General features: G+C 73.7%; 49 protein-coding genes and 1 riboswitch. Of the genes, 15 read left to right on the top strand and 34 right to left on the bottom strand.

Annotated features, from left to right (window positions below; genetic code table 11):
- The first annotated feature begins 357 nt into the window (after nt 1-357).
- The 3 genes from ABZ193_RS28995 to ABZ193_RS28985 are packed head-to-tail and all read left to right on the top strand — an operon-like array spanning nt 358 to nt 3,375.
- Complete coding sequence (locus tag ABZ193_RS28995; protein WP_354712209.1) at nt 358-1,635, top strand: 4-hydroxy-3-methylbut-2-enyl diphosphate reductase; 1,278 nt, start codon at nt 358-360, stop codon at nt 1,633-1,635.
- On the top strand, nt 1,632-2,729 hold the full coding sequence (gene ispG, locus ABZ193_RS28990) for a flavodoxin-dependent (E)-4-hydroxy-3-methylbut-2-enyl-diphosphate synthase (RefSeq protein ID WP_237339327.1): 1,098 nt from the start codon (nt 1,632-1,634) through the stop codon (nt 2,727-2,729). The genes ABZ193_RS28995 and ispG overlap by 4 nt, the downstream gene beginning before the upstream one ends.
- A 16-nt stretch (nt 2,730-2,745) precedes the next feature.
- Nucleotides 2,746-3,375, top strand: coding sequence for a pyridoxamine 5'-phosphate oxidase family protein (locus ABZ193_RS28985; protein WP_039792108.1), 630 nt, complete (start codon nt 2,746-2,748; stop codon nt 3,373-3,375).
- Nucleotides 3,376-3,551: 176 nt separating this feature from the next.
- Here the strand turns inward: ABZ193_RS28985 and ABZ193_RS28980 are convergent, their stop codons facing one another.
- From ABZ193_RS28980 to ABZ193_RS28945, 8 genes are read right to left on the bottom strand one after another with little or no spacing between them, the layout of a single operon-like run.
- Complete coding sequence (locus tag ABZ193_RS28980; protein ID WP_020423265.1) at nt 3,552-3,728, bottom strand: hypothetical protein; 177 nt, start codon at nt 3,726-3,728, stop codon at nt 3,552-3,554.
- A complete protein-coding gene (locus ABZ193_RS28975; protein ID WP_237339328.1) occupies nt 3,728-4,069 on the bottom strand; it encodes a DUF3140 domain-containing protein in 342 nt (113 codons plus the stop codon). The genes ABZ193_RS28980 and ABZ193_RS28975 overlap by 1 nt, the downstream gene beginning before the upstream one ends.
- A gap of 3 nt (nt 4,070-4,072) precedes the next feature.
- Entirely contained in the window at nt 4,073-4,291 is a 219-nt protein-coding gene (locus ABZ193_RS28970) for a DUF3618 domain-containing protein (RefSeq protein WP_020423263.1), read from the bottom strand.
- On the bottom strand, nt 4,288-4,707 hold the full coding sequence (locus ABZ193_RS28965; RefSeq protein WP_020423262.1) for a phage holin family protein: 420 nt from the start codon (nt 4,705-4,707) through the stop codon (nt 4,288-4,290). Before ABZ193_RS28965 ends, ABZ193_RS28970 begins: the two co-directional genes overlap by 4 nt.
- Before the next feature lie 53 nt (nt 4,708-4,760).
- Complete coding sequence (gene ctaD / locus ABZ193_RS28960) at nt 4,761-6,542, bottom strand: cytochrome c oxidase subunit I (RefSeq protein ID WP_020423261.1); 1,782 nt, start codon at nt 6,540-6,542, stop codon at nt 4,761-4,763.
- A 58-nt stretch (nt 6,543-6,600) separates the two neighbouring features.
- The gene (locus tag ABZ193_RS28955) at nt 6,601-7,317 is read right to left on the bottom strand and encodes a metallophosphoesterase (protein ID WP_237339329.1); all 717 of its coding nucleotides are present in this window, start codon (nt 7,315-7,317) and stop codon (nt 6,601-6,603) included.
- Nucleotides 7,314-7,574: a BON domain-containing protein gene (locus ABZ193_RS28950; RefSeq protein ID WP_020423259.1), complete on the bottom strand. Its 261-nt coding sequence runs from the start codon at nt 7,572-7,574 to the stop codon at nt 7,314-7,316. The genes ABZ193_RS28955 and ABZ193_RS28950 overlap by 4 nt, the downstream gene beginning before the upstream one ends.
- Nucleotides 7,574-8,131, bottom strand: a complete 558-nt coding sequence (locus ABZ193_RS28945) for a hypothetical protein (protein WP_020423258.1) — start codon at nt 8,129-8,131, stop codon at nt 7,574-7,576. Before ABZ193_RS28945 ends, ABZ193_RS28950 begins: the two co-directional genes overlap by 1 nt.
- Nucleotides 8,132-8,230: 99 nt before the next feature.
- Between ABZ193_RS28945 and ABZ193_RS28940 the strand changes: the two genes are divergently transcribed.
- Together ABZ193_RS28940 and ABZ193_RS28935 are read left to right on the top strand one after the other, a co-directional pair.
- Nucleotides 8,231-8,611: an ATP-binding protein gene (locus ABZ193_RS28940; RefSeq protein ID WP_237339330.1), complete on the top strand. Its 381-nt coding sequence runs from the start codon at nt 8,231-8,233 to the stop codon at nt 8,609-8,611.
- A gap of 319 nt (nt 8,612-8,930) precedes the next feature.
- Complete coding sequence (locus ABZ193_RS28935) at nt 8,931-9,305, top strand: STAS domain-containing protein (RefSeq protein WP_237339331.1); 375 nt, start codon at nt 8,931-8,933, stop codon at nt 9,303-9,305.
- A gap of 3 nt (nt 9,306-9,308) precedes the next feature.
- Here the strand turns inward: ABZ193_RS28935 and ABZ193_RS28930 are convergent, their stop codons facing one another.
- From ABZ193_RS28930 to ABZ193_RS28880, 11 genes are all read right to left on the bottom strand, one after another.
- The gene (locus tag ABZ193_RS28930; protein ID WP_354712208.1) at nt 9,309-10,574 is read right to left on the bottom strand and encodes a UDP-glucose/GDP-mannose dehydrogenase family protein; all 1,266 of its coding nucleotides are present in this window, start codon (nt 10,572-10,574) and stop codon (nt 9,309-9,311) included.
- Nucleotide 10,575: 1 nt separating this feature from the next.
- A complete protein-coding gene (locus ABZ193_RS28925; protein WP_354712207.1) occupies nt 10,576-11,520 on the bottom strand; it encodes a glycosyltransferase family 9 protein in 945 nt (314 codons plus the stop codon).
- A complete protein-coding gene (locus tag ABZ193_RS28920; RefSeq protein ID WP_354712206.1) occupies nt 11,517-12,206 on the bottom strand; it encodes an SDR family oxidoreductase in 690 nt (229 codons plus the stop codon). The genes ABZ193_RS28925 and ABZ193_RS28920 overlap by 4 nt, the downstream gene beginning before the upstream one ends.
- Before the next feature lie 10 nt (nt 12,207-12,216).
- On the bottom strand, nt 12,217-13,578 hold the full coding sequence (gene rfaE2 / locus ABZ193_RS28915; RefSeq protein ID WP_020423252.1) for a D-glycero-beta-D-manno-heptose 1-phosphate adenylyltransferase: 1,362 nt from the start codon (nt 13,576-13,578) through the stop codon (nt 12,217-12,219).
- Nucleotides 13,575-14,138 carry an SIS domain-containing protein gene (locus ABZ193_RS28910; protein WP_020423251.1) on the bottom strand — a complete coding sequence of 188 codons (564 nt, stop codon included), beginning with the start codon at nt 14,136-14,138 and terminating at the stop codon, nt 13,575-13,577. The genes rfaE2 and ABZ193_RS28910 overlap by 4 nt, the downstream gene beginning before the upstream one ends.
- On the bottom strand, nt 14,135-15,148 hold the full coding sequence (locus ABZ193_RS28905) for a glycosyltransferase family 9 protein (RefSeq protein WP_354712205.1): 1,014 nt from the start codon (nt 15,146-15,148) through the stop codon (nt 14,135-14,137). Before ABZ193_RS28905 ends, ABZ193_RS28910 begins: the two co-directional genes overlap by 4 nt.
- Nucleotides 15,145-16,635 (bottom strand): HAD-IIIA family hydrolase, encoded by a 1,491-nt coding sequence (locus ABZ193_RS28900; protein WP_354712204.1) that lies wholly within the window; start codon nt 16,633-16,635, stop codon nt 15,145-15,147. The genes ABZ193_RS28905 and ABZ193_RS28900 overlap by 4 nt, the downstream gene beginning before the upstream one ends.
- A complete protein-coding gene (locus ABZ193_RS28895; protein WP_354712203.1) occupies nt 16,632-18,257 on the bottom strand; it encodes a carbamoyltransferase C-terminal domain-containing protein in 1,626 nt (541 codons plus the stop codon). Before ABZ193_RS28895 ends, ABZ193_RS28900 begins: the two co-directional genes overlap by 4 nt.
- Before the next feature lie 60 nt (nt 18,258-18,317).
- The gene (locus tag ABZ193_RS28890) at nt 18,318-19,256 is read right to left on the bottom strand and encodes an NAD-dependent epimerase/dehydratase family protein (RefSeq protein ID WP_354712202.1); all 939 of its coding nucleotides are present in this window, start codon (nt 19,254-19,256) and stop codon (nt 18,318-18,320) included.
- 52 nt (nt 19,257-19,308) lie between these two features.
- Nucleotides 19,309-20,130, bottom strand: a complete 822-nt coding sequence (locus ABZ193_RS28885; RefSeq protein WP_020423246.1) for an EamA family transporter — start codon at nt 20,128-20,130, stop codon at nt 19,309-19,311.
- A 517-nt stretch (nt 20,131-20,647) separates the two neighbouring features.
- The gene (locus ABZ193_RS28880; protein WP_020423473.1) at nt 20,648-21,181 is read right to left on the bottom strand and encodes a MarR family transcriptional regulator; all 534 of its coding nucleotides are present in this window, start codon (nt 21,179-21,181) and stop codon (nt 20,648-20,650) included.
- Nucleotides 21,182-21,317: 136 nt separating this feature from the next.
- On the opposite strand from ABZ193_RS28880, the gene ABZ193_RS28875 reads away from it, so the two are divergent.
- Complete coding sequence (locus tag ABZ193_RS28875) at nt 21,318-22,184, top strand: manganese catalase family protein (protein WP_345073359.1); 867 nt, start codon at nt 21,318-21,320, stop codon at nt 22,182-22,184.
- A gap of 54 nt (nt 22,185-22,238) precedes the next feature.
- On the opposite strand, the gene ABZ193_RS28870 is transcribed toward ABZ193_RS28875, so the two are convergent.
- From ABZ193_RS28870 to ABZ193_RS28860, 3 genes are all read right to left on the bottom strand, one after another.
- A complete protein-coding gene (locus ABZ193_RS28870) occupies nt 22,239-23,474 on the bottom strand; it encodes a glycosyltransferase (protein WP_354712201.1) in 1,236 nt (411 codons plus the stop codon).
- Nucleotides 23,471-24,295, bottom strand: a complete 825-nt coding sequence (locus ABZ193_RS28865; protein WP_354712200.1) for a glycosyltransferase — start codon at nt 24,293-24,295, stop codon at nt 23,471-23,473. The genes ABZ193_RS28870 and ABZ193_RS28865 overlap by 4 nt, the downstream gene beginning before the upstream one ends.
- Nucleotides 24,296-24,530: 235 nt before the next feature.
- Nucleotides 24,531-24,935, bottom strand: coding sequence for a DUF4383 domain-containing protein (locus ABZ193_RS28860; protein WP_020423469.1), 405 nt, complete (start codon nt 24,933-24,935; stop codon nt 24,531-24,533).
- A 139-nt stretch (nt 24,936-25,074) separates the two neighbouring features.
- On the opposite strand from ABZ193_RS28860, the gene ABZ193_RS28855 reads away from it, so the two are divergent.
- From ABZ193_RS28855 to ABZ193_RS28845, 3 genes are all read left to right on the top strand, one after another.
- A complete protein-coding gene (locus ABZ193_RS28855; protein WP_020423468.1) occupies nt 25,075-25,869 on the top strand; it encodes a SigB/SigF/SigG family RNA polymerase sigma factor in 795 nt (264 codons plus the stop codon).
- A gap of 115 nt (nt 25,870-25,984) precedes the next feature.
- Nucleotides 25,985-28,513: an ATP-dependent Clp protease ATP-binding subunit gene (locus ABZ193_RS28850; RefSeq protein WP_354712199.1), complete on the top strand. Its 2,529-nt coding sequence runs from the start codon at nt 25,985-25,987 to the stop codon at nt 28,511-28,513.
- Nucleotides 28,510-28,803: a DUF6480 family protein gene (locus tag ABZ193_RS28845; RefSeq protein WP_020423466.1), complete on the top strand. Its 294-nt coding sequence runs from the start codon at nt 28,510-28,512 to the stop codon at nt 28,801-28,803. The genes ABZ193_RS28850 and ABZ193_RS28845 overlap by 4 nt, the downstream gene beginning before the upstream one ends.
- A gap of 456 nt (nt 28,804-29,259) precedes the next feature.
- Here ABZ193_RS28845 and ABZ193_RS28840 read toward each other — a convergent pair whose 3' ends face one another.
- Nucleotides 29,260-30,084 (bottom strand): hypothetical protein, encoded by an 825-nt coding sequence (locus ABZ193_RS28840; RefSeq protein WP_354712198.1) that lies wholly within the window; start codon nt 30,082-30,084, stop codon nt 29,260-29,262.
- A complete protein-coding gene (locus ABZ193_RS28835) occupies nt 30,081-31,496 on the bottom strand; it encodes an amidase (protein ID WP_354712197.1) in 1,416 nt (471 codons plus the stop codon). Before ABZ193_RS28835 ends, ABZ193_RS28840 begins: the two co-directional genes overlap by 4 nt.
- A gap of 49 nt (nt 31,497-31,545) precedes the next feature.
- Between ABZ193_RS28835 and ABZ193_RS28830 the strand changes: the two genes are divergently transcribed.
- The 3 genes from ABZ193_RS28830 (at nt 31,546) to ABZ193_RS28820 (ending at nt 35,078) form a co-directional block, all read left to right on the top strand.
- Nucleotides 31,546-31,896 (top strand): metalloregulator ArsR/SmtB family transcription factor, encoded by a 351-nt coding sequence (locus ABZ193_RS28830; RefSeq protein WP_039792198.1) that lies wholly within the window; start codon nt 31,546-31,548, stop codon nt 31,894-31,896.
- A 72-nt stretch (nt 31,897-31,968) separates the two neighbouring features.
- A complete protein-coding gene (locus tag ABZ193_RS28825) occupies nt 31,969-32,700 on the top strand; it encodes a beta-phosphoglucomutase family hydrolase (RefSeq protein ID WP_354712196.1) in 732 nt (243 codons plus the stop codon).
- Nucleotides 32,697-35,078, top strand: coding sequence for a glycosyl hydrolase family 65 protein (locus tag ABZ193_RS28820; RefSeq protein WP_027936702.1), 2,382 nt, complete (start codon nt 32,697-32,699; stop codon nt 35,076-35,078). Before ABZ193_RS28825 ends, ABZ193_RS28820 begins: the two co-directional genes overlap by 4 nt.
- Nucleotides 35,079-35,712: 634 nt before the next feature.
- On the opposite strand, the gene ABZ193_RS28815 is transcribed toward ABZ193_RS28820, so the two are convergent.
- Both ABZ193_RS28815 and ABZ193_RS28810 read right to left on the bottom strand, forming a co-directional pair.
- Nucleotides 35,713-35,886, bottom strand: a complete 174-nt coding sequence (locus ABZ193_RS28815) for a hypothetical protein (protein ID WP_020423479.1) — start codon at nt 35,884-35,886, stop codon at nt 35,713-35,715.
- 30 nt (nt 35,887-35,916) lie between these two features.
- On the bottom strand, nt 35,917-36,696 hold the full coding sequence (locus ABZ193_RS28810; protein ID WP_354712195.1) for a DNA-formamidopyrimidine glycosylase family protein: 780 nt from the start codon (nt 36,694-36,696) through the stop codon (nt 35,917-35,919).
- An 85-nt stretch (nt 36,697-36,781) separates the two neighbouring features.
- Between ABZ193_RS28810 and ABZ193_RS28805 the strand changes: the two genes are divergently transcribed.
- Nucleotides 36,782-37,162: a nitroreductase family deazaflavin-dependent oxidoreductase gene (locus ABZ193_RS28805; RefSeq protein ID WP_020423477.1), complete on the top strand. Its 381-nt coding sequence runs from the start codon at nt 36,782-36,784 to the stop codon at nt 37,160-37,162.
- Here ABZ193_RS28805 and ABZ193_RS28800 read toward each other — a convergent pair.
- The 3 genes from ABZ193_RS28800 to ABZ193_RS28790 are packed head-to-tail and all read right to left on the bottom strand — an operon-like array spanning nt 37,155 to nt 41,524.
- Complete coding sequence (locus ABZ193_RS28800) at nt 37,155-38,195, bottom strand: LLM class F420-dependent oxidoreductase (protein WP_354712194.1); 1,041 nt, start codon at nt 38,193-38,195, stop codon at nt 37,155-37,157. The two genes, ABZ193_RS28805 and ABZ193_RS28800, sit on opposite strands and share 8 nt — an antisense overlap.
- A 45-nt stretch (nt 38,196-38,240) precedes the next feature.
- A complete protein-coding gene (locus ABZ193_RS28795; protein ID WP_354712193.1) occupies nt 38,241-39,872 on the bottom strand; it encodes a DUF885 domain-containing protein in 1,632 nt (543 codons plus the stop codon).
- On the bottom strand, nt 39,869-41,524 hold the full coding sequence (locus tag ABZ193_RS28790) for a DUF885 domain-containing protein (protein ID WP_020423474.1): 1,656 nt from the start codon (nt 41,522-41,524) through the stop codon (nt 39,869-39,871). The genes ABZ193_RS28795 and ABZ193_RS28790 overlap by 4 nt, the downstream gene beginning before the upstream one ends.
- A gap of 109 nt (nt 41,525-41,633) precedes the next feature.
- On the opposite strand from ABZ193_RS28790, the gene ABZ193_RS28785 reads away from it, so the two are divergent.
- Nucleotides 41,634-42,761, top strand: coding sequence for an AsnC family protein (locus ABZ193_RS28785; RefSeq protein ID WP_354712192.1), 1,128 nt, complete (start codon nt 41,634-41,636; stop codon nt 42,759-42,761).
- Here the strand turns inward: ABZ193_RS28785 and ABZ193_RS28780 are convergent.
- Nucleotides 42,758-43,732, bottom strand: a complete 975-nt coding sequence (locus ABZ193_RS28780) for a WYL domain-containing protein (protein ID WP_354712191.1) — start codon at nt 43,730-43,732, stop codon at nt 42,758-42,760. The genes ABZ193_RS28785 and ABZ193_RS28780 overlap by 4 nt on opposite strands.
- Nucleotides 43,733-43,829: 97 nt before the next feature.
- On the opposite strand from ABZ193_RS28780, the gene ABZ193_RS28775 reads away from it, so the two are divergent.
- Complete coding sequence (locus tag ABZ193_RS28775) at nt 43,830-44,225, top strand: RidA family protein (RefSeq protein ID WP_354712190.1); 396 nt, start codon at nt 43,830-43,832, stop codon at nt 44,223-44,225.
- Here the strand turns inward: ABZ193_RS28775 and ABZ193_RS28770 are convergent.
- The 4 genes from ABZ193_RS28770 to ABZ193_RS28755 form a co-directional block, all read right to left on the bottom strand.
- On the bottom strand, nt 44,222-45,148 hold the full coding sequence (locus ABZ193_RS28770) for an RluA family pseudouridine synthase (RefSeq protein ID WP_026153058.1): 927 nt from the start codon (nt 45,146-45,148) through the stop codon (nt 44,222-44,224). The genes ABZ193_RS28775 and ABZ193_RS28770 overlap by 4 nt on opposite strands.
- Nucleotides 45,145-45,720 carry a signal peptidase II gene (lspA, locus tag ABZ193_RS28765; protein ID WP_354712189.1) on the bottom strand — a complete coding sequence of 192 codons (576 nt, stop codon included), beginning with the start codon at nt 45,718-45,720 and terminating at the stop codon, nt 45,145-45,147. Before lspA ends, ABZ193_RS28770 begins: the two co-directional genes overlap by 4 nt.
- Nucleotides 45,721-45,933: 213 nt before the next feature.
- The gene (locus ABZ193_RS28760; RefSeq protein WP_354712188.1) at nt 45,934-47,256 is read right to left on the bottom strand and encodes an aminotransferase class V-fold PLP-dependent enzyme; all 1,323 of its coding nucleotides are present in this window, start codon (nt 47,254-47,256) and stop codon (nt 45,934-45,936) included.
- A 35-nt stretch (nt 47,257-47,291) separates the two neighbouring features.
- A riboswitch (SAM riboswitch) is annotated at nt 47,292-47,406 on the bottom strand.
- Between the two features lie 46 nt (nt 47,407-47,452).
- Nucleotides 47,453-48,931 carry a potassium/proton antiporter gene (locus tag ABZ193_RS28755; protein WP_237337437.1) on the bottom strand — a complete coding sequence of 493 codons (1,479 nt, stop codon included), beginning with the start codon at nt 48,929-48,931 and terminating at the stop codon, nt 47,453-47,455.
- Between the last annotated feature and the right edge of the window lie 550 nt (nt 48,932-49,481).

Genomic DNA, 49,481 nt, shown 5'->3' with positions numbered 1-49,481 from the left:
GGCCGCCGACGGGCCGCGCCCGGGGCGAACCCGGCCCGGGAGCAGCCGCCCCTGTGGGGCTGACTCCGCGGCGGAAGGGCCGCCAGGCCGCCGTATCGGGCAGGCCGGGTGCTCCCCCTGCCGGGCCGCCATCCGCGAAGCCTGGCCACGCCGCCAGAAGCCACCCCGCAAAGCGGGGTCACACCTGAGGCCTGCCCTCGGTGCGGGCATCCCGCACCCCTCGGGGTGCCACCCGAGGGGTGCCCGGAGGGTCGCTGCGGGGTCACCCGCGGCGCGGCCCTCCGGCGCCACCCCGAGGTGCCGTCCCGGCGCCCACACCGCCCGAGAAGACCAACCCCACCTGGAACGGGAGAGACCATGTCGTTCACCGCAGCGCAGAGCATTCTCGCCGCGCATCATCCTGGCCGGTCGGCTCCCGGGGAGGTTCTCGTCGCCGATGAGTTGCTCTGGGCGGACCGTCCGTCGGTTCGCTGTCCCGGCGCCGGGCTGCTCGAAGGCGAGCTTCGGCGCCGCGGGATCGCCACCGCCCGTGGGCCCCTCTACGTCGACACCGACCACGCCGCCGCGGTCGCCCTGCGCGCCGTGCTCCCCGCGGCCCGCGGGCCGGCCGGGCTGGGCGTCGCGGCCACCGGGCAGGCCTCCTCCACGCTCGCGGCGGCCGTGAGCGCCGCGATGGCCGCGGTGCTCGCCGTCGCCGGGCGGCCCCGCTCGGTGCTGCTCGCCGCGCCCCGGTCGTTCTGCGCGGGCGTCGAACGGGCCATCGAGATCGTCGAGCGCCTCCTCGCCCAGCGCGGCGGGCCGATCTACGTCCGCAAGGAGATCGTCCACAACCGCCACGTCGTCGACGACCTCCGCGCGCGGGGCGCGGTGTTCGTCGACGAACTGGACGCCGTGCCGCGAGGAGCGACCGTCGTGTTCTCCGCGCACGGCGTCTCCCCCGCCGTGCGCGCCGAGGCGGACCGCCGACGCCTCAAGGTCGTCGACGCCACCTGCCCGCTGGTCACCAAGGTCCACGCCGAGGCGCGCCGCTTCGCCGGGCAGGGCGACACCGTCCTGCTGATCGGCCACGCCGGGCACGAGGAGGTCGAGGGCACCCTCGGCGAGGCGCCCGACCGGACCGTCCTGGTGCAGTCGGTCGAGGAGGCCCGCCGGGTGCGGGTGCCGGACCCGGACCGGGTCACCTACCTGACCCAGACCACCCTCAGCGTCGACGAGACCGCCGAGGTGCTCACCGAGCTGCGCCGGCGCTTCCCCGCGTTGCGCGGCCCCGCCTCCGACGACATCTGCTACGCCACCACCAACCGGCAGGACGCACTGCGCTCGGTCGCCAGGGACACCGACCTGGTCCTGGTGGTGGGGTCGCGGAACTCGTCGAACTCGCTGCGCCTCGTCGAGCTGGCCGAGCGGGCGGGCACGCCCGCCCACCTGATCGACGACGCGCGGGACGTGCGGCCCGAGTGGCTGTCCGGGGTGGAGCGGATCGGGCTCACCGCCGGCGCGTCGGCGCCGCCCAGGCTGGTCGACTCGGTCGTCACCGCGCTCGGCGGCCTCGGCCCGCTCACCGTCGGCGAACGGGAGACCACCCGCGAGACCATCCACTTCACGCTGCCGACGGCCGTGCGGAGGAAGTCGTGACCGCGGTGGCGCTGGGCGTGCCGCGGGTGCCCGCGCCGCGCCGGAAGTCCCGGCAGGTGCTGGTCGGCGACGTCCCCGTCGGCGGCGGGGCGCCGGTGTCGGTGCAGTCGATGACCACGACCGTCACCGCGGACGTCGACGCCACCCTCCGGCAGATCGCCGAGCTGACCGCGGCCGGCTGCCAGATCGTCCGGGTCGCGGTGCCCAGCTCCGACGACGCCGAGGCGCTGCCCCGGATCGCGGCGAAGTCGGCCATCCCGGTGGTGGCGGACATCCACTTCCAGCCGAAGTACGTCTTCGCCGCGATCGAGGCCGGCTGCGCGGCGGTGCGCGTGAACCCGGGCAACATCCGCAAGTTCGACGACAAGGTCGCCGAGATCGCCGGTGCGGCGAAGGACCACGGCACGCCGATCCGCATCGGCGTCAACGCCGGATCCCTGGACCCGCGGCTGCTCGGCAAGCACGGCAAGGCCACGCCCGAGGCGCTGGTGGAGTCCGCGCTGTGGGAGTGCTCGCTGTTCGAGGAGCACGGGTTCACCGACCTGAAGATCTCCGTCAAGCACCACGACCCGCTGGTGGTGATCGAGGCCTACCGGCAGCTCGCGGCGCGCTGCGACTACCCGCTGCACCTCGGCGTCACCGAGGCCGGGCCGGCGTTCCAGGGCACGGTCAAGTCCGCGGTGGCGTTCGGGGTGCTGCTGCACGAGGGCATCGGCGACACGATCCGCGTGTCCCTGTCCGCGCCGCCCGTCGAAGAGGTCAAGGTCGGCACGCAGATCCTGGAGTCGCTGGGGCTGCGGCCGCGGCGGCTGGAAATCGTGTCGTGCCCGTCGTGCGGCCGCGCACAGGTGGACGTCTACCAGCTCGCCGAGCGGGTCACCGCCGCGTTCGACGGGTTCCCGGTGCCGCTGCGCGTCGCGGTGATGGGGTGCGTGGTGAACGGGCCCGGTGAGGCGCGGGAAGCCGACATCGGGGTGTCGTCGGGCAACGGGAAGGGGCAGATCTTCGTCAAGGGCGAGGTGGTCACGACGGTGCCGGAGAGCCGGATCGTGGAGACGCTGCTGGAGGTGGCGCTCGAGCGGTTCCCCGCATGACCGATAACCTGCGGGCATGGATCTCACTGGGGTGACCGAAGTGTCGGGCGAGGACGAGCTGCGGGAGCTGATCGGGCAGCCGCTGCCGCAGGCGGTGCACAAGCAGCGGGCGGCGCTGCACGAGCTGGACCGGCAGTGGCTCGCGCTGTCGCCGTTCTGCCTGATCGCCACGTCCGACGCGGCCGGCCGCTGCGACGTCTCGCCCAAGGGCGACCCGGCCGGGTTCACGGTGGTGCTCGACGACCGCACGATCGCCGTGCCGGAGCGGCCGGGCAACCGGCGCGCCGACGGGTTCCGCAACATCCTCGCCAATCCGCACGTCGGGCTGCTGTACTTCATCCCCGGCCGCGGCGACACGCTGCGGATCAACGGACGGGCGCGGCTGGTGAGGGACGCGCCGTTCTTCGACGAGATGGTCGTCAAGGGGCACCGGCCGCGGCTGGCGATCCTGGTGGAGATCGACGAGGTGTTCCACCACTGCTCGAAGGCGTTCCTGCGGTCGCGGCTGTGGGAGGCGGACACCTGGGCGCCGGAGGAGATGGCCCCGCGCGCGGTGATCGCCAAGACGCTCGAGCGGCGGGACGCGTCACTGGCGGAGCTGGAGCGCTACTACGGCCAGGAGTACGCGAAGAAGCTCTACGCCTGAGGAGGGCGCGAACGCGCAACGGCCCGCGGCGTCCCCTCCCGGACACCACCACGGACCGCCCGCTCCCCCTACCGCCCCGCGGGCCATCCACCTCCGGATCGCCTGACGCCGGGCGGCAAGCGCGCAACGGCCCGTGGTGCCCCCTCCGGGACAACACCACGGGCCGTTCGCTTCCCCTACTGCCCCTCGGGCCGTTCACCGGCCAGGGGGACGTCCGGGTCGTCGTCGGCGGGTGGCTCCGGGTCGCGCCACTCCTCGGCGCGGCTGGACCGGTTGCCCTGCAACGTGCCGCGCAGTTCGGCCTTCAGCGCGTCGTCCTCGCGCGGGCTGTGCTTCTCACTGCCGCGTTCCATCAGCCGGCCCCTTTCAGCGGGTCGTGCCCGATCGTCATCAACCGGTGGCGCCAGTTCTCCTGGCCCGCCGTCGGCTCCAGGTCGTCCCGCCGTTCGGCGTGCACCTTGTCCACCACCTTGCGCATGACGCGCTCGTCGTCCTCGGTGAGGTCCGTCCGGCGCTTGCCGAGGATCTCCAGGACGTGCTGGCCGGTTTTCGTGCCCGACTGGTCCGGCAGCTCCTCGCTGTCCGTCCCCGCCGAGCGGACCCGCAGCCAGTCCCCGAGCTCCCGCGAGGTCATGTTCACCACGCGGTGGAACTCGTCCCACAGTGTTTCGTCCACATGCGACTGCGTTGCCATCTGTCACCTCCGGGCGGTCAGCCTTCGCACGATCACGAAGACCAGCGCCAGGATCCCGATCCCGGCGCCGGCGCCGAGCGCGATCCGCTGTGTCGTGTGCGCGGTCTCCCGCACCTTCCCCGCCAGGGCCTCGGCGGTCTCGCCGAGCTCCTGGCGGGTGAGTTCCAGGTCGAGCCGCGCCTGTTCGGCGTCGTGCGGGAAGGTGTCCTTCTTCGTCGTCATCGGCGCACCCCCTTCCGCAGGGCCGCCACGTCCTTGGGCACCCCGGACGCCGCCTCCTGCGGCACCGGCGGCACCGCCGCCGACAGCTGCTTCTTGCCCGCCAGCCCGGCCACCCCGCCGATCAGCAGCAGCGCGCCGCCGACGATCAGCGCGGCGGCCCACCCCGGCATCACCAGGGCCAGCGCCAGCACCGCGGCGGCGACCAGCGTCGCCGCTCCGAACAGCGCGAGCATCCCGGCCGCGCCGGCCAGGCCCGCGCCGGTGCCGGCGCGCTTGCCCTTCCGCCGCAGCTCCTCGGCGGCCAGCCGCATCTCGTCCCGGACCAGCCGCTGGATCTGCTGCGACATGTCCTGGACGAGCTGCCCGATCGAGCGGTCGTCGACCGCGGTCGACCCGCGGCCCGTGCTCTCAGTCATGCCTCGCCTCCCTTGGGGTAGCTCGTAGTCCGGCTACCCCCGGGCGGAGAGCACTAATCGTGCGCGGTGGGCGAGCTGCCCTCGCTGAGCTCCTCGGTGGCCTTCTCCGACGGCGTCTTCGGCGCCTCGGAGTGCGGGATGGTCTTCCCGGTGAGGGTGATGTGCCCTTCGTCGTGCAGCCGCTCCACCAGGTGCGGGTAGTGCAGCTCGAACGCGGGCCGCTCGGACCGGATCCGGGGCAGCTCCAGGAAGTTGTGCCGCGGCGGCGGGCAGGTGGTGGCCCACTCCAGCGAGTTGCCGTAGCCCCAGGGATCGTCCACTTCGACCGGATCCCCGAACCGGTAGCTGCGCACCACGTTGTAGACGAACGGCAGCATCGAGGCGCCCAGGATGAACGCGCCGATCGTGGAGATCGTGTTCAGCACGGTGAACCCGTCGCTGTCCAGGTAGTCGGCGTAGCGGCGCGGCATGCCCTCGTCACCCAGCCAGTGCTGCACCAGGAACGTCGTGTGGAACCCGACGAACGTGGCCCAGAAGTGCAGCTTGCCGAGTCTCTCGTCGAGCATCCGCCCGGTCATCTTCGGGAACCAGAAGTACACCCCGGCGAAGGTGGCGAACACGATCGTGCCGAACAGCACGTAGTGGAAGTGCGCCACCACGAAGTAGCTGTCGGTGATGTGGAAGTCCAGCGGCGGCGACGCCAGGATGATGCCGGTCAGCCCGCCCAGCAGGAACGTCACCAGGAACCCCACCGACCACAGCATCGGCGTCTCGAACGTGAGGTGCCCCTTCCACATCGTGCCGATCCAGTTGAAGAACTTGATCCCGGTCGGCACCGCGATGAGGAACGTCATGAACGAGAAGAACGGCAGCAGCACCGCGCCGGTGGCGAACATGTGGTGCGCCCACACCGCGAACGACAGCGCGGTGATGCCCATCGTCGCGAACACCATCAGCCGGTAGCCGAACAGCGGTTTGCGGCTGAACACCGGGATGATCTCGGTGATGATCCCGAAGTAGGGCAGGGCGATGATGTAGACCTCGGGATGGCCGAAGAACCAGAACAGGTGCTGCCACAGGATGGGCCCGCCGACGGCCGGGTCGAACACGTGCGCCCCGATCAGCCGGTCGGCCAGCAGCCCGAACAGCGCCGCGGTCAGGATCGGGAACACCGCGAGCACCAGCACGCTGGTGAACAGGATGTTCCAGGTGAAGATCGGCATCCGCCACATGGTCATGCCGGGGCAGCGCAGGCACACGATCGTGGTCAGCATGTTGACCGCGCCGAGGATGGTGCCCAGACCGGAGACGATCAGGCCGGTGATCCACAGGTTCCCGCCGATCCCGGGCGAGTTCGCCGCGTCGGACAACGGGGTGTAGGCGGTCCAGCCGAAGTCCGCCGCGCCGCCCGGGGTGAGGAACGAGGACAGCACGATCGAGCCGCCGAACAGGAACAGCCAGTAGGAGAACGCGTTCAGCCGCGGGAACGCCACGTCGGGCGAGCCGATCTGCAGCGGCAGGATCAGGTTGGCGAAGGCGAACACGTTCGGCGTCGCGTAGAGCAGCAGCATGATGGCGCCGTGCATGGTGAACAGCTGGTTGTACTGCTCCGGCGACAGGAACTGCATCCCGGGCCGCGCCAGCTCGCCGCGCATTAGCAGCGCCAGCGCGCCGCCGATGACGAAGAAGCCCAGCGACGTGTAGAGGTACATCAGGCCGATCAGCTTGTGATCGGTCGTCTTCGCCATCTTCACCAGCAGGTTGCCCCTGCGGTGCCTGGCCGGCAGCTCGTACCGGTTGCCCAGGACGATGGGACGTGCCTTCAGCTCCGTCATGCGCCCTCCCCGGGTGCCGAGTGGACGAACCCAGGGTGCTCCCGATCACACCGGTGAATCAAGCCCCTAACCCGTAGGTGGCGTAGGCGCTGCGGATGACCGGCTGGGCCACGTTGCGCACCCGCACCCCGCCCGGGGTCACGCCCTGTTCGCAGCCGAAGTGCGCGTGGCCGTGCAGGGCCAGGTCGGCGCCGCATTCGTCGATGACCTCGCCGAGCTGGTAGGCGCCGAGAAACGGGTAGATCTCCGGCGGCTCGCCGCGCAGGGTCTCCGGGATGGGCGAGTAGTGGGTGAGCGCGACCCGGTAGTCGACGTCGTCGAGCTCCAGCATCGCGCGGCGCAGCGCGTCCGCCCGTTCGATGCTGTGTTCGACGAACGCCTTCATCTCCCGCTCGCCGAACGCGCTGGCGCACTTGCCCGCGAACCCGCCGCCGAAGCCCTTCACCCCGGCGACGCCGAGGGTCTGCCCGTCGACCTCCAGCCGGGTCGAGGCGCCCTCCAGCACCTGGATGCCGTTGTCTTCGAGCAGCTTGGTGATGTCGTCCTGCCGGTCGCTGTGGTAGTCGTGGTTGCCCAGCACGGCCACGACCGGCCGGTCCAGGCCGCTGAACTCGTCGGCGACCACCTCGGCCTCCTCCAGCGCGCCGTGCCGGGTCAGGTCGCCCGCCAGCAGCAGCACGTCGGCCAGGTCGCCGAGGTGTTCCAGGGCGGGGCGCAGCAGGCCCCGCGCGTCCTCGCCGAGGTGGACGTCCCCGACCGCCGCCACGCGGATCACCGCAGGTCCTCCCTCCGGGCCGGTTCACGGGTGTCGGCCACCCGCACGTCGTTGTGCACCCGCAGGCCGGGCGCGACCTCGTGCAGCACGTTCTCCAGCTCGGCGCGCCGCTCGTCGCAGGTCACCTCCCCGGACAGGTGCACGTCGTCGCCGCGGACGTTGACCCGGACGCCCATCTCGGCCGTCCGGGGGTCCTCGGCCAGCGCGCGGCGCAGGTGGGCCGCGCGGTATTGGGGTGTCTCGTGCTCGGTTGTCATCACGCGGTTCCTTCGAGCTCGACGACGTCCAGCGAGTCCAGCAACGTCAGGAACGCCTTCGCGTAGGGAGACTCGCCGGTCTCCTTCGCCACCCGCTCCCAGTCCACCTGTTCCCGCAGGTCGCGCGCGATGTGCAGGAGCGGGGCGAAATCGCAGCGGTGCGCGTCGAGGACGAGCAGCTTGTCGATCATGATGTCGGTGCCGTTCAGGACCGGCGCCATGGTCGGGCCGACCCGCATCACGTCGGAGCGGCTCAGCGTCTCGTCGGTGACGGCGCGGTAGTTGGGCCGGAAGATCAGGTCGACCAGCACGTCGCCGTCCCAGACCTTGCTGAGCCAGTCCTCCGGCGGGTCCTCCGGCCGCATGCCCTCCGCGACCAGGGCCGCGCGCGCGGCGGGCACGTCCTCCTCCTTGAGGAAGACGTCGACGTCGTGGTCGGACGGTGGCCCGCCCCTGGCGTAGACCGCGCAGCCGCCGGACACCGTGAACGGGATCTCCCGAGCCGTCAGCGTGGTGACCACCTTGGTCAGCGTGCGCAGCAACGACTGCTCGTCCATGCCCGGCCGGGTACCCGTGCCCGGCCGGGGCAAACGACGGGGGTTTCGCGCCCCGGCCTCGGGGTATGTCCCGTCCCGTCCGCAAGGGTTGGGAGCGCGATGCGCCGCAGTACCGAGCTGAGGCTGCCCAGGACACTGGACGCGGCGCGGCGGGCACGCCGCTTCACCACCGAGGTGTGTGCGAAGTGGCGGGTGCCCGGCCTGGCGCCGGACGCGATCGTGATCGTCACGGAGCTGGTGGAGAACACGCTGCGGCACACCCGCGCGGCGCCCCGGCTCGGCCTGAAGCTGCACCGAGACCACCTGAAGGGGGACCAGCTGACGGTCAGTGTCACCGACGACGACCCGAACGAGGCGGTCATCCGGGAAAGCGGTCACCCGCCCGGACTGGGGCTGCTGCTGGTCGCGCAGACCTCCGAGCAGTGGGGGTGCGACCGGGAGCCCGCCGGCGGCAAGACGGTGTGGGCGACCGTGCGGTGAGCGGCGGACCCGGCGGTGCGGGACCACCGCTGTCCCGCACCGCCGGTTGCACCCACCACGACGACCCAGGCGGCGGCCGGGGACGGCTCGCCGTCGTGCCGACCAGCACCGGATACCCGCGGCGAAACATCGCTAACCGGATGACCCGGGTTGCCAACGCGGCTTGCTGGTCCGTACCGTCGGTGGGGAGCGGTTGAGTGACCAGCCGTGCCGGGGAACGACACACCCGGCCCTTGGGCTTTCGAATTTCGACTCTTCGAACACTTGGACGCGTGTGTGGCTTTCCCCGCTGTGCTCACCACAACCCGGGGAGACTCCCGTGTACGAAGCTCACGAACTCCGCATAGACCTCACCGACCGCGCCGACGGCATCCGGCTGGCCCGCCTCACCGGTGAACTCGACCTCGCCGCGGCGCCCGCGCTGCGCGACTTCCTGACCCGCTGCGTGGACGACGGCCGCACGTTCATCATCGACCTCGAATCGATCGCCTTCCTCGGCTCGGCCGGCCTGCAGGCCCTGGTCGACGCCGACGAGGCCGCCGCCCGGCGCTCCGTGCGGTGGGCACTGGCCGGCAGCCACCGGGTGGTCGTCCGCCCGCTGCAGGTCACCGGCCTGCACGAGCAGCTGCCGCTCTTCCCCAGCGTCACCGTGGCCGCCCGCCACCTCACGCAGGGCGCACCCGTCGCGCACTGACCGTCACTCCCCGGCCGGGTGCCCGAGCCGCAGGCAGCGCAGCCCGCTCCCCCGCAGCGCCGCGGGATCGAGCACCCCCCGGGTGTCCACCACGACGTCGCCCTCGGCGACGGCCGCCAGCTGGCTCCAGTCGAGCCCGCCGAACTCCGGCCACTCGGTCAGCACCACCAGCACCCTGGCGCCCTTGGCGGCCAGGACCGGGTCGTCCACGCGCTGGACGGGCCCGGCCTGGTCGCCGCCGGTCACGCCCGGGTCGTAGCCGGTCAGCACGGCGCCCGCCGCGGCGAGCCGGGTGGCGACGGCCAGCGCGGGCGAGTCCCGCAGGTCGTGCGTGCCCGCCTTGAACGTCAGCCCGAACAGCCCGATCCGCACCCCGTCCAGCCGCCCGCCGGCGGCCTGGAGGATCCGCGCGACCACGTGGTCGTGCTGCCGGTCGTTCGCCTCGATCGCGGACCGCAGGACGGTCAGGTCCACCCCGGCCGCGGCGCCGGTCGCCACCAGTGCCCTGGTGTCCTTGGGCAGGCACGACCCGCCCCACCCGGGGCCGGGGTGCAGGAAGTGCGGCCCGATCCGCTCGTCCAGGCTCATCGTGCGGGTGACGGCGTCGATGTCGGCGCCGGTGCGCTCGCACAGCCGGGCCAGCAGGTTCACGTACGACAGCTTCAGGGCCAGGAACGCGTTGCTCGCGTACTTGCCCAGTTCGGCGCTGGCGTGGTCGGTCCGCACCACCGGCGCGCCCAGGTCCGCGTAGAGCGCCGCGACCCGCGCCACCGCGGATTCCTCGCCGCCGAGCACGATCCGGTCCGGGTGGCGGAAGTCGTGCACCGCGTGGCCTTCGCGCAGGAACTCCGGGTTGCTCACCACCGGGATCCCGGCGGTCTCCGCGATGCGGGCGCAGGTGCCGACCGGCACGGTCGACTTGACCACCAGCACGGTGTCGGGGCCCGGGTGGAGCGCCGCGAGGACGGCCTCGACCGCGCCGAGATCCGCCGCGCCGTCCGGCCCCGCCGGGGTGGGCACGCAGGCGAACACGAACTCCCGTCCGTCGAGCGCGCCGGGGTCCGCGGTGAACCGCAGCCGCCCGGCGGCCAGCCCGTCCCGCACGAGCGGGGCCAGGTCCGGCTCGCCCAGCGCAACCTCGCCGCGGGACAGCTGATCCACTTTGGACTGATCGACCTCGGCGCACGTCACGTCGTGGCCGAGCCCGGCGAGGCAGGCTGCGGTCGTCAGGCCGACGTAGCCGGCCCCGGCGACCCCGACGGCCGCCACGTCACACCTCCGCCACCGGCCGCAGCACCTTCCGGCCCGCGGCGACGACCTCGTCGACGGTGATGCGCAGCAGCCCGGCGGCCGGGGTGTCGGCGAACGGGTCGCCCTCCTCCCCCGCCCACAGCACGACGTGCCGGTCCTCGGTGCCCGGCGGCGGCCCCCACCGCCACGGCGGGGTCGGGCCGAACAGCAGCACCGACGGGGTGCCGTAGGCGGTGGCCAGGTGGCCGACGCCGGTGTCGCCGCTGATCACCAGCCGCGCCCCGGCCACGAGGGCGGCCAGCTCGGTCAGACCGGTGCGCCCGGCCAGCACCGCGTCCCCGCCGAGGCCGGCGGCGGCCGCGAGGTCTCCCGCGAGGTCCCGTTCCGCGGCGCTACCGGTCACCACGACGCGGTGACCAGCGCGGGAGAACTCGCGTGCCACCTCGGCGAAGCGCCGGGGCGGCCAGCGCCGCGACCCGAACGCCGCGCCGGGGTGCACGACGACCGCGCCCGCCGCCGGGCTCGGCACCCCGGGCCGGGCCAGTCCGAGGTCGTGCCGGTCGGCCGCGATGCCGTGGAACGCGAGCATCCGGCACCAGCGCAGCACCTCGTGCTGGTCCTCGTGCCAGTCCGGGCCGTCCAGATCCGGGAAGTCCGGGTGCCGGTGGGCCAGCAGCCGGTCCGGCCGCGTGGCCAGCAGGTCCGTCACGCTCTCCGGGCCGCTGCCGTGCAGGTTGACCGCCAGGGCGGGCGGCGCGCCGGTCCAGCGCAGCGCGCCGAGGCCGGTCGTGGGCAGCACCCGGTCGACCGCGCCGGTGAGCGCGGCCAGCTCGTCCAGCGCCGCGGGCGCGGCGAGGGTGATCCGCGCGTCCGGGAACGCGGCCCGCAGGCCGCGCAGCGCCGGGACGGCGACCAGGAGGTCGCCCACCCCGAGCGCCCGCAGCACCAGGACGTCGCCGGTCACGGCCAGGAGCCCTCCTCCGAGTGCGCCACGACCAGCTCGCGCACCTCGCAGCCGGCCGGCTGGGACAGCGCGAACAGCACGGTCTGCGCCACGTTCTCCGGGGCGTTCAGCTTCGCGTCCGCGGGCGGCTTGTACTGCTCGTCGCGGGAGTCGAAGAACGCGGTGTGCATGCCGCCGGGCACCAGCATGGTGACGCCGATGCGGCCGGCGGTCTCCGCGGCCAGGGCGCGGGTGAAGCCGACGACGCCCCACTTCGACGCGCAGTAGGCGGTGGCGTCGCTGACCGCCTTGATGCCCAGGGTGGACGCCACGGTGACGACCTTGCCGCGCGAGCGCTCCAGGTACGGCAGCGCGGCGCGCACCACGGCGGCGGTGCCGAACAGGTTGACCTTGACGACGCGCTCCCAGTCCTCTGTGGACACGTCGGTCAGCTTGCCCGGGAAGTCGATGCCCGCGGCGGTGAACACCGCGTCCAGCCCGCCGGCCTGCTCGGCCAGCTCCGCGACGGCCCGCTCGGTCTCGGCGGTGTCGGTGAGGTCGACCGGCACGTAGGGCACCCCGGCGACCGGGGGCTTGCGGTCGAGCACCAGCGGGGTCCCGCCGGCGTCCGCGACCGCCTTGACGGTCGCCGCGCCCAGCCCGGACGCGCCCCCGGTGATCAGTACCTTGCCTGGCGATGCAGCCATGTCTCCCCTTCTATCCGTTGGACACGGTCTCGATGAGCCGCGTGGTGGAGTAGCCCTCGACGGTCGGCACGAGCACGACCTTGCCGCCGTTCTCACGGATCACCTCGGCCTCGGGCAGGTCGGCGCCCTCGTAGTCGCCGCCCTTGACCCAGACGTCGGGCCGCAGCGTGCGCAGCACCTCGACCGGGGAGGACTCCTCGAACACCACGACGGCGTCGACGGACTCCAGCGCGCTGAGCACGCGCACCCGGTCGGCGGCGGTCACGACCGGGCGGCCCGGTCCCTTCAGCCTGCGCACCGACTCGTCGGAGTTGACGCACACGATCAGCGCGTCGCCCAGCTCGCGGGCGCGCCGCAGCAGGGTCACGTGACCGGGGTGCAGGATGTCGAAGCACCCGCCGGTGGCGACGACCCGGCCGCCACGGCGCCGGACCCGCTCGGCCAGCTCGAAGCCGGTCAGTCCCTCGGGCGGGCGGATCGGTTCGGCGGGCTCGGACAACGCGGTGGCCGCGCCCGCGGCGACGAACCGGGCCGCCGACTCGACCGCGGAAGCCACGGCGTTCGGCAGCGCGGCGCCCTCGAACAGGGCCGCGGTGACGGCGCTGGCGAACCGGTCGCCCGCGCCGCAGGTGTCCGGCCGGACGCTCGCCGGGACGCGGGCGGCGTTGGGCACCGGGATGGTCCGCGTGCCGGTGCCGTCGGCGAGGACGGCGCCCTTGGAGCCGACGGTCACCGCGACCGCCTCGGCCGCCCACTCGGCCCGCAGCCGCTCGGCCAGCTCCTCCGGTGTGCCGGGCTCGCCGGCGAACTTGGCGGCCTCGCTGTCGTTCGGGGTGACCAGCGCGGCGCCGGGCACCGGCGGGCCGCCGCGCGGGTGCGGGTCCCACACGACCGGCGCGTCGGTCGCGGCCAGCAGCTCCCGGATCCGCGGGTGGCTCGCCACGCCGCGCCCGTAGTCGGCGACGAGGATCGCGGACGCCTCGCGCAGCACGGCCACCGTGCGCTCGTCCAGCGGCTCGTGCGCGGCGCGCCCGTCGCCGTGGTCCAGCCGGACGACCGACTGCCCGGCCGCGCGGATGCGGGTCTTGCGGACGGTTTCGCCCTCCAGCGGCAGCGCGCACAGCTCGACCTCGCCGGCGAGCAGCCGGGCCAGCCGCGCCCCGCCCTCGTCCGCGCCGAGCGCCGTGACCAGCACGACGTCCGCCGCGGACCGGGCGGCCAGGCGGGCGGCGAGGCCGGCGCCGCCGGGACGGTGCCATTCGCGGCCGACGTCGACGACCGGCACCGGCGCCTCCGGGCACAGCCGGTCGGCGTTGCCGTCCACGTCGATGTCGAGCAGCGTGTCGCCGACCACCACCAGCGGGCCGGTCACGAGGGCACTCCCAGCGCCTCGTCCAGCGCGGCGCACAGGCCGTGGATCACCGCGAGGTGCGCCTCCTGCACGGTGCCGGTGCTCGGCGCGTCGATCATCACCGCGTCGTCGCTGACCGAGGACAGCGCGTTCGGGCCGGGGCCGGTCAGCGCCCACGTCGTCATGCCCAGTTCGTGCGCCGTCTTCGCCGCGGCGCACACGTTCTGGCTGCGGCCGCTGGTGGACAGCGCCACCAGCACGTCGCCGGGGCGGCCGTGCGCGCGCACCTGCCGCGCGAACACCTCCTGGTCGCCGTAGTCGTTCACGATCGCCGTCGCCGCCGAGGTGTCGGCGTGCAGGGCGATCGCCGACAGCGGCTGCCGGTCGTTGACGAACCGGCCGACGAGCTCGCCGGTCAGGTGCTGGGCCTCGGCGGCGCTGCCGCCGTTGCCGCAGGCGAGCAGCCGTCCGCCGGCCCCGAGCACCTCGGCGAGGTGACGACCCCACGCCTCGATCCTCGGCGCCAGCGCGGTCAGGTCCCGCATGGTCGCGGCCAACGCCGCGAACCGCTCTTCGATCACGCTGCACCTCCTAGTTTCTCCACGGCCCGCAGGACTTCCTCGGGCGGAACCCGGTCCAGGCACGGGTGGCCGGGCACCGGACAGGTCCGGGCCCGGGTGTCACGGCAGGGGGCGTCCTGATCGCCGAGCAGGACGAGCGGCACCCCGTAGGGCGCCCACCGCGCGGCAGGCACCACCGGCGCGAACAGCGACACCACAGGGGTGCCGACGGCCGCGGCGAGGTGCGCGGGCCCGGTGTTCGGGGCGACGGTCACGCGCGCCCCGGCGAGCACGGCCGCGAGGCCGTGCAGGTCGGTCTTCCCCGCCAGGTCCAGGCCGTGGTCACCGGCGACCCGGGCGGTCAGGTCCCGTTCGGACGGGGCGCCGGTGACGACGACCCGGTACCCGGATTCGGCGAGCAGCCGGACGACCTCCGCGTTGTGCTCGGCGGGGTACTGCCGGGCGGGCACCGACGCCGCCGGGTGCACCACGACGTAGCCGGGTTCGCCGACCAGGCCGGACACGTCCGGCAGGGGCTCGCGCACGGCCAGCCGCCCGTCGTCGCCGGGCGGCAGCTCGAACCCGGCGGCCCGCGCCAGCGACAGGGCGCGTTCGGCCTCCGGCGGGTCGCCCTCGACGCGGTGCCGCAGGTCCAGCAGGGATCCCGGGTAGTCCTCGCAGATGGCGCCGATCCACGGCACCCCGCACTCGCGCAGGACCAGCGCGAGCGGCAGCGGCGACTGGTGGAACGACGTGACGATCAGCGCCGCATCCGGTTGCGCCGCGCGGATGTGCGCGCGCAGTTCGGCCAGGTGGGCGGGCGTCGCCGCGGGCGGCCGCGGGTCGATCCACGGCGCGCACCACTCGACCACCTCGTCGACGCCGGGCAGCAGTTCGGCGGCCGCGCGCCCGTGCGGCCCGGCCAGGAACGTGACCGTGTCGGCCTCCGCCGCGACGGCGCGCACCAGCGGCCCGGACAGCAGGACGTCGCCCGCGTTGTCCAGCCGCGCCACCAGAACCCGTGACCTCACCACTTCCGGTCCCCCATCACCAGCCCGACCGCCTCGGCCAGGTCACCCGCCACCAGCGCGTCCCGCCGCGCGGCTTCGATCTCCGCGGCCCGCGTGCGCGGGGTCGGCACCAGGACAGCCCGCGCGCCCGCGGCGCGGGCGGCCTCGATGTCGGCGCCGATGTCCCCGATGACCACGCAGTCCTCGGGCCGCACCCCCAGTGCCAGCGCGGCGCGTGTCACCAGGCCGGGCTTGGGCTTGCGGCAGCAGCAGCCGTCGCCGTCGGCGTGCACGCACACCTGCCAGGTGCCGAACGGCCCGAGCAGCTCCTCGACGCGGGCGTTCACCGCGGCCAGCTCGTCCGGGGTGATCAGCCCGCGGGCCACGCCGGACTGGTTGCTCACCACGCCCACCGGGACGCCGGCGGCGCGCAGGCGGCGCAGCACGTCCTCGGCGCCCGGCACGGGGCGCACCTTGTCCGGGTCGTTGTTGTAGGGCTCGTCGTGGATGAGGGTGTCGTCGCGGTCGAACAGGATCGCCTTGGCGACCGGGCGCGGGCGGCGGACGCGCACCTCGCCGGCGAGCCGGTGGGCCACCGCGACGGGCGGGATCAGCACGCTCGTGACAGTCATCTTCGCCAGCTCGTCCGCCGTCTTCGGCCCGGGCAGGATGCGGCGCAGCGCGAACTCCGCGGTGAGACCGAGCCACGCGATGCCCGCGAAGGCGGCCGGGGTGTTGCGGCGGGCGGCGGCGAACGCGAGCGCGGCCGCGCCGCTGAGGGTGGTGAGCGCGTGGCGGCCGAGACGGCCGGGACCGGCCGCGGACAGTTCCCTCCACTGTGGACCGAATTTGCGGCGCATCAGCGCGTTGTCGGCGTTGCCCCGCTGCGCGCGCACGCTGGCGAAGAAATCGCCGTGCCGCGCGGGATGCAGGGTCCGGCGGGTGCCGTGCTCCAGCCGCCACCCGGCCTGCCGGACGCGCAGCGCGAGGTCGGCGTCCTCGCGGAAGGCTCGCGGGAACCGCTCGTCGAAACCGCCCACGGCGGCGAGAACCGCGCGCCGGTAGGCCATGTCCGCGGTGATCCACTCCGCGGTGGCGAGCCCGGCGGTGTCCCGTTCCAGATCGGTGGGGCGGCGGCCGCCGGTCGGGCCGGGCACCACGATCCGGCCCTGCGAGGCCGCCACGTCGGGAGCCAGCGACTCCAGGTCGGTCACCAGCCGGGACGGCCAGTCGGCGGTGGTGCGGACGTCGTCGTCGAGGAACGCGATCCACTCGGTGTCGGCGGCGCGCCAGCCCACGTTGCGCGCCGCGGCCGGGCCGCGGCCGCCGGAGCGCAGCACGCGCACCTTCAGGTTCGTGTCGGGCAGCGGCAGGTCGCCGGGTTCGGGGCGGTCGTCGACGACGATGACCTCCGCCGGTCCCGGCCCGATGCCGTGGCCGAGCGCGGACAGCAGAGCCCGGAGGCTGTCCCGGCCGGTCGTCGGGACAACCACGGTGTAGGCCGTCATGCCGGCCTCCGCACCACGAACGAGCCGATGGCGAGCAGGTCGATGGGGCTGGAGCCGAAGCACTCCAGCGCGTCGCGGGGCGAGTCGACCATCGGGCGGCCCGCGGTGTTCAGGCTGGTGTTGACGACGACGGGAATGCCCGTGCGGGCGGCGAATTCGTCGAGCATCCGCGCGACCAGCGGCTCGTCGGCCGGGTCCACCGTCTGGATCCGCGCGGTACCGTCCACATGGGTCACCGCCGGGATGCCCCTCCACTCCGGACGGACGTCGTGCACGAACAGCATGTGCGGACTGGGCACCGGGCCGCGCTCGAACAGCTCCCGCGCCCGGCCGGCGAGGACCATGGGCGCGACCGGGCGGAACTGCTCGCGGCCCTTGACGTCGTTGAGGCGTTCCAGGTTGCGCCGGTGGCCGGGGTGCGCGAGCAGCGAGCGGTGGCCCAGCGCACGCGGGCCGAACTCGGCGCGGCCCTGGAACCAGGCCACGATCTCGTCGTCGGCGAGCGCCTGCGCCACGGTGGCGGCGAGGTCGTCCGGCCGGTCGTAGGGCAGCCGGGCGACCTCGAGCGCCTGCTGGATCTCCGCGTCGGTGAAGCCCCGGCCGAGGTCGGCGCCCGGCATCGGCGCGGCCGGTTCGCCCAGTTCCGCGGCGAGGTGCAGGGCGGCGCCCAGAGCGGTGCCCGCGTCGCCCGCGGCGGGCTGCACCCAGATCTCGTCGAACGGGCCTTCGGCGAGCAGCCGGGTGTTGGCCACGCAGTTCAGCGCGATGCCGCCGGCCATCGTGAGCCTGGACTGCCCGGTCTGGGCGTGCAGCCAGCGCAGCAGGTCGAGCAGGACCTCTTCCAGCCGCTGCTGCACGCTGGCCGCGAGGTCGGCGTGCTCGGGCCGGAAGTCCGCGCCGGGTTCACGGCGCGGCGCGAACCGGGTCAGATCCACCGGCGCGGCAAGGAAACCGCCGTCCGGCAACGCGGCGAGCACCTCGGACAGCTCGTCGCGGAACCGCGGTTTCCCGTACGAGGCAAGGGCCATCACCTTGTACTCGTCGCTGGAGCGGGCGAACCCGAGGTGCTCGGTGAGGTCCTCGTAACGCAGGCCGAGCGAGTGCGGCAGCCGTTGCGCGGCCAGCTCGACCAGCTTGCCGTCGCGGTACTCGCCGGCCAGGTAGGACGTCGCCTCGCCGCGGCCGTCCGCGACCAGGACGGCCGCGTCGCCGAACGGCGCGGCCAGCCCGCTGGACGCGGCGTGCGCGACGTGGTGGCGGACGAACCGCACCTTCGCCGGGTCGAGGCCGGGCAGCGCGGTCTTCAGGAAGTTCGGGGCGCGGCGCGCGTACGTGGTGCGCAGCTCCTCCCAGCCCGGGTCGACGCCGTCGAGGTCGTGGTCGACCAGGGCCGGGTCGTAGGAGTAGCCGACGGCGTCCAGGTCCGCGGGCTCCAGGCCGGCCTGGGCCAGGCACCAGCGGGCGGCCTGCTCGGGGAGTTCCCAGGTGGCGAACGGGACCGGGCGCTTGCCGTGCTTGCGGCGGCTGAACCGCTCCTCCTCGGCGGCGGCGACCACCCGGCCGTCCACCACGAGGGCGGCGGCCGGATCGTGGAACACCGCGTTGATCCCGAGGATCCGCAAGCTCGTTACCTCCACATCCGGTTACCACTGCTACTTAGCGCTACCCCTGCTACTCCTCGTCTAAACGAGACTGAGGTGGGTGGCGAACCACTCCAGGGTCCGGCGCAGGCCCTCGTGCAGCTCCACCCTCGGCTGCCAGCCCAATTCCCGTTGCGCCACCGCGATATCGGGGCAGCGTCGTTGCGGATCGTCCACCGGGGCCGGGATGCCGCGCACCGGCACGCTGGTGCCTGCCAGCCGCTGGATTTCCCCGACCAGGTCGCGAATGCGGAGTTCGTGCGGGTTGCCGAGGTTGACCGGTCCCGGGAAATCGCTGTCCGCCAGCGCCAGCAGGCCGTCGACGGTGTCGTCCACATAGCACAGGGAGCGGGTCTGGGCGCCCTCGCCGGCGATGGTGACCGGCTCGCCGGTGAGGACCTGCTTGATGAACGTCGGGATCGCGCGGCCGTCGTCGGCGCGCATGCGGGGGCCGTAGGTGTTGAAGATGCGGGCGATGCCGGTGTTCACACCACGGGCGCGGCGGTAGGCCGCGGTGAGCGCTTCGGCGTAGCGTTTGGCCTCGTCGTACACGCTGCGCGGGCCGACCGGGTTCACGTTGCCCCAGTAGGTTTCGCGCTGCGGGTGTTCGCGCGGGTCGCCGTAGACCTCGCTGGTCGAGGCCAGCACGAACCGGGCGCCGTTGGCCTGCGCGAGGTCCAGCGCGTGGTTGGTGCCCGCCGCGCCGGCCTGCAGCGTCTCCACCGGCAGGCGCTCGTAGTCGCGTGGCGAGGCGGGGCTGGCCAGGTGCAGCACCAGGTCGACGTGGCCGGTGATGTCCAGTCCACGGGCGACGTCGGCCTCGACGAAGCGGAAGTCGCCGCGCAGGTGCGCGATGTTGTCCGCGCGACCGGTGGACAGGTTGTCCACGCAGGTGACGCTCATGCCGCGGGCGAGCAGGCGGTCGCAGAGGTGGGAGCCGACGAAGCCCGCTCCACCCGTGACGACCGCATGCCCTGGCACGCACTCCTCCTACCCGGCGGAGTCACTTCGAAACGCTACGGAGGTACTTCTCCTACGCCAGGGCTAACAGGGCGAGTGCCGCGGCGGCTCCGCAGACACCCAGAGTCTGCTTGCGGCTGAGGCGTTCACCCAGGAAGAGCAGTGCGAGCACCACGGGGATGGCCGGGTAGAGGGCGGCCAGGACGGTCGCGACGGCGAGCAGCTGCTGGTGGGTGGCGACCCAGTAGAGCACGATCGCGACGCTGCCGAGCGCGCCCGCGGCGGCGGCCGGCCAGGCGAGGCGGGGCCGCAGCGCGAGCGGGGTGCGCGTGCCGAGCACGAGGGGCAGGATGACGGCCACGGACGCGGCGCGGCTGACGACGATCGGCCAGAGCCCGGCGTCCAGCGGCACGGGTTTCATGGCGAGGAACTGGATCGCGAAGCCGGCCCCCGCGACGAGCGCGTCCCGGATGCCCGGCCCGGCGGGACGTCCGCCGCCGGAGACGAGCCAGATGGCGGGCAGGGCGAGCACGATGCCGGCGATCGCCGCGGGCGAGGGCCGTTCCCCGAGGAAGGCCAGCCCGGCGACGACGGGCAGCGCGACGGCCCCGACGTCGCTGACGGGCACCACGACGCTCAGCGCGTCCCGGCTCATGGCCCGGTAGAGGAACCCGACGCCGATCCCCGTGCCGGCGCCGGAGAGCGCGCCCCACCAGATGCCGTGGCTCGTGGGAGCCGACCAGATCAGGGCGACGAGCAGGGTGACGAGGGTGCCGCCGAGCTGCGCGTAGAGGGAAACGGTCAGCCCAGGCGCCCGGCGCGCGACGACGCCGTTGACGAAGTGGGTGACGCCGAAGCAGCCCGCCGACGCGAGGGCGAGCAGCTCCCCGGTCATCGGCGACCTCCAATGCCGGCCAGCCCGCCCGCGACGGCAGCAGACGCGGCGGCCAGGCGCATCGCCCCGCCGACGGGCTGCCCAGAACGCGACTCCGCGGCGCCGGCTCCCGCAGGAGCCACCCCACACCGGGGGCACCTCGCGCCACGGCGCCGCGCAGCGGCCACCGCCCGCCCCGGACCAGGGCTTTGCTCACCGGTCATCAGCGGCCTCCCGCGTGCGGCAGCGCCCGCCCCACCGCGCCGCCCCGCCGGCCAGCCCACCCGCGACGGCAGACCACCCAAAAGCCGCGACGGCTCCCGCGCAAACCACCAGGCACCGGGAACACGCGCAGCGGCGCCGCACCACCGATCGCCCCCGATCAGGGCTTTGCTCATCGGACATCGGCAGCCTTCCGCGCGCGGCAGCGCCCGCCCCACCGCGCCGCCCCGCCTCCGCTGCCTGGCAGCGGCCTCCCGCACCTGGCAGACGGTTCTCGGGTCCACTGCCCCGCGCAGGCCGAGCGTCCCACCCCTGCTCAACCCTCATCAGCAGCCTCCCGCGCCCGGCAGGCCGCCCCCACCGGGCAGACCTCTCCCTCCGCCACGCACGCCTCGCGGTCGCACAGCCGGCACAGGCGGTCGGCCTCCGGGAGTTGCTCGTACGCCGCCGTGAGCAGCTTCCCCGCCAGCTCCGCGAACACCTCCCGCTCCCGCTCGTCGAGCGCCGCCGTCAACGAGCCGAGCCGCCCGCCGCGGCGGCCGAGGATCCGCCCCGCGGTCTCGGCGCCGGCCGGGGTCAGGTGCACGGCGACCGCCCGCGCGAGGGTGGGCCGCCGCTCGACCAGGCCCCGCCGCTCCAGCGCGTCCACCATCCGCGCGGCGGCCGGCTGGCTCAGGCCGACCCGCCGCCCCAGCTCGGTCACCGACAGCCCGGGCGCGGTGGACAGCACCACCAGCGCGGCCGATCCGCTCACGCTCGTGCCCGCGGCGGCCGTCGCGTCCGTCAGGGCGAGGTCGTTGACCGTCAGCGCGAGAGCGCCGAGCAGGTTCGCCAGCCTTTCGTCATGCATGACTCATGCATAGGTCATCGGAGTGGGATCCGCAAGTCGGCGGGGTGAACGCGAATAACCCGCCCGCCCGGGGGAAGCCCCCCGTCTGCACGCACGACCCAATTGCAACTTTCCTTCGTTTCCAAGGGAGATCTCTGTGTTCCGACACACGAAACTGCTGCAGTTCGAGGCGAAGCCGGAGCGTCCGGACCCGTACTACGCGCGCAAGCTGCAGGAGCTCATCGGCGGGGCCTACGGCGAGATGACCGTGACCATGCAGTACCTGTTCCAGGGCTGGAACTGCCGCATCGAGGGCAAGTACAAAGACCTGATCATGGACACCGCGACCGAGGAGATCGGTCACGTGGAAATGCTGGCCACCATGGTCGCCCGCCTGCTGGAGGGCGCGCCGGCCACCGCGACCGCGGAAGCCGCCAAGGACCCGGTGATGGCCGCCGTGCTGGGCGGGATGGACCCGCAGCAAGCCATCGTCTCCGGCGGCGGCGCCGTCCCCGCCGACTCCAACGGCACCCCGTGGAACGGCAAGTACATCGTCGCCTCCGGAAACCTGCTGGCGGATTTCCGGGCCAACGCGGCGGCCGAGGCGCAGGGCCGGCTGCAGACCGCCCGGTTGTACAACATGACCGACGACCCGGGCGTGAAGGAGATGCTGAAGTTCAACCTGGCCCGGGACACCGTGCACCAGAAGCAGTGGCTGCGCGCCATCGAAGAACTCCAGGCCGACGGCCTGGAAACCGACATCGCCCCCGGTGCCTTGCTCGACGAAGAGGACCAGACGCACAACAACACCATCTGGCACCTCTCCGACGGCCCCGACGGCAACAAGGGCGCCTGGTCCACCGGTGAAGACCGCATCGAGTACCTGATGGACCCCAAGCCCCTCGGCGGTCCCGGCAGCGCACCCAAGCCCGACCCCGAGCTCTACGCCACCTACTCGCCCACGCAGGACGCGATGGGCACGGTCAAGGGCAAGGCCCAGTCCGCGGTCAACAAGCTGACCTGACGGAACAAGCCCCCTCGGGACCACGATCCCGAGGGGGCTTCCCGTTCGTCCTCGTCAGACCGGGCTCGCCGCGGCGTCGGCGGGCACGACCGCACCGGCGGGAGCCTTGTCCCCCAGCGCCTTCTCGTAGACCCGCAGGACGTCGATCGCGATGCGGTCCCACGAGTACCGCGACCGGGCGCGGTCGCAGCCCGCGATCCCGTACGCCTCGCGCTGCGCGGGGTCGCCGAGCAGGCGGCGCAGCGTCGCGGCCAGCGCTTCCGGGCGCTTGGGCGGCACCAGTTCCCCGGTCACGCCGTCCACCACGGTGTCGATCAGGCCGCCGACCGCCGCCGCGACCACCGGGACACCGCAGGCCATGGCCTCCAGCGGCACGATGCCGAACGGCTCGTACCACGGCGTGCACACGACCAGGTCCGCCGAGCGCAGCAGCGACGGCATCTCGCCCCGCGTCACCTGGCCCAGCAGCCGCACGCGGTCGGCCACGCCGAGCCGCTCGGCCAGCTCCACCAGGCGCTTGGCCTCCGGATCGTCGGCGAGCCGCCCCTGCTCGGGGCCGCCCGCGATGACCAGTTCGGCGCCGGGCACGGCGGGCAGCGCGGCGATCGCCGTCGCGAACCCCTTGCGCGGCACCAGCCGCCCGACGCTGACGATCCGGTGCAGGTTCCCGCGCGGCGCGACCGGCCCGTCCGGGGTGAACCGCTCGAGGTCGACCCCGCACGGCGCGACCGACATGCGCGAGCGCGGCAGCCCCATCCGGGCCAGCTCGAACACCTCGTCCGAGCAGGTGGCGGCGACGCGCGCGGCGTTCTTGCCGATCAGCCGCTCCAGCTGCACCCGCTCCGGCGGGCTGGTGTCCGCCTTGCCCTGGTAGCGCTTCTTCACCACGCCCAGCGCGTGGAAGGTCTGGACCACCGGCACGTCGGTGCCGCGCGTGGCGAGCAGCGACGCCAGGCCGGACATCCAGAAGTGCGCGTGCACCACGTCCGGGGTGTCCCGCTGCCACGCCTTGGCCAGGTAGCGGCCGAACTCGGTCATGTGCGGCAACAGGTCGTCCTTGGGCAGGTACTCCGCCGGGCCCGCCGGCACGTGCACCACCCGGTAGCCCGCTGGCGCCCGGACCTCCTCCGGCTGCGCCCGGTCGTCGCGCCGGGTGTAGACGGTGACGTCGTGGCCCTGTCGGCACAGCGCGGCGGACAGTTCCGCCACGTGCAGGTTCTGCCCGCCCGCGTCCACCTCGCCCAGAACGGCCAGGGGGTTGGCGTGCTCCGACACCATCGAGATCTTCATGCGCTACCTCCACTCGTCACCCGGCCGAGCTGGACGTCCCAGTTGCGCAGGAAGGCGTCCAGGCCGTAGCTGGCCAGCGCGTGCTCGCGCGCTTGCTTGCCCATCCGGTGCGCCAGTTCCGGATCCGCCATCAGCTCGGCGGCCGCGCGCACCAGTTCGTTCACATCCGCCGAGACGAAACCCGCCTCCGGCGGCACCGCGCGGGACGCCTCGGTGCCGGCCACCGCCACCACCGGCATCCCCAGGTGCATCGCCTCGATCAGCGACAGGCCCAGCGACGTCCAGCGCGGGGTGTGCAGGTACAACCGGCACCGCGCCAGCCCCGCGTGCAGGGCGTCCTGCCCGAGGTCGCCCCGCGTGCGCAGGCGCTCCCCCAGGCCGAAGTGGTCGTCGAGCTTCTCCACGCCGATGCCCCAGACGTCCAGCGGGGCGACCTCGGCGAAGGCGGGCAGCAGGTCGGTGCCGACCGCGCGGCCGCGGCGCACCGGCTCGTTCATGACGAGGCCGATCGAGGCCTCCTCGCCGGTGTACAGCTCGCCCGGGTCGACCACCCCGTGCTCGATGACCGTGGCAGGCGCCCGGCCGGAGTCCCAGATCAGGTTGTTGAAGTGGGTGACGTGCACCAGCGGGATCTCGTCCTGATCGGCCAGCGGGTGCCGCGTGCGCGGCACGTCGCCGGTCGGGGTGTTGTGCTCGACGAACACCGCGGGGACGTCCCGGCCGGGCCGCCGCCCCGTCCATCGCTCGGTCAGCTCGATCTCGTCCGGGCGCTGGAGGACGACCACGTCGATGTCGGCGTTCCGCAGCTCGGCCGGACTCACCTCCCGCGCGGACGGCCACGCTCGGTCACAGCGGCCCCGTCCCCAGGGACCGCCCTCCGGTAGCAGCGGAAGGAGGTACTCGTGCCGTCCGCGTACGAAGGAACTGGTCCATGACCCGTGTACGTGCCACAGCAGTATTCGCAGCGGATCGTCCTCTGCCCGTCTCATGGAGGAGTTCTTTCACCCTGGCAGAGGAACTAAACACGCTACGCAGCACTGCTACTCTCCGTGATCGTCACACGCGTTCGGTGGTCCTCGTCCGTGCGGGCAGCAGGAAGATCACCAGTCCCAGCACCGCGACCACCCCGTGCAACGCGTTGTCGGCCCAGTGCGGGTCGAACACCCGACGCACGTCGTCGGGGTTGTCGGTGCCCGCGGACAGCAAACCCCAGATCGTGATGCCCAGCAGGGGGAAGAAGGCCACCAGGCCGAACACCCGTGCGGTGCGTGCTCGGCGCGCGGCGATCAAGCCGAGCAGTCCCAGCGCGGTGCGCACGACGTTGAGCACAGTGCCGGTGTGAAATCCCAGGATTTCCCCCGCGGTGGCGAAGCCCGCGATCCCCAGCGCGAGGAACACCACGCCCACCACCAGTGCGAAACCCTGGGCCAGCGGCGCGCGTTCCGTCGTCTGCTCAACCATCGATGGACCTCCTCGCATCAGTTCCTCTCGGCGCGGGGTTCCCCGGACCGGGCCCCCGCAACCAGGTGTGGCGAACGGCGGGACGGGGTAGTCCGGGCCATGACCAGGTCGGCACGAGACAGCGGGGGGAAGCGGAACGTTGGCTGAGACGCGCCTCGCGGGCACCGTCGAGGACAACGATTCCTCGGAGGACCACACCCCCACTTTCGCCGATCTGGCGGCCGCCGCGCCGGACGATCCGCGCCGGGAACAACTCCGGACCGCGCTGGTCACCCAGTACCTGTCGGTGGCCGAGCACATCGCGCGCCGGTTCAGCGGGCGCGGCGAGGCGTACGAGGACCTGTTGCAGGTCGCGCGCGTCGGGCTGATCAACGCCGTCGACCGGTTCGAGCCGGAACGCGGCACCGACTTCCTGTCCTTCGCCGTGCCGACCATCATGGGCGAGGTCCGGCGGCACTTCCGCGACGCCAGCTGGTCGGTGCGGGTGCCGCGGCGGCTCAAGGAACTCCACCTGCAGATCGGGCAGGCCAGCAGCGAGCTGGGCCAGCGCCTCGGCCGCGCGCCGACGCCGACGGAGATCGCGCGCGAGCTGGACCTCACGCCGGACGAGGTGAGCGAGGGCCTGCAGGCGGGCAACGCCTACTACGCGGTGTCGGTCGACAAACCGGCCGGCGAGGACGACGAGGCCGCGTCGCTGGCCGACACCCTCGGCGAAGAGGACTACGGCATCGAGACGGTCGAGAACCACGAGGCGCTGCAACCGCTGCTGCGTGACCTGGCCCCGCGCGAGCGCACCATCCTGATGCTGCGCTTCTTCGGCAACATGACGCAGACGCAGATCGCCAAGCGCGTCGGCATCTCCCAGATGCACGTGTCGCGGCTGCTCGCGCAGACCCTGCAGCACCTGCGGGAGAAGCTCACCGAAGAGCCCTGACGCGTCGTTTCGCGCCGCCCGGGCACGGGTAGCCGACGGCGATGGACGGCCCGGGCCCGCTCCGTCCGAAGTGGAGCGCCGGGCCCGCACCCGACGGCTGAGGAGCGTGCCCCGAATGACCGGCTTTTTCGCAGGCGGGCCCGGCAGTCCGTTCGACCAGTTCCTGGCGCAGTTCTTCGGCAACGCCGTGCCCAGCAGGCGGCCGAACGCGGTCGACATCACGCGGCTGATGTCCGACCAGGCGCGGGAACTCGTCGCGCACGCCGCCGAGAAGGCTGCCGACCAGGGCCGGGCCGACGTCGACACCGAACAGCTGCTGTGGGCGGCCACGCAGGCGTCGCCGACGCGGCAGCTGCTGGAGAGCGCGGGCGCGAAGCCCGAGGAGATCGCGCGGGAGATCGACCGGCACGGCAGTGGCACCGGCGAGCGCACCACCCCGGCCATGCTCGCGCCGGGCGCGAAGCGCGCGCTGCTGGACGCGCACGGCATCGCCCGCACCCTCGGCTCCAGCTACATCGGGCCGCAGCACCTGCTGCTCGCGCTCGTCGCGAACCCGGACTCCGCGGCCGGCCGCATCCTTGCCCGCGCCGGGGTCACGCCGGAGGCGTTCCAGGGCCCGCCGCAGGGGCAGCCGATGCCGCGCGGCCGTCCCGAGCAGCGGCCGCAGCCACGCACCGACACGCCGACGCTGGACCAGTACGGCCGGGACCTCACCGCCGAGGCGGCCGAGGGCAACATCGACCCGGTCGTCGGGCGCGACGAGGAGATCGAGCAGACCGTCGAGGTGCTGTCCCGGCGCACCAAGAACAACCCGGTCCTGATCGGCGAACCGGGCGTGGGCAAGACGGCGATCGTGGAGGGCCTGGCGCAGCGCATCTGCGACGGCGACGTGCCCGACCTGCTCGCCCGCCGCCGGGTGGTGCGGCTCGACCTGACCGCGATGGTCGCGGGCACCCGCTACCGCGGCGACTTCGAGGAGCGCATGACGAACCTCCTCGACGAGATCCGCCGCCACCGCGACCAGTTGATCGTGTTCATCGACGAGCTGCACACCGTGGTCGGCGCGGGCGCGTCGGAGGGGTCGATGGGCGCGGGCAACATGCTCAAGCCGGCACTGGCCCGCGGTGAGCTGCACATCGTCGGCGCGACCACGCTCGACGAGTACCGGCAGCACATCGAGAACGACCCGGCGCTGGAGCGGCGGTTCCAGCCGATCCTGGTGCCCGAGCCGTCGGTGCCCGACACCGTCGCCATCCTGCACGGCCTGCGCGACCGGTACGAGGCGCACCACCAGGTCCGCTTCACTGACGAAGCGCTGGCGGCGGCCGCGGACCTGTCCGACCGCTACCTGACCGACCGGTTCCTGCCGGACAAGGCGATCGACCTGATCGACCAGGCAGGCGCGCGCGTGCGGCTGCGCTCCGGCCGCCGCCCCAACGACGTGCGCGAGCTGCAGGCCCGGCTGGAGGAGCTGTCCCGGGACAAGGACCAGGCGGTGGCCGAGGAGAACTTCGAGCGCGCCTCGGCCCTGCGCGACGAGATCGCCGGCCTGCGCGAGCAGCTGCGCACCGCCGACAGCGACGGGCGGCCCAGCGGCGTGCAGGAGGTGACGCCGCAGGACATCGCCGAGGTGATCTCGCGGCTGACCGGGGTGCCGGTGAACCAGCTGACCGAGGACGAGCGCGACCGGCTGCTGCGGCTGGAGGAGCACCTGCACGAGCGGGTCATCGGGCAGGAGGAGGCGGTCGACGCGGTCGCCGAGGCCGTGCGCCGCTCGCGTGCCGGGTTCGCGCCGCCGGACCGGCCCTACGGCAGCTTCCTGTTCCTCGGCCCCACCGGCGTCGGCAAGACCGAGCTGGCGCGGGCGCTGGCGGCGGCGCTGTTCGGCGACGAGGAGCGGATGATCCGGCTGGACATGTCCGAGTACGGCGAGCGGCACACGGTCAGCAGGCTGATCGGCGCTCCCCCGGGCTACGTCGGGTACGAGGAGGCCGGCCAGCTGACCGAGGCGGTGCGGCGGCGGCCCTACTCGGTGGTGCTCTTCGACGAGATCGAGAAGGCGCACCCGGAGATCTTCAACGTGCTGCTGCAGGTCCTCGACGACGGGCGGCTGACCGACGGTCGCGGGCGCACGGTGAACTTCACCAACACGGTGCTGATCATGACCAGCAACATCGGGTCGGAGATCATCTCCAGCAGCACGCAGGGGGCGCTCGGGTTCGCCGCCGACCGGGGCGACTCGGAGCGGCCGCTGCGGGAGCGGCTGATGCGGCGGCTGCGGGAGCAGTTCCGGCCGGAGTTCCTCAACCGGATCGACGAGATCATCGTGTTCCGCAAGCTCGAGGCCGCGCAGCTGGAGCAGATCACCGAGCTGATGCTGGAGCAGACGAAACGGCGCGCGCACGCGCAGGACATCACGCTGGAGTTCACGCCGGACGCTGTGCGGTGGCTGGCGCGGGCCGGGTACCAGCCCGAGTTCGGCGCGCGCCCGATGCGGCGCACGATCCAGCGCGAGGTCGACAACCCGCTGTCGCGGATGATGCTGCGCGGCGAGCTGACCCCCGGCGCGCGGGTGCGCGTGGGCGCCGGTGACAAGGGCCTGTCGTTCGACGTGTCAGCGTCGGTGGGAAGGGAAGACCGATGAGCAGTCCCGATCCGCGCTCCGACCGCACCCCGGGAACCGAACGCGGCGGCGTCGTGCCGGGCGACACCCCGCCCGACCCGGATCCCGCCCGGACGCCCGGACTGGAACCCGGCGGAGGCGTCGCCCCCGGCGACACGCCCCCGGACTCCGGCCAGACCTCCGGACTTTCGCACCACCAGCAGAAACCGCCGCGGGCGCTGCCCGTGGTGACCATCGTGATCTCCGTGGTGCTGGCGATCCTGATCGCGGCGCTGCTGGTGTCGTCGGCGGTGGGCTGGCTGCAGTTCTGAGGCGGTCGCGGCTCGGCTGCGGAAGCCACCCGGGCGGGTGCAGGGCCCAACGGCCGGGCGGTGGCGCGCAGCGGCCCGATTGGCCCCTGCCCGAGGTTCGGCGCGCCGGTCGGGGTGCCAGCGGCGTGGCCGGGCAGGCGCGCCGCCCAAGTGACCCCTGCCCACGGCCCGGCCCACTGGTGGGGGCACCGCGCGCCCACCGGCCCCCTGCCCACGACCCACTGGTCCGAGCACCGGCGCCCCACCGGCTCGCCGCGCGACGTTGCAACAGAGCCGCCGTGCGCGCCCACCGGCCCCCTCCCCACGATCCGGCCCGCTGATGGGGGCACCGCACCCCCACCAGCCCCTGCCCACGACCCAACCGGTCCGAGCACCGGCGCCCCACCGGCTCGCCGCGCGACGTTGCAACAGAGCCGCCGTGCGCGCCCACCGGCCCCCTCCCCACGATCCGGCTCGTCAGGGCGCCGGCGCACCCACCGGGTTCGGGTGCGGCACCGGGACCGGCACCAGCGCGCGTGCGATCGGCCGCAGCCAGCCGTCCAGCGCGGCCAGCTCGTCCTCGCCCACTGCCGAGTACGGCATCGCCGCCAGCTCGTCCGTGCGCCGCTCGATGTGGTCCCGCAGGCGGGCGCCCCGGTCGGTCAGCCCGCGCCCGTCGATCAGGCCGCGGGCGGCCAGCCGGTCCCGGGCCGCCGTCCACTCCTCGTCCGTCCAGCCGCGGTTGGGCGCCACGACGCTCCGGCTGCCGTCCGCCGCGTCGCGCAGGGCGTGTGCTTCCAGGCCGTCGACGCCCTCCGCGGCCAGCACCGCCACGTGCCCGTCGCCGCGGTGCTCGCGCAACGTCGTCGCCGCCTGCCACAGCGCCGCGAGCGGGTCGTCCGGCCACGGCAGCGCGGCGTTCGCGGCCCCCAGCGGCCGGCCCGCCCAGCCGGCCGCCGCCACGATCCGCCGCAGCACCGGCAGCACCGGACCCGGCACCTCGCGCACGTGGTCCCGCAACGCCGCCACCGCGCCCGCGCTCCGGGCGGCCAGCGCCTCCGCCGGGGACACCACCTCCCAGATCGACGGCACCGACCGCGCCAGGAACGACGGCGCGAAGCCGTAGAACACGGCGGTCACCACGCCGAGCCCGGCCGCCCCCAGCGGCGCCGCCCGCGTCGCGACGTAGCCGCGCCAGAACCCACGCAGCCCGGCCGCCTCGTGCGCCGCCTTGGCCTGCGGCGCGAAGTAGGTGACGTCGTGCAGCGTCTCCAGCACGACCCACAGCTCCCGCGCCCTCACCGCGCCACCGCCGGTCGCCGCCGCGCCACCCCGGTGGCCTGCTCGAACGCGTGCCCCAGCTGCAGCACGGCGAAGTCGGCGCGGTGCGGGCCCACGATCTGCAGCCCGACCGGCAGGCCGCCGGGCGTGAACCCGGCGGGCACCGACAACGCGGGCGAGCCGCTGACCGTCACGAAGTAGGCCGAGCGCATCCAGTCGAGGTAGGTCTCCATGTCCATGCCCGCGACCCGCACCGGGTACTCCAGCTCCGCGTCGAACGGCGGCACCTGGCTGACCGGCAGCAGCAGGAAGTCGTAGCGCGTGAAGAACTCGCGGAAGCGGTGGAACAGCTCGGTGCGCAGGACTTCGGCGCGGCCGACGTCGGTCGCCGACAGCCGCAGCCCCTCCTCGGTGTTCCACACGATGGTGTCCTTGATCCGGTCCCGCTCGGTTTCCAGCAGCGGCCCGTACTTCACCGCGAACTGCCACGCCCGCAGGATCCGGAACGCCTCGTCCGCGCCGGCGAAGTCCGGGCAGTCGCGCTCCACCACGCACCCCAGGTCGCCGAACACCTTCGCCGACGCCTCGACGACGTCGGCCACCTCCGGTTCCACCGGCACGCTGCCGCCCAGGTCGGGCGACCACGCGATCCGCAGGCCCCGCACGTCACGGTCCAGCGGACGGGCGAAAATCTCCCCCGGCTCGTCCAGCGCGATCGGCGACCGGGGGTCCGGGCCGGCGAGCACCGACAGCAGCAGGGCCGCGTCGGCGACCGTGCGGGCCATCGGACCGGCCGTCGCCAGCCCCGACCAGCCCAGCGGCGCCGGCCACGACGGCACCCGCCCGATCGACGGCCGGAAGCCGACCACGTTGCAGAACGACGCCGGGTTGCGCAGCGACCCGCCGAGGTCGCTGCCGTCGGCCAGCGGGTGCATCCCGGTGGCCAGCGCCGCCGCCGCGCCCCCACTGCTCCCGCCCGCCGACCGGGACAGGTCGTAGGGGTTGCGGGTGGCGCCGAAGACCGGGTTGAAGGTGTGCGAGCCGGCGGCGAACTCCGGCACGTTGGTCTTGCCGATGCTGATCACCCCGGCGGCCCGCATGCGCTCGACCACCAGCTCGTCCCGTTCGGGCACGTGGTCGGCGTGCAGGGGCGAGCCGAAGGTGGTGCGGATGCCCGCAGTCTCGTGGGTGTCCTTGTGCGCGACCGGGATCCCGTGCAGGGGCGGCAGTTCCGCGCCGCGGGCGGCGCGTTCGTCGGCTTCGGCCGCCTCGGCCAGCGCCCGCTCGGCGACGAGCGTGACGACGGCGTTGACGTCCGGGTTCACGCGCTCGATCTGGTCCAGGTGCGCCTGCACGACCTCGCGGGCGGACAGCTCGCGCGCCCCGAGCGCGGCGCGCAGTTCCCGTGCGGTGCGGAAGGAGATGTCGGTCACGGTGCGATCCTGCCAGTCCCCGGGCGCGCGCGGATGAGACGATTCCGGGGTGGCAGGTGAGGCGGCACGCCGGGTGATCGACGGTCCGGCCGTCGAGGCGGCGCTGGACGGCCTCGGCGACCGCGACGTGGTGCGCGAGTGGGCCGAGCGGTTCTCGGTGCTGGCCGACCCCTCGCGCCTGACGTTGCTCGTGTGCATCCACTACGCGCGCGAGATCTGCGTGTCCGACCTGGCGGTGGCAGCGGGCATGACGGACACCGCAGTGTCCCAGGCGTTGCGGCTGCTGCGCGCGCACGGTCTGGTCACCGCGCAGCGCACCGGGCGGATCGTCCGGTACCGGCTGGCGGACGCCACCGTCCACGAGCTCATCCACCACGTCCGGCCGCACCGGCAACACTAGAGCCGCGCGGTATAGGTCGTTATACGGCGGTGGCGCGCGGCGAGCCCGCCGGTTCGCAGGTACCGTGCAGGCATGATCGGGTTGCCCGACGGCATCACCGCGTGCCTGTTCGACCTGGACGGTGTCCTGACCGGCACCGCCGCGCTGCACCGGGAAGCCTGGAAGCAGACGTTCGACCAGTTCCTGCGCGAACGGCACGGAAGCGGTTTCCACCCGTTCACCGACGCGGACTACGCCCGCTACGTGGACGGGCGGCCGCGGCTGGACGGGGTGCGCACGTTCCTCACCGCGCGCGGGATCGAGCTGCCCGAGGGCGGCCCGGACGACGCGGTCACCGAGCACACCGTGCACGGGCTGGGGAACCGCAAGAACGACCTCGTGCTGCGGATCATCGCCGAGCGCGGGCCGAACCCGTACCCGGGGTCGCGCCGGTACCTGGAGGCCGCGCGGGACGCCGGGATGGCGATCGCGGTGGTGACGTCGTCGGCGAACGCGCAGGCGGTGCTGGACGCGGCGGAGTTCACCCCGTTCGTGCAGGCCCGCATCGACGGGCTGGTCATCACCCGGGACGGGCTGCGCGGCAAACCGGCGCCGGACTCCTTCCTGGCCGGGGCGAAGGCGCTGGGCGTGGAACCCGCGCGGGCGGCGGTGTTCGAGGACGCACTGGCCGGGGTGGAAGCCGGCCGGGCCGGGCACTTCGGGTTCGTCGTCGGGGTGAACCGGGCGGACCAGGCGGAGGCGCTGCGGGAGCACGGCGCCGACGTGGTGGTGGACGATCTCGCGGAACTGCTGGGGGACGCATGAGCCTCGTGACTCGCGGCTACGAGTGCGCGCCGTGGGAACTGCGGTGGCGCGGCCTCGCGGTCGACCAGTTGCAGCGCACGGAATCGACCTTCGCGTTGTCGAACGGGCACATTGGCCTGCGCGGCACCCTCGAAGAGGGCGAGCCGCGCGGCCTGCCCGGCACCTACCTGAACGGCTTCTACGAGGAGCACGAGCTGCCCTACGCCGAGGCGGGGTACGGCTACCCGGAGGCCGGGCAGACGGTCGTGAACGTGACCGACGGCAAGATCATCCGCCTGCTGGTGGAGGACGAGCCGTTCGACATGCGTTACGGCACAGCGACTTCCCACGAGCGGGTGCTGGACTTCCGGACGGGCACGCTGACCCGCACTACCGAGTGGTCGTCGCCGACCGGGCGGCACGTGCGGGTGCGCACGCAGCGGCTGGTGTCGTTCACTCAGCGCGCGGTGGTGGCGATCCGGTACGAGGTCGAGCCGCTGGACGGGAAGATGCAGCTGGTGCTGCAGTCCGACCTGCTGGCGAACGAGCCGATCGAGTCGGACACCAGGGACCCGCGGGTGGCCGCGGCGCTGCAGTCGCCGCTGGAGTCGGAGTTCTTCCTCGCCGACCACTACCGCGCGGTGCTGGTGCACCAGACGCGGCGGTCCGGCTTGCGTGTGGCGGCGGCGATGGACCACCAGATCGAATCGCCGGACGGGTTGCGCACCGACATCCTCGCCGAGGAGGACCTGGCGCGGCTGAGCATCGCGGTGGACGTGCCGCAGGGCAAGGTGCTGCGGCTGACCAAGTTCGTCGGCTACGGGTGGTCGGCGCAGCGTTCGGTGCCGGCGTTGCGCGCGCAGGTCGACGCCGCGCTCGCCGGGGCGCTGCAGACCGGCTGGGACGGGCTGCTGGCCGAGCAGCGCGCGTTCCTCGACGACTTCTGGGAGACCGCCGACGTCGAGATCGACGGCGACCCGGAGCTGCAGCAGGCGACCCGGTTCGCGTTGTTCCACATCCTGCAGGCCGGGGCCCGCGGGGAAAGCCGCGCGATCCCCGGCAAGGGGCTGACCGGGCCGGGCTACGACGGCCACGCGTTCTGGGACACCGAGTCGTTCGTGCTGCCGGTGCTGACCTACAGCGTGCCGGAGGCGGCGCGGGATGCGTTGCGGTGGCGGCATTCCACGCTGCCCAAGGCGCGGGAGCGGGCGCGGCAGCTCGGCCTGCGCGGCGCGGCGTTCCCGTGGCGGTCGATCAACGGCGCGGAGTGCTCGGCGTACTGGCCCGCGGGCACCGCGGCGTTCCACGTCAGCGCCGACATCGCCGACGCGGTCGCCCGCTACTACTGGGCCACCGGCGACGCGGAGTTCGAGCGCCAGTGCGGCACCGAGCTGCTGCTGGAGACCGCGCGGCTGTGGATGTCGCTCGGGCACTTCGACCGGCACGGCCGGTTCCGCATCGACGGGGTGACCGGGCCGGACGAGTACTCGGCGGTCGCGGACAACAACGTGTACACGAACCTGATGGCGCAGCGGAACTTCCGCGAGGCGGCGGCGTCCTGCGAGCGGGTGCCGGAGGTCGCGTCACTGTTCGGTGTGGACGAAGCCGAGGTGGCGGGCTGGCGGCGGGCGGCCGAGCAGATGTATGTGCCCTACAACGAAGAACTCGGTGTGCACCCGCAGTCGGAGGGCTTCACCGAGCACCTGGACTGGGACTTCGCCGGCACGCCGCTGGAGAACTACCCGCTGCTGCTGAACTACCCGTACTTCGACCTGTACCGCAAGCAGGTGGTGAAGCAGGCCGACCTGGTGCTGGCGCTGCACCTGCGGGGCGACGCGTTCACGCCGGAGCAGAAGCAGCGCAACTTCGCCTACTACGAGGCCAGGACGGTGCGGGACTCGTCGCTGTCGGCGGGCACGCAGTCGGTGATCGCGGCCGAGGTGGGGCACCTGGACCTGGCCTACGACTACCTGGGCGAGGCGGCGCTGACCGACCTGCACGACGTGCACAACAACGTGCGCAACGGGCTGCACATGGCGTCGCTGGCCGGGGCGTGGATGGGGGTGGTCGCGGGCTTCGGCGGGATGCGCGACCACGACGGCAAGCTGAGCTTCGCGCCGCGGCTGCCGCCCGCGCTGGAGCGGATCCAGTTCCGCATGTGCTTCCGGGAGAGCCGCTTCCTGGTGGAAATCCACCGCGACGACGCGACGTACCGGCTGCTGTCCGGGAAGCCGGTGGAGATCCGGCACCACGGGGAGCCGATGTCGGTCACCGAGGCCGCCACGACGAAGCCGATCCCGCCGATCGACCCCGGCCCGGCGCCGCACCAGCCCGCGGGCCGCGAGCCGGCCCGCAGGGACCCGGCCCAGGTGCGGCGCAACATCGCCGCATCCCGCTGAGCGGACCAGAGCGGCTGGACCGTCTCCGGGGCGGGCCGCCGACCGGGGCGCCCCGCGGCGAACACCGCCGCTTCCCGCAGGGTGAGCCAGGATAGGGCCGGACCATCGCCGCACCCCGCTGAGCGGACCAGAGCGGCTGGACCGTCTCCAGGGCGGCGGGCCGCCGGCCGGAGCGCCCCGCGGCGAACACCGCCGCTTCCCGCAGGGTGAGCCGGGATAGGGCCGGACCATCGCCGCATCCCGCTCAGCGGACCAGAGCGCTGGACTGTCTCCGGGGCGCGCCGCCGGGGCGCCCCGCGGCGAACACCGCCGCTTCCCGCAGGGTGAGCTGGGATAGGGCCGCTTCCTGCTGAGATTCAGGCCCAGCCACACCGTCGCCACCGAGACGGCGCACCGCGGCCGGCCACCGGCAGTCCCGCCCCCGGTGTGGAACCCTGGGGCGGGACTGCCCTCGGGCCAGGTGATGGGGCGCGCAGCCCCCGGCGCCAGTCCGGCACCACCCCGCGGTGCGCCGGGCCGTTGTCAGTCCGCGCCCTGCACTAAGCCGCAGCGTCAATCCGCGCGGTGCAGCTTGTCCGGCTTGTGCACTGCGGGCACGCGGCGCCGCGCCTGCACGCCGCCTCACCCCGCGGGGTCAGTCGGGCGGTTCCGGGATCCCCTCGTCCGGCTTGACCTCTTCGGTGTTCGGCGGCTTCTCGACGTCCTCGGTGGGTCCCATGTCCAGGTCGGGGTGCCGGACGTCGGGGAAGTCCGGCGACAGGGGCGGTTCGGGGCTGACCGGCTTCTTCTCGTCGTCCTTGTCGTTCATGGCACCGGCTTACCCCTTTTCCGCGAACTGTCAACCGGCCTGGCACCGCGGGCACCACACGGTGCCGCGCCCGCCGACCCGGCCGTGCTCCAACACGGTCCCGCATCGCGGGCAAGTCCCCGACGGCTCGTCCCGCCGCCCGGTGAGCCACGTCGTGCGCGGCGGCACCCGCCCGGCCTTCACCGCCGCCCGCAGCACCTCGCGCATCTCCCGGTGCAACCGGTCGGCCGCCGTGCCATCGAGGTCCGCGGCGCGCACCTGCGGAGCCAGCCGGGCCCGCCACAGGATCTCGTCGGCCAGCAGGTTCCCGAGCCCGGCGAGCACCGCCTGGTCGGTCAGCAGCTGTTTGAGCCCGCGACGGCGGCCGAGGAGGACGCGGAACCGCTCCTTCGGCACGTCCAGCGCGTCCGGGCCGGTGTCCGCGAGCAGCCGGTCCAGCTCCGCGTCGTCCGCGAGCAGGCGCAGGCCCTGCAGCTTCCGCATGTCGCGGTAGCGCAGCTCCCCGTCGTCGAAGGCGAAGATCACCCGGTCGTGCCGGTTGCGGTCGTCCAGTTCGGACCACTCCAGCGACCCGGTCATGCCGAAGTGCAGCACCATCGTGGCGGGACGGCCGTCCACCGGCACGATCAGCCACTTCCCCCGCCGCCGGGGCTCGCCGAAGCGCTGGTGCCGCAACGTCTCCCGCAGCCTGCGCGCGCTCACCCCGCGCAGCACGCCCGCGTCCAGCGTGGTCACGCCGGTGATCCGCTTGCCGACCCCGTGGGCGGCCAGGGTGCGGCGGAAACCTTCGACGTCCGGCAGCTCGGGCACACCACAGCTTGCCACCCCGCGCCGGCGCCCAAACCTCAATTCATCACTTGTTGATTTCCGGCGGGCGAGCGGGCATGCTGATCGCATGGTGCTGTCGAAGAGGGTCGCCCGGTTCAACCGCGTGGCGACCAACCGCGTGCTCGGACCGCTGACGAAGGGGCTGCCCGGCTTCGGGACGATCGTCCACCGCGGCCGCAAGTCCGGGAAGACCTACCGGACGCCGGTGAACGTCTTCCGCGCCGGGGACGGCTTCGTCGTCGCCCTGACCTACGGGCCGCAGGCCGACTGGGTCCGGAACGTCCTGGCCGCGGGCGGGTGCGGGATCGAGACGCGGGGCCGGGTCGTCGAAACGACCCGGCCCCGGCTCGTGCACGACGAGAAGCGGACCAGCATGCCGGCGGGCGTCCGCCAGGTCCTGTCGGTCATCGGCGTGACCGACTTCCTGTTCCTCGACCGGGTCAGCTGAGCAGTTCCCGCAGCTCGCTCACCACGCCGACGCGGCGCGCGGGGTCGGGTTCCAGGAACGTCACCTGCAGGGTGGTGACCCCGGCCTCGCGCAGGGCGGCCAGGCGCTCCTTGACCAGCCCCTTCGGCCCGACCAGCGAGATCGCCCGCAGCAGCTCGACAGGCACCGCCGCGGCGGCCTCCTCCTTCTTGCCGTCGAGGTAGAGGTCCTGGATCAGCTTGGCCTCGGCCTCGTAGCCGTACCTGCAGGCGAGCTCGTTGTAGAAGTTCTTGCCGCGGGCGCCCATGCCGCCGACGTAGAGCGCGACCACGGGACGCACCCAGTCGAGCATGTGGCCGACGTCCTCGCCGATCGCCACCGGCACCCCGACGGCCACGTCGAGGTCGCCGAGCGACGGGTCGCGCTTGGCCCTGCCCTCGGCCAGCGCCTCGCCCCACACCTCGGAAGCCCGCTCCGGGTGGAAGAAGATCGGCTGCCAGCCCTCGGCGATCTCCGCGGTCAGCGCCACGTTCTTCGGGCCGATCGCCGCGATCTGCACCGGGATCCGCTCGCGCACCGGGTGGTTGATGATCTTCAGCGGCTTGCCCAGGCCGGTGCCCTGGTCGGCGGGCAGCGGGATCTTGTAGTGCTTGCCGTCGTGGACCACGCGCTCGCGGCGCCACACCTGGCGGCAGATCTCCACGATCTCGCGGGTCCGGCCCAGCGGGGCGTCGTAGCGCACCCCGTGGAAGCCCTCCACGACCTGCGGCCCGGACGCGCCGATGCCGAGGATGAACCGCCCGTCGGAGACGAAGTCCAGGCCGGCCGCCGTCATCGCGGTCAGCGTCGGGGTCCGCGTGTAGATCTGCAGGATGCCGGACGCGAGCTGGACGCGCTCGGTCTTCGCCGCGACGTAGCCGAGCTGGCTGACCGCGTCGAACGAGTAGGCCTCGGGGATGGTGACGACGTCGAGCCCGGCCTTCTCCAGCTCGACGACGTCCCGGACGCTCTCGGCGAACCCGCCGGAGTACGAGATCTGGGTGCCGATCCGCATCGATCCAACCCTTCTAAGCGATCGCTTACCTGATTGCCGAGCACATTACCGGCTGGTAATCCAGTTCGAAACCACCCGGTCGAGGACCGGCAGCGGGAGGATGCCGTGCCCGAGCACCACGTCGTGGAAATCCCGGATGTCGAACCGGTCCCCCAGCGCCCGCTCCGCGCCGGCCCGGATCCGCTCGATCTCCAGCCGTCCCGTCATGTAGGACAGCGCCTGGCCGGGGCAGCCCGCGTAGCGGTCGACCTCCTCCTCGATCTCCACCGGGGCCATCGGCGTGTTCTCCCGCAGGTAGTCCACCGCCTGCTGACGCGACCAGCCCAGCGCGTGCAGGCCGGTGTCCACCACCAGCCGCGCGGCACGCATGGCGTCCTGGGTCAGCATCCCGAACCGCGCCACGTCCCCGGTGTAGAGCCCCATCTCCTCGGCCAGCCGCTCGGCGTAGAGCCCCCAGCCCTCGGTGTAGGCGTTGACGTCGGCGACGCGGCGCAGCAGCGGCAGGTCCAGCTCGAGCGCCAGGGACAGCTGGAAGTGGTGCCCCGGGATCGCCTCGTGGTAGGCGACCGCCTCGCTGACGTGACGGAACCGCTCCCCGGCGTGGAAGGTGTTGGCGTAGTAGATCCCCGGCCGGGAGCCGTCGAGCGCCGGTTCGACGTAGTAGGCGATGGTGCCCGCGTCCGCATCGCTCTCCGGCACCGGGCGCACCTCGCAGCGCGCGGACGGGATCGTCCGGAACCACCGGGGCGCCTCGGCTTCCGCCCGCGTGATGGCGGCGCGCGCGGCGGCCAGCAGCTCCTCGCCGCTGCCCCACCGCAGCGCCGGATCGGTGCGCAGGCGCTCGAAGATCCCGGCCAGGTCGCCGGTGCCGAACACGCGGCGGCCCAGGGTGCGGAACTCCCCGGCGAGGTCGGCGATCAGCGCCAGCCCGATGTCGTGCAGCTCCTGCGCGGTGCGCTCCGTGGTGGTGTGCGCGCGGATCAGCCCGGCGTAACGCAGGAGGCCGCCCGGCTGCCAGCACAGCCCGGCCTCCTCGGCGGGCCGGGCCCGCGGCCGCAGGTCTTCGCGGAGGAACTCGCGGTAGCGGGCCAGCGCGGGCCGGACGAACCCGGACAGCAGCGCGTCGCGCTCGGCCGCCAGCGTCGCCGAACCGACATCGAGCCGGAGCGAGGTCAGCTCCGGCACGGCCAGCATCCGGTCGAAGTAGCCGATCGCGGAGTCCACCAGGAAGTCCGGCGGCACCGGGCCGGCCGCCTGCCGTTCCACCACCTGGTCCACGAAGGACGGGAACGCGGCGAGCCGGGCCAGGAAACCCCGCGCCCGGGTCTCGTCGGTCAGCTCGACCATCGGCAGGGTCATCAGCAGCAGCTGGAGCGGGGCGGTGAAGGCGTCGCTGACCGCGAACTCGGGCAGCCGCGCGTCGAGGAGGTCGACGGCGGCCCTGGCCTGCTGGACCACGACGTCGCGGGTCACCGCCTCCTCCGCGGTCGCGGGCGAGGCCGCTTCCGCGCGGGCCGCGACGTCCAGGTAGGCCGCCCGCTGCCGCTTCTCGGCGCTCGCGGTGAGGTCGGGCAGCCGGTCGTGGGCGCCGGGCAGGCCGAGCACCGACGGGCGCAGCGGGTCGGCCTCGAACAGCAGGCCGGTGAGCTCCTCGGCGAGGGCGTTCACCTCGCTCATGCCCGCGCGATCCACTCGTCGACGACCGCCTCCAGCACCGACAGCGGCAGCGCGCCGCCGCCGAGGACCAGGTCGTGGAAGGCGCGGATGTCGAACCGCTCCCCCAGCGCCTGCTCGGCCCGCGCCCGCACGCGCTGGATCTCCAGGCGTCCCACCATGTACGCCAGCGCCTGGCCGGGGTACGCGATGTAACGGTCCACTTCGGACTCGATTTCGACCTGCGGCATCGGGGTGTGCTCCCGCAGGTAGTCCACGGCCTGCTGACGGCTCCAGCCCTTGGCGTGCAGGCCGGTGTCGACGACCAGGCGGCCGGCGCGCATCGAGTCCATGGTGAGCATCCCGAGCAGCGCGACGCCGTCGGAGTAGAGGCCCATCTCGGCGGCGAGCCGCTCGCTGTAGAGGCCCCAGCCCTCGGCGTAGGCGTTGAAGTCGCCGATCCGGCGCAGCAGCGGCAGCTCGGTGAGCGTCAGCGCGGTGGACAGCTGGAAGTGGTGGCCGGGGATGGCCTCGTGGAACGCGGTCACCTCGGCGGCGTGCCGGAACCGCTCGGTCACCTCGTGGGTGTTGGCGAAGTAGATGCCCGGCCGCGACCCGTCGACCGACGGCTGCAGGTAGAACGCCGCCGGGCCACCGGGCGCCTCGGCCGCGGGCACCGGCTCCACGACCCACTTGTGCGGCGGGATTCGGCCGAACCAGCGCGGCGCGGCCTCCTCCGCGCGGCTGATCGCCGACCGGGCGGTGTCGAGCAGTTCCTCGGCGCTGCCCCAGCGCAGCTCCGGATCGGTGCGCAGCCGCCGGAAGATCTCGGCCAGGTCGTCGGTGCCGAACACGCGCGCGCCGATCTCGCGGTATTCGGCGGCCAGCTCGCCGATGATGCGCAGGCCCGTCTCGTGCAGCTCGTCCGGCGTGCGGTCGGTGGTGGTGTGCGTGCGCGCCAGCGAGGCGTAGATGCGCTCGCCGTCAGGCAGCCAGCACACACCGGGCTTCTCCGGCGAGCGGCCGTGCGGCGCGATGTCCGTGGCCAGCGCGTCGCGGTAGGCGGCGAACGCGGGCCGCACCACCTCGGCCAGCACCCGCTCGCGCTCGGCGGCGAACTCCTCGCTCGGCGCTGGCTGGCGCAGCAGCGGGTCGGCGTCCGGCGCGGCCAGGTAGCGGTCCAAGTGCGCGATCGCGGCGCGCACCAGGTGCTCGACCGGCACCCGCCCCGCCGCGACGCCCGCCCGGTGCCGGTCCGCGGCCTGCTCCAGGTACCGCGGGATCGCCGCGAGCCGGCCCAGGTGGCGGCGGCCCTGCTCGTCGTCGGGCACGCCGACCATCGGCAGGATCGTCAGCAGGCCCACCGCGGGGGCGACGAAGATGTCGCTGATCGTGAACTCGACCAGGTGAGTGTCCAGCCGGTCCAGGTTGGCGCGGGCCTGGCTGAGCAGCACGTCGCGGGTCACCCGGTCCTCGGCGCTGAGCCCAGCCGGGTCGATCTCCTCGGCGCGCCGGACGAACCCGTCGAGCCGGTCGCGGTAGGCGGCCTCGGCCTCCTCGCCGAGGTCGCCGAGCCCGTCCCGGTCGGACTCCAGCCCCAGCACCGCGGGCCACAACGGCTCCGCGTCGAACAGGGCGTCCACGAACTCGTCGGCGAGCTTCACGACCTCGGTCATCCATCCATCCCAGCTTCGTCGGGTCAGCGTGCCGCCAGCCTAGAACCTCCGGGCGGCGCGCCGGGGTGAACGACCGGGCCGGGAAGGCCAGCGGGTAGCGTTTCCGGACGTGGCCGTGACCGATCCCGCCGATGCCCGCCTGCTCGCCGCACTGGCCGAACTGGGCAAGGTGGCCGTGCACGAGCTCGCGGCGCGCGTCGGCATGGACCCGCGCGAGGTGGCCTACCGGCTGGTCGCCCTGTCCGGCAGCGGGCTGCCGCTGCTGGTCGGCGTGGAGAGCGACCCGCAGGGCCTCCGCGCGGCGCTCGCCGGGGCGTTCCCGCCCGCGCAGCCGCAGACGCCGAACCCGGGGCCCTACCAGGCACCGGCCGCGCACCCGCAGTCCGGCGCGGTGCCGTTCGCGCCGTCCGGCCCAGTGCAGTCGGGCCCAGTGCCGTCCGGCGCAGTGCCGTCCGGCCCAGTACAGTCCGGCCCAGTGCCGTTCGCGCCATCCGGTGCGACGCCGGGATTCGCGCCGTCCGGCGCCGTGCCCGGTTACCCGCCGCCCGCGCAGCCGCCGCAGGCCGCGCCGCCCGGGTACCCGCCGCCCGCCCGGCCCGGTCCGGGCTACCCGCCGGCCGAGCCCTCCCCCGGCCGCGGCGTGCCGTCCGGGCCGTACCAGGTCCAGCAGGGTGCCGTGTCGGGGCCGCACCAGGTCGCGGGGGTGGCGTCCGGGCCGTATCCGGCGCCGCTGGACCCGGTGATCAGCACGTGGGGCCCGCCGCAGACGGCATCGTGGGCGCGGGGCGACCAGCGGCCCGCGCCGCCGGCCGGCCCGCGCACCGGGAAGATCGGCGACAGCCTGGCCGGGCAGGGCCTCGAAGGCGAGCAGCTCACCGTGCAGCTGCTCGAGGTGCAGGACCCGGCGGACTACCTGTTCGGCGCGGCCGGGTACCGGCTGGAACCAGGCGAGCGGGCGGTTGTGGTGCACACCGAGGTCACCAACAAGGGCCCGATCCCGTTCGTGTCGCTGCCGGACAACTACTTGGAACTGCTCACCGCCGACGGCAAGCCGGTCGCGAAGGCGCCGGTGTCGCTGACCTCGCGGCCGCCGCACAAGATCGGGGTCCAGCCCGGCGAGACGGCGGGCGGCCACACGGTGTACGTGCTGCCCGAGAGCACCCGCGTGGTGGCGGTGCGGTGGAGCCCCCGCCCCGAGCCCGACGAGCGCTCCCTGACCTGGTCCCTGGAGGACTAGGTCAGAGAGCGGTAGCGGGCGGCGATCGCCGCGGCCCGATCACCCAGCGCGGCACGCAACCACTGTGGGGCCAGCGCTTCCGCGTCCGTGCCGAGCTGCCACAACGCCCACTCGGCATGCCGCGCGTCCTGGAAGACGACCTCCAGCCGCAGCAGCCCGTCCGGGTCGGCCACTTCGGCGTGGACGGCCACCGCGGTCCGCACCAGCTCCTCCCGCCGCGCCGCGTCCACCCGGGCCATCACGGTCACCTGGTCGCCGCCGGCGCGGAACCGCGCGCTGCGTTCCCGCCACGCCCGGTCCAGATCGGCCCGGTCCGGGCGCTGCGCGGGTTCGTCGAGTGCCTCCGCCGCCCGGATGCGGGACAGCCGGTAGGTGCGGTCGGCGCCGGACCGGGTGGCCAGCAGGTAGCCCTGGCCGCGCACGGTGACCAGGCCGATCGGGTCCACCGTGCGCCACTTCGGGCTCTGGTCCACCGCCACGTAGTGAATCCGCAGCTTGTGGCCGGCCAGCACCGCCCGGCGGACCTCGGCCACGACGGCGCCGGGCACCTCCTCCTCGGCCACGCGGCGGGCGAGCAGGTCGGTCTCCGGGTCGATCAGCAACCGCTCCGCCGCGCCGGCCGCGATCTCGCGATGGCCTTCCGGGAGCGCGTCGACCACCTTGAGCATGGCCGAAGCGAGCGCCGAGCCGAGGCCGAACGCCTGCGCGCCGCGCCGCGACCCGGCGATCAGCAGGGCGAGTGCCTCGTCGTGGTTCAGCCCGGTCAGTTCGGCCCGGAACCCGGGCAGCAACGCGAAACCGCCGTGCCGTCCGCGTTCGGCATAGACCGGGACACCGGCGGCGGACAGCGCCTCGACGTCCCGCAGCACGGTGCGGGTGGACACCTCCAGCTCGCGGGCCAGCGCGGTCGCGGACAACCGGCCGTGCCGGCGCAGCAACAGCACCAGCGAGACCAGGCGGTCGGCGCGCATTCCGCGAACTCTAGCGAAATACGCGACACAGGATGTCGTGATTCGCTGCGAGGCTTCGAACCGTCACAGCACTGATCCGAAGGGAGCTGATGTGGGAGTGGAACGCACCGCGGTCGACCCGTGGACGTGGTCGGCGGAGCTGGGGTACCACCAGGGTGAACTGGTCGCCGGGCACACCCGGACCCTGTTCTGCGCCGGGCAGACCGCGATGAACGGCGACGGCAAACCCCAGCACGCCGGGGACATGGCGAAGCAGCTGGCGCTGAGCCTGGACAACCTGGAGGCCGTGCTCGCCGAGGCGGGGATGTCGCTGGCGAACCTCGTGCGGCTCAACGTCTACACCACCGACGTCGATCAGCTGTTCCCGCACTACGGCGTGCTGGCGGCGCGGCTGGGCGCGGCCGGCGTCGCCCCTCCCACGACGATGCTCGGCGTGACGCGGCTGGCGATCCCCGAGCTGATGGTCGAACTCGAAGGGACCGCGGTCGCCTAGTTCTCCGCGCGCAGCACTTCCAGCGCGTGCGCGAGGTCGTCGGGGTAGGGCGACTCGAACTGGACCCACCGGCCGTCCGCGGGGTGGGCGAACCCGAGGGTGCGGGCGTGCAGCCACTGCCGGGTCAGGCCGAGCTTGCGGGCGAGCACCGGGTCCGCGCCGTAGGTGAGGTCGCCCGCGCACGGGTGCCGCAGTGCCGAGAAGTGCACGCGGATCTGGTGGGTGCGCCCGGTTTCCAGCTTGACGTCCACCAGTGACGCCGCGCGGAAGGCCTCGATGACCTCGTAGTGCGTCACCGACGGCCGGCCGCCCGCGACCACGGCGAACTTGTAGTCGTGCCGCGGGTGCCGGTCGATCGGGGCGTCGATCGTGCCGCGGGTCGGGTCCGGGTGGCCCTGCACGACGGCGTGGTAGCCCTTGTCGACGGTGCGTTCCTTGAACGCGCGCTTCAGAACGGTGTACGCGTGCTCGCTCTTCGCCACCACCATCACGCCCGTGGTGCCGGCGTCGAGGCGGTGCACGACGCCCTGGCGCTCCGCGGCGCCGGAGGTCGAGATGCGCAGCCCGGCCGCGGCGAGCCCGCCGACGACCGTGGGCCCGGTCCAGCCCGGGCTCGGGTGCACGGCGACGCCCACCGGCTTGGACACGACCACGATGTCGTCGTCGTCGTGGAGGATGCGCAGGCCGTCGACCGGTTCGGCGACCACCTCGACCGGGTTGTCCGGGTCGGGCAGGGTCACCTCGAGCAGCACCCCGGCGGAGAGCCGGTCGGACTTGCCCGCCGGGCGGCCGTCGAGCAGGACGTCGCCGGACTCGGCCAGCTCCGCGACGACGGTGCGGGACAGGCCGAGCAGCTTCGCCAGCCCGGCGTCGACGCGCATGCCGTCGAGCCCGTCCGGGACGGGCAGCATCCGGGCGCTCAACGCTTGGCCCTCTTCACGGTGCCGTCGTACTCGCGGCCGAGCAGGGACAGCAGCACGATCAGCACGCCGCCGACGCAGATCGCCGAGTCGGCCACGTTGAAGACCGGCCACACGTCCCCGTTGGGCGCGAACAGCGACACGAAGTCGACGACGTGGCCGCGCAGCACGCCGGGCGCGCGGAAGACGCGGTCGACCAGGTTGCCGAGCGCGCCGGCGAGGATGAGCCCGAGGCCGATCGCCCAGCCAGGCGACCGCAGCCGCTTGGCGAACCAGATGAGCGCGATCACCACCCCGAACGCGACGATCGCGAACACCCAGGTCATGCCGGTGACGCCCATGCCGAAGGCCGCGAAGGGGTTGCGGATCAGCTGCAGGTAGACGAGCCCGCCGAGGACCCGGACCGGCTCGTGCCCCTCCAGGGTCACCACGACGACCGACTTGGTCACGACGTCCGCCGCGAACACCACGATCGCGATCACGGCCAGCAGCAGGGCGCGCCGCTTGGGCGGGGTGGCCGGCTGCTCGTCCGGCACGGTGTCCGGTTCCGGGGAGGGCTGGGGGTCACTGCTCACCCCGCCATTGTCCACGGCTGCCGCGACGGCCCCGGCGCAGGCCGGGAAAGCCGGTCAGCGCGCTGCCGGGCGCACGTGCCCCCTCAACGGGAAACCCGGCCGTGGCGCCGTTCCGCACACGGTGCCCGGCGCAGGCCGGCGAACCGGGCGCCGAGCCACCGCACCCAGCAGACGGGTCACCATCCGAACCCGGGGAACAGCCGCGGCGCCGGCTCAGCGCAGGAAGTCCGGCAGCGGCCGCGGGTCCGGGCACGGCGCCCACCGGCCGTCGACCACGCCGTACGTCCACCGCGCGCCCCGCGCGACGATCTGCCGAAGCGCGGTCACCAGCCGGTCGACGTGCTCGGTCGTGGTGCCCAGCCCGAGGCTCACCCGCAGCGCCTGCTGCCCCTCCCCGCCGCTGCGCTCCACCAGTCGCCGCACCGCGATGTGCGCGCAGAACGCGCCGTCGCGGACGCCGATCCCGTACTCGGCCGACAGGACCGCCGCCACCCAGCCCGGCTCGAACCCGTCGAGCACGAAGCTCACCGTGCCGACCCGCTCCGCCGCGCCGTCGAACAGGCGCAGCTCCGCCAGCCCCGGCACCGCGGCGAGGCCGCGCGTCAGCCGCTCCAGCAGCTCCCGCTCGTGCGCGGCCACCGCGTCCCACGACGCCGCCAGCTGCTCGCACGCCACGCCCAGCGCGTACACGCCCACGGTGTTGGGCGAACCGGCCTCGTGCCGCTCCACCCCGCTTTGCCACGCCACCGCGAGGCCGTCGCCGTCGCGGCGCACGGACTTCGTCGCCCCGCCTCCGGCCAGGTACGGGTCCGCCGCGCGCAGCCAGTCGCCGCGCCCGATCAGCGCGCCCGCGCCGAACGGCGCGTACAGCTTGTGCCCGGACAGCACCACGTAGTCCACGTCCAGCTCCCGCACCGAGATCGGCCGGTGCGGCGCGAGCTGGGCGCCGTCCAGCGCGATGCGCGCGCCGTGCCGCCGGGCCACCGCCGCGATCTCGGCCACCGGCAGCAGCTCGCCGGTCACGTTCGACGCGCCGGTCACGACCACCAGCCGCGGCCCCTCCGGGCACTCCGCCAGCGCACTGTCCACAGCGGACACCGCGGCCAGCCGCGTGTTCGGCAGCGGGATCCGGCGCACGTTCGGGCCGCGCCAGGGCAGGAGCGCGGCGTGGTGCTCGGTGTCGAACAGCACCACCGAGGTGTGCCGCGGCAGGCTGCGGGCCAGCAGGTTCAGCGCGTCGGTGGTGTTGCGGGTGAACACGACCGCGTCCGAGTGCCGGGCGCCGACGAACCGGCGCAGCACGTCGCGGGTGCGCTCATAGACCTTTGTGGACACCTGCGAGGCGAACCCGGCGCCGCGGTGCACGCTCGCGTAGTGCGGGAGGAACTCGTCCACCGCGCGGCGGACGGCCTCCAGGCACGGGGCGCTGGCCGCGTGGTCGAGGTTGGCGTAGTCCAGCTCCCCGCCGGTGACCAGCGGGACGGCCGCGGCGGCGGTGACGGCGGGGGTGGTGACGCGTTCGAGAGCGAGAGTCATCGGAAAGGCTCCTCGGGTCCGGGGACCCGCAAGGGGGTCCGCGCTTGCCCGCCGCACCTCGCGACGAGCCAGGTCCTCACCCGGGGCACCCCACCGCGGAAGGAGGGTTGCCGGCCAGCGAGCCGGGGCTTGGCGCTGGCACTCATGACCTACGCGGACACAGTAGCCGATCGCCCCCGCCGCGCGCCAGCGGGTCTCAGTTGCCGGACTCGCCCTTCCAGCGCGCCAGCGGCCCGGCCCGGTCCACCGCGCGGATGCGCCGCTCCGCCGCCTCCCGCGCGGACTCGGTGCTGACGATCAGGATCTGGTCGCCGCGCTGCAGCCGGTCCGTGCGCTGCGGGGTGAAGCTGCGGCCGTCTCGGACGATCAGGCTCAGCGACGCCCCGGCGGGCAGCCGCAGCTCCGACAGGTACACGCCGTGCAGGCGCGAGCCGTGCTGGATCTTGACCTGGAGCAGCTCGGCCTGCAGCTCGTCCAGCGGCGCGGCGTCGACCTCGATCTCCTTCGGCTCGGTGTCCGCCTTCAGCCGCAGCACCCGCGCGAGCGGGCCGAGCGTGAGGCCCTGCACCAGGGTGAGCACGATCACCAGCACGAACACCGCGTCCACGAGCCGTTGCGCGCCGGGCATCTCCTGGGAGAGCGGGATCATCGCGAGCACGATCGGCACCGCGCCGCGCAACCCCGCCCAGGACAGGAACACCTGCTCGCGCAGCGGCACCTTGAACGGCAGCTGTGACACCAGCACCGACACCGGCCGCGCGAACACCAGCACCACCGCGGCCGCGATCAGGCCCGGCACGATCGACTCCAGCAGCCGTTCGGGCGAGGCGAACAGGCCCAGCAGCACGAACAACCCGATCTGGGCGAGCCAGCCGAGCCCCTCGGCGAAGGACAGCGTGTCCGAGCGGTGCGGCAGCCGCGAATTGCCCAGCACGACCGCCGCGACGTAGGTGGCGAGCAGGCCGGAGGCGTGCAGCAGCTGCCCGGACGAGTAGGCCACCACGCACACCGCGACCGTCGCGAGTGGATAGAGCCCGGTGGCCGGCAGCGCGGCGCGGCGCAGCGCCCACGCCCCGGCCAGCCCGAGCAGCAGCCCGAGCACCAGGCCCGCGCCGAGTTCGTAGACCACCAGCAGCGGCAGCGACCAGTCGATCCGGGTCCCCTCGGCCAGCACGACGACCGCGATGTAGGCGGGCGCGTCGTTGATGCCGGACTCCAGTTCCAGCGCCCCCACGATCCGCCGGGGCACGCCGACGCCGCGCAGCACGGAGAACACCGCGGCCGAGTCGGTGGAGGCCAGCACCGCGCCCCACAGCAGCGCCATCCGCCAGTCCAGGCCGAGCAGCCAGTGCAAGGCGGGGCCGGTGATCGCGATGCTCAGCCCGACCGCCACTGTGGACAGTGCCACTCCCTGGCCCAGCGCGGGTTTCACCGCCGACCAGCGGGTGGTCAGGCCGCCCTCGGTGAGGATCATGACGAGGGCGGCCAGGCCCAGCGCCTGGGTGAGGAACGGGTCGGAGAACTGGATGCCGAACCCGGCTTCGCCGAGCAGCACGCCGATCGCGAGGTAGAGCAGCAGCGACGGCAGGCCGAGGCGGGTGGAGAAGCGGACCGCGAGCACGGCGGCGAGCAGGACGGCCGAGCCCAGCCCCAGCACGACCGGCAGCTCGCCCACCCGCACCTCCCCTGCCCGGATTGTCAGGCTTCAGGATAAGGAACCGAGGAGCCGGACCGCGCCCCGGTGGGGTCTTCCGGCATGTCACGGCCGCTTTTCCCTTGCCCGGCAACAAGATCGCCGACGGGTGCGTTCGACGGCAGGTGCGCGCACGATGACGACGAGTGGCCAGTGCAGCCCCCGCACGGGTGTCAGGCGACCCCAGGGCGATCAGCAGGCAGCTCCGCACCCAGAAGCGCCAGCGGCTCCCCCGCCGCCTCGGCCACCGCCACCCGGTTCGGCCGCCACTACCAACGTCAGCGACCCCAGGGTGGCCAGCGGGCGACTCCGCACCCGACAGCGCCCCCACGACCTCGGCCACCACCACCCAATCCGGCCGCCACACCAACCTCAGGCCACCCCAGGACGATCAGCAGGCAGCTCCGCACCCAGCAGCGCCAGCGGCTCCCCCGCCGCCTCGGTCACCACCACCGCCCGATCCGGCCGCCGCACGAACCAGCCCGCCTCCACGCCGCGCGCGAACAGCGCCGCCGGGAGCGCGCGGCCGGGC

Source organism: Amycolatopsis sp. NPDC006125, assembly GCF_040614195.1.
GTDB lineage: Bacteria > Actinomycetota > Actinomycetes > Mycobacteriales > Pseudonocardiaceae > Amycolatopsis_E > Amycolatopsis_E tucumanensis.
Note: the sequence above shows the minus strand (reverse complement) of the source record. Positions and strands in the feature narration are given on the sequence as shown.

What these genes read in the sequence shown, in the direction of transcription:
- ABZ193_RS28995 (WP_354712209.1), top strand. Translation starts at nt 358, where the DNA reads ATGTCGTTCACCGCAGCGCAGAGCATTCTCGCCGCGCATCATCCTGGC.
- ABZ193_RS28985 (WP_039792108.1), top strand. Translation starts at nt 2,746, where the DNA reads ATGGATCTCACTGGGGTGACCGAAGTGTCGGGCGAGGACGAGCTGCGG.
- ABZ193_RS28980 (WP_020423265.1), bottom strand. Translation starts at nt 3,728, where the DNA reads ATGGAACGCGGCAGTGAGAAGCACAGCCCGCGCGAGGACGACGCGCTG.
- ABZ193_RS28975 (WP_237339328.1), bottom strand. Translation starts at nt 4,069, where the DNA reads ATGGCAACGCAGTCGCATGTGGACGAAACACTGTGGGACGAGTTCCAC.
- ABZ193_RS28970 (WP_020423263.1), bottom strand. Translation starts at nt 4,291, where the DNA reads ATGACGACGAAGAAGGACACCTTCCCGCACGACGCCGAACAGGCGCGG.
- ABZ193_RS28965 (WP_020423262.1), bottom strand. Translation starts at nt 4,707, where the DNA reads ATGACTGAGAGCACGGGCCGCGGGTCGACCGCGGTCGACGACCGCTCG.
- ctaD (WP_020423261.1), bottom strand. Translation starts at nt 6,542, where the DNA reads ATGACGGAGCTGAAGGCACGTCCCATCGTCCTGGGCAACCGGTACGAG.
- ABZ193_RS28950 (WP_020423259.1), bottom strand. Translation starts at nt 7,574, where the DNA reads ATGACAACCGAGCACGAGACACCCCAATACCGCGCGGCCCACCTGCGC.
- ABZ193_RS28945 (WP_020423258.1), bottom strand. Translation starts at nt 8,131, where the DNA reads ATGGACGAGCAGTCGTTGCTGCGCACGCTGACCAAGGTGGTCACCACG.
- ABZ193_RS28940 (WP_237339330.1), top strand. Translation starts at nt 8,231, where the DNA reads ATGCGCCGCAGTACCGAGCTGAGGCTGCCCAGGACACTGGACGCGGCG.
- ABZ193_RS28920 (WP_354712206.1), bottom strand. Translation starts at nt 12,206, where the DNA reads ATGGCTGCATCGCCAGGCAAGGTACTGATCACCGGGGGCGCGTCCGGG.
- ABZ193_RS28900 (WP_354712204.1), bottom strand. Translation starts at nt 16,635, where the DNA reads ATGACGGCCTACACCGTGGTTGTCCCGACGACCGGCCGGGACAGCCTC.
- ABZ193_RS28885 (WP_020423246.1), bottom strand. Translation starts at nt 20,130, where the DNA reads ATGACCGGGGAGCTGCTCGCCCTCGCGTCGGCGGGCTGCTTCGGCGTC.
- ABZ193_RS28880 (WP_020423473.1), bottom strand. Translation starts at nt 21,181, where the DNA reads ATGCATGACGAAAGGCTGGCGAACCTGCTCGGCGCTCTCGCGCTGACG.
- ABZ193_RS28870 (WP_354712201.1), bottom strand. Translation starts at nt 23,474, where the DNA reads ATGAAGATCTCGATGGTGTCGGAGCACGCCAACCCCCTGGCCGTTCTG.
- ABZ193_RS28860 (WP_020423469.1), bottom strand. Translation starts at nt 24,935, where the DNA reads ATGGTTGAGCAGACGACGGAACGCGCGCCGCTGGCCCAGGGTTTCGCA.
- ABZ193_RS28850 (WP_354712199.1), top strand. Translation starts at nt 25,985, where the DNA reads ATGACCGGCTTTTTCGCAGGCGGGCCCGGCAGTCCGTTCGACCAGTTC.
- ABZ193_RS28845 (WP_020423466.1), top strand. Translation starts at nt 28,510, where the DNA reads ATGAGCAGTCCCGATCCGCGCTCCGACCGCACCCCGGGAACCGAACGC.
- ABZ193_RS28825 (WP_354712196.1), top strand. Translation starts at nt 31,969, where the DNA reads ATGATCGGGTTGCCCGACGGCATCACCGCGTGCCTGTTCGACCTGGAC.
- ABZ193_RS28820 (WP_027936702.1), top strand. Translation starts at nt 32,697, where the DNA reads ATGAGCCTCGTGACTCGCGGCTACGAGTGCGCGCCGTGGGAACTGCGG.
- ABZ193_RS28815 (WP_020423479.1), bottom strand. Translation starts at nt 35,886, where the DNA reads ATGAACGACAAGGACGACGAGAAGAAGCCGGTCAGCCCCGAACCGCCC.
- ABZ193_RS28805 (WP_020423477.1), top strand. Translation starts at nt 36,782, where the DNA reads ATGGTGCTGTCGAAGAGGGTCGCCCGGTTCAACCGCGTGGCGACCAAC.
- ABZ193_RS28800 (WP_354712194.1), bottom strand. Translation starts at nt 38,195, where the DNA reads ATGCGGATCGGCACCCAGATCTCGTACTCCGGCGGGTTCGCCGAGAGC.
- ABZ193_RS28795 (WP_354712193.1), bottom strand. Translation starts at nt 39,872, where the DNA reads ATGAGCGAGGTGAACGCCCTCGCCGAGGAGCTCACCGGCCTGCTGTTC.
- ABZ193_RS28790 (WP_020423474.1), bottom strand. Translation starts at nt 41,524, where the DNA reads ATGACCGAGGTCGTGAAGCTCGCCGACGAGTTCGTGGACGCCCTGTTC.
- ABZ193_RS28780 (WP_354712191.1), bottom strand. Translation starts at nt 43,732, where the DNA reads ATGCGCGCCGACCGCCTGGTCTCGCTGGTGCTGTTGCTGCGCCGGCAC.
- ABZ193_RS28760 (WP_354712188.1), bottom strand. Translation starts at nt 47,256, where the DNA reads ATGACTCTCGCTCTCGAACGCGTCACCACCCCCGCCGTCACCGCCGCC.